This window comes from Pseudomonas sp. NPDC099000 (assembly GCF_044759925.1).
In the GTDB taxonomy this organism is placed as follows: domain Bacteria; phylum Pseudomonadota; class Gammaproteobacteria; order Pseudomonadales; family Pseudomonadaceae; genus Aquipseudomonas.
This window is the reverse complement of the sequence record NZ_JBIWAF010000002.1, coordinates 57,672-115,342: the sequence shown is the minus strand read 5'-3', so window position 1 is coordinate 115,342 and position 57,671 is coordinate 57,672. Positions and strand designations below refer to the sequence as shown.

General features: G+C 56.9%; 52 protein-coding genes (2 of these 52 cut by a window edge). 16 read left to right on the top strand and 36 right to left on the bottom strand.

Annotated features, from left to right (window positions below; all coding sequences use genetic code 11):
• The 9 genes from ACIQV9_RS02755 to ACIQV9_RS02715 all read right to left on the bottom strand — a co-directional run.
• Positions 1-1,107, bottom strand: the 5' portion of a protein-coding gene (locus tag ACIQV9_RS02755) for a hypothetical protein (protein ID WP_403097903.1). 174 nt of this gene lie to the left of the window's left edge; only the first 1,107 of its 1,281 coding nucleotides appear in the window; its start codon is at positions 1,105-1,107; its stop codon lies off the left edge, out of view.
• Between the two features lie 46 nt (positions 1,108-1,153).
• The gene (locus tag ACIQV9_RS02750) at positions 1,154-1,894 is read right to left on the bottom strand and encodes a hypothetical protein (protein ID WP_403097901.1); all 741 of its coding nucleotides are present in this window, start codon (positions 1,892-1,894) and stop codon (positions 1,154-1,156) included.
• A 32-nt stretch (positions 1,895-1,926) separates the two neighbouring features.
• Positions 1,927-2,607, bottom strand: a complete 681-nt coding sequence (locus ACIQV9_RS02745; RefSeq protein ID WP_403097899.1) for a C39 family peptidase — start codon at positions 2,605-2,607, stop codon at positions 1,927-1,929.
• Positions 2,608-2,669: 62 nt separating this feature from the next.
• Positions 2,670-4,097, bottom strand: coding sequence for a heme utilization protein (locus ACIQV9_RS02740; RefSeq protein WP_403097897.1), 1,428 nt, complete (start codon positions 4,095-4,097; stop codon positions 2,670-2,672).
• A gap of 52 nt (positions 4,098-4,149) precedes the next feature.
• Positions 4,150-4,722 carry an adhesin gene (locus tag ACIQV9_RS02735; protein ID WP_403097894.1) on the bottom strand — a complete coding sequence of 191 codons (573 nt, stop codon included), beginning with the start codon at positions 4,720-4,722 and terminating at the stop codon, positions 4,150-4,152.
• A 1-nt stretch (position 4,723) separates the two neighbouring features.
• Positions 4,724-5,161, bottom strand: coding sequence for a hypothetical protein (locus tag ACIQV9_RS02730; RefSeq protein WP_403097891.1), 438 nt, complete (start codon positions 5,159-5,161; stop codon positions 4,724-4,726).
• Between the two features lie 331 nt (positions 5,162-5,492).
• Positions 5,493-6,017 (bottom strand): AAA family ATPase, encoded by a 525-nt coding sequence (locus ACIQV9_RS02725; protein WP_403098583.1) that lies wholly within the window; start codon positions 6,015-6,017, stop codon positions 5,493-5,495.
• The gene (gene pnuC, locus ACIQV9_RS02720) at positions 6,014-6,577 is read right to left on the bottom strand and encodes a nicotinamide riboside transporter PnuC (protein ID WP_403097888.1); all 564 of its coding nucleotides are present in this window, start codon (positions 6,575-6,577) and stop codon (positions 6,014-6,016) included. Before pnuC ends, ACIQV9_RS02725 begins: the two co-directional genes overlap by 4 nt.
• A 249-nt stretch (positions 6,578-6,826) precedes the next feature.
• Positions 6,827-8,461 carry a methyl-accepting chemotaxis protein gene (locus ACIQV9_RS02715; protein WP_403097885.1) on the bottom strand — a complete coding sequence of 545 codons (1,635 nt, stop codon included), beginning with the start codon at positions 8,459-8,461 and terminating at the stop codon, positions 6,827-6,829.
• Between the two features lie 289 nt (positions 8,462-8,750).
• Here ACIQV9_RS02715 and ACIQV9_RS02710 point away from each other — a divergent pair, with 289 nt between their 5' ends.
• Positions 8,751-9,581 (top strand): undecaprenyl-diphosphate phosphatase, encoded by an 831-nt coding sequence (locus ACIQV9_RS02710; protein WP_403097882.1) that lies wholly within the window; start codon positions 8,751-8,753, stop codon positions 9,579-9,581.
• Positions 9,578-10,009: a DUF1294 domain-containing protein gene (locus tag ACIQV9_RS02705; RefSeq protein WP_403097879.1), complete on the top strand. Its 432-nt coding sequence runs from the start codon at positions 9,578-9,580 to the stop codon at positions 10,007-10,009. Before ACIQV9_RS02710 ends, ACIQV9_RS02705 begins: the two co-directional genes overlap by 4 nt.
• An 11-nt stretch (positions 10,010-10,020) precedes the next feature.
• On the opposite strand, the gene ACIQV9_RS02700 is transcribed toward ACIQV9_RS02705, so the two are convergent.
• Both ACIQV9_RS02700 and ACIQV9_RS02695 read right to left on the bottom strand, forming a co-directional pair.
• Entirely contained in the window at positions 10,021-10,380 is a 360-nt protein-coding gene (locus ACIQV9_RS02700; protein WP_403097876.1) for an MmcQ/YjbR family DNA-binding protein, read from the bottom strand.
• Positions 10,377-11,285 carry a LysR substrate-binding domain-containing protein gene (locus ACIQV9_RS02695; protein ID WP_403097873.1) on the bottom strand — a complete coding sequence of 303 codons (909 nt, stop codon included), beginning with the start codon at positions 11,283-11,285 and terminating at the stop codon, positions 10,377-10,379. The genes ACIQV9_RS02700 and ACIQV9_RS02695 overlap by 4 nt, the downstream gene beginning before the upstream one ends.
• A gap of 129 nt (positions 11,286-11,414) precedes the next feature.
• Here ACIQV9_RS02695 and ACIQV9_RS02690 point away from each other — a divergent pair, with 129 nt between their 5' ends.
• A complete protein-coding gene (locus tag ACIQV9_RS02690) occupies positions 11,415-12,026 on the top strand; it encodes an FMN-dependent NADH-azoreductase (RefSeq protein WP_403097870.1) in 612 nt (203 codons plus the stop codon).
• 168 nt (positions 12,027-12,194) lie between these two features.
• On the top strand, positions 12,195-13,232 hold the full coding sequence (locus ACIQV9_RS02685) for an alpha/beta hydrolase family protein (protein WP_403097867.1): 1,038 nt from the start codon (positions 12,195-12,197) through the stop codon (positions 13,230-13,232).
• 31 nt (positions 13,233-13,263) lie between these two features.
• Here the strand turns inward: ACIQV9_RS02685 and ACIQV9_RS02680 are convergent, their stop codons facing one another.
• Positions 13,264-14,451, bottom strand: coding sequence for an MFS transporter (locus ACIQV9_RS02680; protein WP_403097864.1), 1,188 nt, complete (start codon positions 14,449-14,451; stop codon positions 13,264-13,266).
• 293 nt (positions 14,452-14,744) lie between these two features.
• Positions 14,745-16,334: an ABC-F family ATPase gene (locus ACIQV9_RS02675; protein ID WP_403097861.1), complete on the bottom strand. Its 1,590-nt coding sequence runs from the start codon at positions 16,332-16,334 to the stop codon at positions 14,745-14,747.
• Between the two features lie 494 nt (positions 16,335-16,828).
• Here ACIQV9_RS02675 and lpxO point away from each other — a divergent pair, with 494 nt between their 5' ends.
• Positions 16,829-17,728: a lipid A hydroxylase LpxO gene (lpxO, locus tag ACIQV9_RS02670; protein ID WP_403097859.1), complete on the top strand. Its 900-nt coding sequence runs from the start codon at positions 16,829-16,831 to the stop codon at positions 17,726-17,728.
• 134 nt (positions 17,729-17,862) lie between these two features.
• Here lpxO and ACIQV9_RS02665 read toward each other — a convergent pair whose 3' ends face one another.
• On the bottom strand, positions 17,863-18,735 hold the full coding sequence (locus tag ACIQV9_RS02665) for a Ku protein (protein ID WP_403097856.1): 873 nt from the start codon (positions 18,733-18,735) through the stop codon (positions 17,863-17,865).
• A 193-nt stretch (positions 18,736-18,928) separates the two neighbouring features.
• Between ACIQV9_RS02665 and ACIQV9_RS02660 the strand changes: the two genes are divergently transcribed.
• Complete coding sequence (locus ACIQV9_RS02660; protein WP_403097854.1) at positions 18,929-19,276, top strand: hypothetical protein; 348 nt, start codon at positions 18,929-18,931, stop codon at positions 19,274-19,276.
• Positions 19,277-19,326: 50 nt separating this feature from the next.
• Positions 19,327-20,478 carry a PQQ-dependent sugar dehydrogenase gene (locus ACIQV9_RS02655; protein WP_403097851.1) on the top strand — a complete coding sequence of 384 codons (1,152 nt, stop codon included), beginning with the start codon at positions 19,327-19,329 and terminating at the stop codon, positions 20,476-20,478.
• 67 nt (positions 20,479-20,545) lie between these two features.
• Here the strand turns inward: ACIQV9_RS02655 and rimI are convergent, their stop codons facing one another.
• Positions 20,546-21,643 carry a ribosomal protein S18-alanine N-acetyltransferase gene (rimI, locus tag ACIQV9_RS02650; RefSeq protein ID WP_403097848.1) on the bottom strand — a complete coding sequence of 366 codons (1,098 nt, stop codon included), beginning with the start codon at positions 21,641-21,643 and terminating at the stop codon, positions 20,546-20,548.
• A gap of 92 nt (positions 21,644-21,735) precedes the next feature.
• On the opposite strand from rimI, the gene ACIQV9_RS02645 reads away from it, so the two are divergent.
• Positions 21,736-23,310 carry a RimK family protein gene (locus tag ACIQV9_RS02645; protein WP_403097845.1) on the top strand — a complete coding sequence of 525 codons (1,575 nt, stop codon included), beginning with the start codon at positions 21,736-21,738 and terminating at the stop codon, positions 23,308-23,310.
• 7 nt (positions 23,311-23,317) lie between these two features.
• Positions 23,318-24,241 carry a magnesium transporter CorA family protein gene (locus tag ACIQV9_RS02640; protein WP_403097843.1) on the top strand — a complete coding sequence of 308 codons (924 nt, stop codon included), beginning with the start codon at positions 23,318-23,320 and terminating at the stop codon, positions 24,239-24,241.
• Between the two features lie 118 nt (positions 24,242-24,359).
• Here ACIQV9_RS02640 and ACIQV9_RS02635 read toward each other — a convergent pair whose 3' ends face one another.
• Both ACIQV9_RS02635 and eco read right to left on the bottom strand, forming a co-directional pair.
• Complete coding sequence (locus ACIQV9_RS02635; protein ID WP_403097841.1) at positions 24,360-24,695, bottom strand: DUF2834 domain-containing protein; 336 nt, start codon at positions 24,693-24,695, stop codon at positions 24,360-24,362.
• A gap of 48 nt (positions 24,696-24,743) precedes the next feature.
• Positions 24,744-25,226 (bottom strand): serine protease inhibitor ecotin, encoded by a 483-nt coding sequence (gene eco / locus ACIQV9_RS02630; protein ID WP_403097838.1) that lies wholly within the window; start codon positions 25,224-25,226, stop codon positions 24,744-24,746.
• Positions 25,227-25,611: 385 nt separating this feature from the next.
• Here eco and ACIQV9_RS02625 point away from each other — a divergent pair, with 385 nt between their 5' ends.
• Positions 25,612-25,881, top strand: a complete 270-nt coding sequence (locus tag ACIQV9_RS02625; RefSeq protein WP_403097835.1) for a DUF1652 domain-containing protein — start codon at positions 25,612-25,614, stop codon at positions 25,879-25,881.
• On the opposite strand, the gene ACIQV9_RS02620 is transcribed toward ACIQV9_RS02625, so the two are convergent.
• Complete coding sequence (locus ACIQV9_RS02620; RefSeq protein ID WP_403097833.1) at positions 25,878-26,273, bottom strand: hypothetical protein; 396 nt, start codon at positions 26,271-26,273, stop codon at positions 25,878-25,880. The two genes, ACIQV9_RS02625 and ACIQV9_RS02620, sit on opposite strands and share 4 nt — an antisense overlap.
• 90 nt (positions 26,274-26,363) lie before the next feature.
• Positions 26,364-26,630, bottom strand: coding sequence for a DUF2790 domain-containing protein (locus tag ACIQV9_RS02615; protein ID WP_403097830.1), 267 nt, complete (start codon positions 26,628-26,630; stop codon positions 26,364-26,366).
• A gap of 511 nt (positions 26,631-27,141) precedes the next feature.
• Between ACIQV9_RS02615 and ACIQV9_RS02610 the strand changes: the two genes are divergently transcribed.
• Positions 27,142-27,438 (top strand): hypothetical protein, encoded by a 297-nt coding sequence (locus ACIQV9_RS02610; RefSeq protein ID WP_403097828.1) that lies wholly within the window; start codon positions 27,142-27,144, stop codon positions 27,436-27,438.
• 75 nt (positions 27,439-27,513) lie between these two features.
• Here ACIQV9_RS02610 and ACIQV9_RS02605 read toward each other — a convergent pair whose 3' ends face one another.
• From ACIQV9_RS02605 to ACIQV9_RS02525, 17 genes are all read right to left on the bottom strand, one after another.
• Positions 27,514-28,044 (bottom strand): hypothetical protein, encoded by a 531-nt coding sequence (locus ACIQV9_RS02605; protein WP_403097825.1) that lies wholly within the window; start codon positions 28,042-28,044, stop codon positions 27,514-27,516.
• A gap of 71 nt (positions 28,045-28,115) precedes the next feature.
• Positions 28,116-28,769, bottom strand: a complete 654-nt coding sequence (locus ACIQV9_RS02600) for a DUF2931 family protein (RefSeq protein WP_403097822.1) — start codon at positions 28,767-28,769, stop codon at positions 28,116-28,118.
• Between the two features lie 21 nt (positions 28,770-28,790).
• Positions 28,791-29,441, bottom strand: a complete 651-nt coding sequence (locus tag ACIQV9_RS02595; RefSeq protein WP_403097820.1) for a DUF2931 family protein — start codon at positions 29,439-29,441, stop codon at positions 28,791-28,793.
• Positions 29,434-32,928, bottom strand: a complete 3,495-nt coding sequence (gene tssI / locus ACIQV9_RS02590; protein WP_403097817.1) for a type VI secretion system tip protein TssI/VgrG — start codon at positions 32,926-32,928, stop codon at positions 29,434-29,436. The genes ACIQV9_RS02595 and tssI overlap by 8 nt, the downstream gene beginning before the upstream one ends.
• Positions 32,929-33,300: 372 nt before the next feature.
• Complete coding sequence (locus ACIQV9_RS02585) at positions 33,301-34,245, bottom strand: carbohydrate kinase (protein ID WP_403097815.1); 945 nt, start codon at positions 34,243-34,245, stop codon at positions 33,301-33,303.
• Between the two features lie 13 nt (positions 34,246-34,258).
• Positions 34,259-35,755 (bottom strand): xylulokinase, encoded by a 1,497-nt coding sequence (gene xylB, locus ACIQV9_RS02580; protein ID WP_403097812.1) that lies wholly within the window; start codon positions 35,753-35,755, stop codon positions 34,259-34,261.
• 126 nt (positions 35,756-35,881) lie between these two features.
• Positions 35,882-37,354 (bottom strand): mannitol dehydrogenase family protein, encoded by a 1,473-nt coding sequence (locus ACIQV9_RS02575; RefSeq protein WP_403097810.1) that lies wholly within the window; start codon positions 37,352-37,354, stop codon positions 35,882-35,884.
• A gap of 15 nt (positions 37,355-37,369) precedes the next feature.
• Positions 37,370-38,473: an ABC transporter ATP-binding protein gene (locus tag ACIQV9_RS02570; protein WP_403097807.1), complete on the bottom strand. Its 1,104-nt coding sequence runs from the start codon at positions 38,471-38,473 to the stop codon at positions 37,370-37,372.
• Between the two features lie 145 nt (positions 38,474-38,618).
• Positions 38,619-39,449 (bottom strand): carbohydrate ABC transporter permease, encoded by an 831-nt coding sequence (locus ACIQV9_RS02565; protein WP_403097805.1) that lies wholly within the window; start codon positions 39,447-39,449, stop codon positions 38,619-38,621.
• Positions 39,450-39,459: 10 nt separating this feature from the next.
• The gene (locus tag ACIQV9_RS02560; protein ID WP_077747832.1) at positions 39,460-40,386 is read right to left on the bottom strand and encodes a carbohydrate ABC transporter permease; all 927 of its coding nucleotides are present in this window, start codon (positions 40,384-40,386) and stop codon (positions 39,460-39,462) included.
• 228 nt (positions 40,387-40,614) lie between these two features.
• Positions 40,615-41,925 carry an ABC transporter substrate-binding protein gene (locus ACIQV9_RS02555; protein WP_403097802.1) on the bottom strand — a complete coding sequence of 437 codons (1,311 nt, stop codon included), beginning with the start codon at positions 41,923-41,925 and terminating at the stop codon, positions 40,615-40,617.
• Positions 41,926-42,253: 328 nt separating this feature from the next.
• The gene (locus tag ACIQV9_RS02550) at positions 42,254-43,159 is read right to left on the bottom strand and encodes an AraC family transcriptional regulator (RefSeq protein WP_403097800.1); all 906 of its coding nucleotides are present in this window, start codon (positions 43,157-43,159) and stop codon (positions 42,254-42,256) included.
• An 81-nt stretch (positions 43,160-43,240) separates the two neighbouring features.
• A complete protein-coding gene (locus ACIQV9_RS02545) occupies positions 43,241-44,128 on the bottom strand; it encodes a phospholipase (protein WP_403097798.1) in 888 nt (295 codons plus the stop codon).
• A 189-nt stretch (positions 44,129-44,317) separates the two neighbouring features.
• Entirely contained in the window at positions 44,318-45,184 is an 867-nt protein-coding gene (locus tag ACIQV9_RS02540) for a phospholipase (protein WP_403097795.1), read from the bottom strand.
• 150 nt (positions 45,185-45,334) lie between these two features.
• Entirely contained in the window at positions 45,335-46,627 is a 1,293-nt protein-coding gene (locus tag ACIQV9_RS02535; RefSeq protein WP_403097791.1) for a glycosyltransferase, read from the bottom strand.
• A gap of 124 nt (positions 46,628-46,751) precedes the next feature.
• The gene (locus ACIQV9_RS02530; protein WP_403097786.1) at positions 46,752-50,501 is read right to left on the bottom strand and encodes a hypothetical protein; all 3,750 of its coding nucleotides are present in this window, start codon (positions 50,499-50,501) and stop codon (positions 46,752-46,754) included.
• A 192-nt stretch (positions 50,502-50,693) separates the two neighbouring features.
• Positions 50,694-51,053 (bottom strand): response regulator, encoded by a 360-nt coding sequence (locus ACIQV9_RS02525; RefSeq protein ID WP_149660337.1) that lies wholly within the window; start codon positions 51,051-51,053, stop codon positions 50,694-50,696.
• A 258-nt stretch (positions 51,054-51,311) separates the two neighbouring features.
• Between ACIQV9_RS02525 and ACIQV9_RS02520 the strand changes: the two genes are divergently transcribed.
• From ACIQV9_RS02520 to ACIQV9_RS02500, 5 genes are all read left to right on the top strand, one after another.
• Positions 51,312-54,803: a response regulator gene (locus ACIQV9_RS02520; protein WP_403097782.1), complete on the top strand. Its 3,492-nt coding sequence runs from the start codon at positions 51,312-51,314 to the stop codon at positions 54,801-54,803.
• Positions 54,803-55,636 carry a CheR family methyltransferase gene (locus tag ACIQV9_RS02515; protein WP_403097779.1) on the top strand — a complete coding sequence of 278 codons (834 nt, stop codon included), beginning with the start codon at positions 54,803-54,805 and terminating at the stop codon, positions 55,634-55,636. The genes ACIQV9_RS02520 and ACIQV9_RS02515 overlap by 1 nt, the downstream gene beginning before the upstream one ends.
• On the top strand, positions 55,633-56,226 hold the full coding sequence (locus ACIQV9_RS02510) for a chemotaxis protein CheB (RefSeq protein WP_403097776.1): 594 nt from the start codon (positions 55,633-55,635) through the stop codon (positions 56,224-56,226). The genes ACIQV9_RS02515 and ACIQV9_RS02510 overlap by 4 nt, the downstream gene beginning before the upstream one ends.
• On the top strand, positions 56,220-57,401 hold the full coding sequence (locus tag ACIQV9_RS02505; protein ID WP_403097773.1) for an ATP-binding protein: 1,182 nt from the start codon (positions 56,220-56,222) through the stop codon (positions 57,399-57,401). Before ACIQV9_RS02510 ends, ACIQV9_RS02505 begins: the two co-directional genes overlap by 7 nt.
• A gap of 77 nt (positions 57,402-57,478) precedes the next feature.
• A protein-coding gene (locus ACIQV9_RS02500) for a response regulator (protein ID WP_010460444.1) crosses the window boundary here: on the top strand, positions 57,479-57,671 show its 5' portion. It continues 185 nt past the right edge of the window; 193 of the gene's 378 nt are visible here — the first part of the coding sequence; its start codon is at positions 57,479-57,481; the stop codon falls past the right edge of the window.

The window sequence follows — 57,671 nt, the reverse complement described above, 5'->3', positions numbered from 1 at the left end:
CGGCCTGATCTTGCTCTTGCGGGCGAACTGATCGGTGAACGAGAACGACATACTCATCTTCTCGTTCAGCGCGAAGGCAATGCCGGCGCCGATCTGCCAGGAATCGCCCAGTTTCACGTCCCCTTTCACTTTGGAGCCGACCTGAGGGCTGATGTCGCTGAAAGAGTCCTGCACGTTGTAGGTGTAGGACAGGCTGCCGAAGAGCACGGCAGGGTCGAAGGTCTTGACCAGCGAGATGCCCGGGGTGATCGACCAGACACCATTACCGGTCGGCAAGTCCTCGGGTACCGCGAGGTTGTCGTTGTTCGGATCTTCGACCAGTTTGATGCCGTAAGGGTCATCCCCGGTCGGTGCCTTGACGCGCAGAGTTGCGACCGCGTCGGGCAGGTTGGCCGACTCGTCCAGAAACTTGTAGGCAATGCCAACGTTCACATCGCCGATGGTCGGGTCGCGCGTAACGGTTGCGTCAGACGTCACCGGGCCTGCGCCACCAGCGCCACCGGAGGAATACGTCGATTCGCGATAGACCACGGGGACGTTAATGTCGAACTGCCAGCGCTGTGCCACGTTGTAGCGGGCGGTCAGGTCCAGGGTCCAGTTGTCGGCCTTTATGCGGTCGAGGTTGATGTTGCCGAGAAAAATCGAGTCCAGTGCCAGGAAGCCGTTGAGCGTCAAGGCGCGAGTATCGTAGTGCGTGTAGGTCAGGCCGGTTTCGACGCTGAACTTGCCGCCACCGAAGAAGCCGCTGGCTTCGTCATACAGGTTGGAAACGCTTTGCGCAGGCTCCGAATCATCCTTGAGCGATTGGCCGTACGAACTACCAGTGGTTCCCGGCGCACCGGCAGCCAGCGCCGGGCCACCCCTGGTGGTTTCGGCGGGGGATTTGGTCAGGCGTTTGGGAGCTGGTGTCTGCGGTGCTTCTTCGACTTGGCGAACGCGCTGCTCAAGTACCATCAGCGCGTTCTGTTGTGCTTCGTAACGCTGTTTCAACTCCATGAGTTCTTGTTTTAGGATTTCGACCTGGGGATCCGGTGCTGCGTATAGCAATGTGGCCGGGGCCAGGCTACTCAAACAAACGAACGCTCTGAACGTTAAAGATCGGTGCATGGATTAGCCGTCCCTTCTGACTACATCTGATGAGACTGAGCGTAGATCAGAATCCGAGAGTGCGAAGACCTTTGAGCTGGTCCAGGTTGCCGCTCACCGATCCGGCTGTCGGCACGTTGTCACGCAGCACCACATTGAAGGACGTGAAGTTGCGGACCTGGTTGCTACTGCCGAGCAACGTCGTGTTCTGCATCAGTCCACCCTGGGCCAGGCGTTGTACGGTACTGCCCTGGTTGTTGTTGGCCACGATGTTGAATTGCACACCGGTACCGCTCGAGGAAACGCTGAGCGAGCCCGCGCCATTGGCGCCGACCAACGTGGTGCCTGCGGCGAGTGCCTGGCCCTGCTGTTGCGTTACTGGCGCCTGGTTAGCCTTTGTGACGTTGATATCAACGTTGTTGTAGGCCGTATTATTGTCGCCGGCAGCCCGCACGACTTGAGTGACACCTTCGGTGGTGTTGAGGCCGCCACCGCCAGCGACGATACCGGTGCCTTGCGAACCCGCTGAGCCATTACCTTTTTCGTCGATCATCGACACATAGAACTGTGGCTTGATGGTCGATTGTTGAATTTGCATCGTGGACGTTGCCCCGATCACCTCACCATTGGCATTTTGCCAAGTGCTGGTCATGGCGATACCGAAACTGATAATCCGTCCCGGCATGACATAGCGGCCGCGCAGGATCGACAATTCCTGATCATTCAGTTCAATGGGCTTTAACGTCTGAGCCTGGGTCGGCAGGCTGGCAGCCAGACAAACCAGCGTCAGCCAGATTGGAGTCTTCATTGAATGCTCCCGGAGCGTCGTGCTCCTTGTTATTAGAAGAAGTCGCTTTGGATGAATCCAAAATCCATTAACTCTGCGTCCTGCACCTGGCTGAAGGCGTTGACGCGGTTCTTGGCGGTCAGCGGCATGGGTGGGTCGAGCAACGCATTGGTTTTGTCGTAGCCCTGGCCGATGACGGCAAAGATGATGCCGTTCCAGCCTTTGATAAAGTCGTCGACTTTGTAGCGTTTATGACCGAGTACCGGATCTCCGATATAGACCCAGTCGTTATGAACTCTTTGCATGACCACAAAATGTTTGTAGCCACGGATATCCATGAGGACCACCACCGGAATCCTGATCTCGCTCAACGTTTCCGGCGCAACCCGATAGCCACGGGCCCGCATGCCGAGACTTTCCACGTAACGCTTCATGTCGAGCATGGAGAAGCCCTGGACGCGGACAAGGTCTTGATCCGAGTGGGCCAGCATGCCCTCGATGATCTGTTCTTCATCCACGTCAAGCCAATAGGCCTGGCGCAAGATGGTTGCCAGCGCTGCTGCGCCGCAACTGAAGTCGGTTTTCTGTTGCACCAGGTCGGCAAATTTCCGCTCGCGTACGCTTTGGATCGGCTTATACACAAGAGCGCCGCCCGGCAGGACGGCAAGCGGTATTTGTGCAGCCTCGATCACGCTGGCCACGCAAAGCAAAAATGCCAAGGCAATAATGCGCATGGTGGGACGCCCCCTGATGGTGTTGAAAAAGGCCCCCGTAAGGGGGCCTCCAGAGACAACATTTAGAACGATTGGTTAGAGATGGCCAGCGAGTTGCTTTGTTGGTTGCCCACACCAGCAGCTACGTTGACGCCCAGGTTGCCACTGCCGCCATTCACCGAACCGCTCAGGGTTGCAGTGTTGGTCACAGGGTTGGCCCAGCCAGTTGGAGTCAGCACTTGATAAGAGTAGGTGTTACTCAAATCATAAGAGCTGCTTTCACTGTAGCTTTTCGCTTTCGCGTACTCAGACTCGGACGATTTACTGCCCGATTTTTCGTATGAGGAGTCAGACGACTTCGTGTACGACTTGTCGTACGATTTTTCGAATGACGAATCGCGAGATCTGTCGTACGAGGAATCGCGCGATTTGTCGTACGAGGATTCGTGCGATCTGTCGTACGATTTGTCTATCGATGCATCAAGCGTTGCGTCCAGCGATGCGTTAAGCGATGCGTCGGAAGACCTGCTACGGGTGCGATCGCCCCAGCCATTATTGTAGGTAGTGGAGCTGGAAGCCGCCGTAGCAGCGTCCAACGTAGCGCTCAAGGAAGCACTCAAAGAAGCGCTCGAAGAACCGCTTGCACTACTGCTGTTAGAACCGCTCGCATTGCTGCTGTTCGAGCCGCTCGCGTTACTGCTGTGAGAACCGCTTATATCAACGCTTTTTGAACCACTGGCGTCATAGCTTTTGGAACCGGCCTTGTTCCAGCTGGAAGAAGCGCTTTGACTGCCGCTTGCCTCGAAGGACTTATCTTTAGAGAAACTGCCGCTCGCCGTATTGGTAACGGTGATCGTATCCACACGATAAGTCCGATCGGCGTTGTTATTCACAACCAGGCCAGGACCGTTTTGATTGGCGGAGGCGGTGGCGGTTGCGTTGCCGAGTGGGGCATTGGTGTTGGCAATTGCCATGGTGTTTTTCTGCTGGTTCAGATCGCCGCCAGCAATGTTGACACCCATATTGCCGCTGCTGCCGCCGCCGGATCCGCTCATAACGGCAGAGTTGGTAGCGCCAAAGTTGTCGACACGGTTATTTCTGCTGACTTGCCTGACGTCTGCGGTGGCAGTGGAAGTGCCGAACACAAAGCTGTTATCGATCGCGGCGTTGTCGGAGGCAGCGTTTGCGATGGCGGCGGCGTTGTCTTGCTGGTTGCCGGCACCGGCCGCCACGTTGACACCGACGTTACCGCTCGAGCCTGAGGCCGAACTGCTCATCTCGGCTGAGTTTTGTGTCCCTTCATTCCAGATGCTGTTGTCGGCACTGGTCTGCCTGTCCGTCGCTTCGGCAGTCGCGTTGATAGGGACCATTCTTGCAGGAGGGGTTTGTTGGCCGCCGTTGTGATGGCCATGGTGGTTGCCACGCCGATCGTTTTGCCCAGCTTGTACAGCTACAGCCATGACCGCAGCAATTGCGAAAACCAGAGGCTTTAGTGCCATCGAAGGTTTCATGGTGATTCTCCGTACTTATTTTAGGTTAAGTGTTGTTTCCTACCTTTTTGGGTCAATTCGCGACCCGTACGCTCAGGGTGTTGGCCGTTCGGTTTCCCACCCCGGCGCTCTGATTCAACTGGATCACCCCACGGCTACCGGTGAAAGCCTGGTCACTGGTAGTGACCTGGCGAAAGCCTAGTGCAGAGTCAGTCGGATCGGAGTTGTTGAGCAGCGCCACGTTCTGTTGCATGAGGACGCTGTCGTCGATACTTTGCGGCTGCGTACTGATGCTGATACGCAGTGCATTGGCTTGCTGGTTGCTCGCGCCCGTGCTCTGGTTGACACCCAGTACGCCGTTGCCGTGGCTGAAGGAGTCGCCCTGTATGTTGGACTGGGCATCAATTCTGGGGTCGACTTGTGTGCGCAAACGCTGGCGAATCTGAGTGGTCGCACTGGCGTTGGTACCAATGGCGATGGCCCGGGCGTTGGCCTGTTGCTGAAAATCGCCCGCCGCCTGGTTGACCGTGAGGTTGCCCTGGTACTGCATGCCCGAACCGTCGATGTCGGCGTTATTGATGACGGGAGGTTGGGCAAAGGTCGATGCACTGCAAAACATGGCGATCATTAGCAGCGAACGATTCATCTTAACGGTCTCCCGTCATGATTTTCAGAGCACCCAGGCCTTGCTGGATGTTTGAATTGACCATGTTGGCAATACCGTTGCCCGAATTTCCCGAACGGCCGGCGGGGAGGTTGGAAAGTTGGGTCTGGTTGCTGATATTCCCGCCCAGGTTGTTGGTGTTCTGAGTGACCAGGCGGTTGATGCCTGCACCACTGGCAACGTTCGCAAAGTCGCCGTCGCTCAACTCGTTTGTTTGCTGGAGGATTTGTCTGGACGGGTTGGCGTTGACGGTCGTGGGGTTAGGGTCGGGAATCAACGGTGGAATCGTTGCGTTGCGCGGTTGGACATCACGTTTGATAAGAATGATGCCGTTGTCAGCCTGTACGGGCAGGCAGATTGTTGAGCTCAGTGCGCATCCGATCAACAGGAGGCTATAGATGCTTCTATCAAATTTCCCCACGGCGGCAATTCCTTCTGTGAATGGAACGCTGGCCCTTATCAGCGTTGCGAGGTAGAGAGCAGAAGGTGTGCCGCTTTCTGGTTTTCTTTTATAAACAGTGGGTTGGATTTAATTGTCGAGGTAGTCAAAAAAATTTTGTAACGCCACTGAGACAGAGCCACGCCAAAGCGCGGCCGATGCGGGCGGCATTGCTCGTCAGGGGCGTTGAAGGCTGGTTGTATCAGTGGCTTAACACTTTCTGGCTGGAACGCTCTGGGTGCTTTAGCACGCGGGTTTGCGCAGGAATGGGTGTTTCAGGAGTGGACAGTTGCGGCAGGGCGGGGTACCCCGATCAGGCCTTGAGCAAGCGCGTCACCGCTTCAAATGCCGCGTCCTTGCGCTGTTTCCAATCACCTGGCAGTACCTGGCAAGGCTGGCGGTGCAGGTCAAGCCATTCGCGGCTGGCCTGGAAAAACGCCTGGCGCTCTGCCAGTTGCGGTTGGCAACGCTGCCCGTCGTCATGCCAAGGCACGGTTTCAGGGCTCAGCAGCAAATGCAGGTCGTAGTGCCGTGCCAGCAATGCTTGCTCTATCCATGTCGGGCAAGCGCCAAACAAGGTGCGACTCCAAAGGATATTACTCAAGAGGTGCGTATCGAGAATCAGCAGTGACGGTTGCCTGGCACGTGCTTCGTCTTCCCAGGTCAGCTGGCCATGCGCAATCGATGAAATGTCATCGTAGCGGGTTTCGCGGGCTTCGCTTTCGATAAAGTGCCGAACGTACTCACCGACCAATATGCCGCCAAAATTGGCGTGAATCTCGCCCGAAAGCCAGCTCTTGCCGCTCGATTCCGGCCCAGTGAGCACCAACACTTTCATGTGCGCAACGCCGGGTCGGCGCGCCATTCACGCCAACCTTGAACGGCCAGCAGCAGAAACAGTGCATAGAGAACGGCGGTCAAGTACATGTCTTTATATATGAACAGCCCGACGAAAATCACATCGACGGCGATCCACAACAGCCAGCACTGCACGCGTTTTTGCGCCATCCATAACTGCGCCACCAGGCTGAACCCGGTCAACGCAGCGTCGAGCCATGGCTGCGCGGCATCAGTCCAGTGCGCCATGGCGGCGCCCAGCAGCAGACTGCCGATGGCGCCGGCCGCAAGGCCCACGGCGATCGATTTTCCATCAAGCCGGCTGACCTGCCGACCGGTATTCGACTCCCCCGCGTGTGTCCATTGCCACCAGCCGTAAAGCTGCAGCGCGGCGTAGATCACTTGCAGGAGCATGTCCGAATACAACTTCACTTCAAAAAAGATCCAGCTATAAAGCAGCACCATGACCAGGCCGATCGGCCAGCACCAAGGGTTCTGTTTGACCGTCAACCAGACGGCAATCACGCCGAGGGTAGCGGCAAACAGCTCAAGCCCGGACATGGGGATTCCTTGGGGAAAACGAAATAGGGGGGCGGATTGTACCGGCAGGCGTCGCCAAGTAGAACCGGCTCTCGCGGTCTGTAGCAGCTGCCCTGTGGCGAGGGGGCTTGCCCCCGTTCGGCTGCGAAGCAGTCGTAAAACCTGAACGCACGGACTATCTGATGCACCGCGATGTCTGAATTCACGACTGCTCCTCAGCCGAACGGGGGCAAGCCCCCTCGCCACAGGGCAGCTGCTACAAGGGCGTTGTTACACCCGGAACTGTTTGAGCAGGCCGTTCAACTGCTCACTCAAGTCCTTTAGCCGCACACTAGCCACACTCGACTGCTCCGCCGCCAGCGCGGTGCTGTGGGACAACCCCGCGGCCTGGGTGACGTTCTGATTGATGTCTTCCACCACATGGGCTTGCTGCAGGGTCGCACTGGCGATTGATGCGTTCAGCCCGTTGAGGTTGCGCAACGCCTGGCCGATTGCATTCAGGCTGGCGCCCGCCAGGCCGGCCTGTTCGATGGTCAGTTGCGAGGCTCGGCTGCTGTCGCCGATCACTTTGACTGCCGCTTCGGAGTGAGTTTGCAGGCGTTCGATCATCGACTGGATTTCCGCCGTGGACTTCTGGGTACGCTGGGCCAACAGGCGCACTTCATCGGCCACCACCGCAAACCCTCGACCTTGCTCACCCGCACGGGCGGCCTCGATGGCGGCGTTGAGGGCCAGCAGGTTGGTTTGCTCGGCGATGGAGCGGATCACCTCCAGGACACTGCCAATCTGGGTGCTTTCAGCTGCCAGGGTGCGAATCACTTCCACGGCTTGATCGATGGTGCCGGACAGTTTGTCGATCTGCTGCAAGCTGCCATCAATGTTGACCTGCCCCTGCTGTGCCTGGGATTCGGCATCGCGCATTTCGCTGGCCGCATGCTCGGCATTCTTGGCCACGTCCTGCACGCCGTAAGTCACTTCGTTGATCGCGGTCGCCACCAGCTCCATTTGCTGGGACTGTTGCTGACTGCGTTGCTGGGCCTGGGCGGCGTCGTTGCCCAGATCGCTGGACGACTGGCCCAAGGCACTGGCGGACACTTGCAGCTCGCTGATCACCCCTCGCAGTTTGGCGGTGAAGGCATTGAAGTGTCGGGCCAGCTGAGTGACTTCATCCTGGCCGTGGGTGTCGAGGCTGCGGGTCAGGTCGCTTTCGCCGCTGGCGATGTTGGCCATGGCGTTCACCGTGGCCTGGAGCGGACGCACGATGCTGCGAGCAATCATGATCACCAGCAACGCCATGATCAGCGCAATCACCAGGCCGACAAAAGAAGCTTTCCAAACCTGACCGTAGAACTCGGCCTGCATGTCATCGATGTATACGCCTGAGCCAATCACCCAGCCCCAAGGCTCGAACAATTTGACGTAGGAGGTTTTTTCCACCGGGGCGCTGGCACCCGGTTTAGGCCAGCGGTAGTTGACCGTACCGGCGCCTTTGGCCTTGGCGACGGCCACCATTTCGTTGAACAGCGCAAAGCCGTCCGGGTCGCGGATCGCCGAGAGGTTCTGCCCATCGAGTTTTGGGTTGGCCGGGTGCATGACCATCACCGGCGTCAGATCGTTGATCCAGAAATAGTCGTTCTGGTCATAGCGTAGTCCGCGCACGGCGGTCAGCGCCTGCTTCTGCGCCGCGTCGCGGGTGAGCGTGCCGGCGGTTTCCAGGCCGTGGTAGTAGGTCAGAATGCCACTGGCGGTCTGCACCACGTGCTGGGTTTTCTGGGCCTTTGCCTGGTAAAGATCGTTATGGATCTGCTTGAGCATCAACACGCCCAACGTCAATAACATCACCACCGACACGATCAAGATGAGCCACAAGCGTCGGCTGATCGACACACTGCGCAAGCTGTTCATAACGCTGTCACTCCGATTTCTTTTTCTTGTAATAAACGATTGCCAGCATCCAACCACGCTTTGCCGGTCGGGCATATGCGACCCAAGTCTCATTACGCGGCAGCGTTCTCAGGGCTTGTCTGATAGGATTTCGGCCCCGCGCGGAAAAACCTGAATCCAAGTTGATTTTTCACGGAATGTTTACGGCTCCGTCTGGATCCTTTGCGCGCGGGACTTCAGCTACGCTTGGCGCGATGAACGCTTAAAAAACTAATGGGGCATGCCTTGGCGCATCGCCTTTGGGGGATTGATGGAACTTTGGACTGCCTTTCAGGCATTGATTCTGGGCGTTGTAGAAGGGCTGACGGAGTTTTTGCCCATTTCCAGTACCGGTCACCAGATCATTGTGGCGGACTTGCTCAACTTCGGTGGCGAACGGGCCATCGCTTTCAACATCATTATCCAGTTGGGGGCGATCCTGGCAGTGGTGTGGGAGTTTCGCCGCAAGATCTTCGATGTGGTCACCGGCTTGCGGACTCAGCCAAGCGCTCGACGCTTTACCGCGAACCTGCTGATCGCCTTCATGCCGGCCGTGGTGCTGGGGGTGATTTTTTCCGATTTGATTCACCACTACCTGTTCAACCCGATCACCGTGGCCACGGCATTGGTCGTGGGCGGTATCGTCATGCTCTGGGCTGAACGGCGCCAGCACGAAGTGCACGCCCACACCGTCGACGAAATAACCTGGAAAGACGCCCTGAAAGTCGGCTTTGCCCAATGCCTTGCCATGATTCCCGGGACCTCGCGTTCCGGCTCGACCATCATTGGCGGCTTGCTGTTCGGGTTGTCGCGCAAGACTGCCACGGAGTTCTCGTTTTTCCTGGCGATGCCGACCATGGTCGCGGCAGCGGTGTACTCAGGCTACAAGTACCGCGACCTGTTCGTGCCGTCTGACTTTCCGGTGTTCGCGATCGGTTTTGTCACGGCATTCATCTTCGCGATGATTGCCGTCAGGGCCTTGCTGGTGTTCATCGGCAGTCACAGTTACGCGGCATTCGCCTGGTATCGCATCGCGTTCGGCCTGGTGATCCTGGCCACCTGGCAGTTTGGCTGGGTCGACTGGACCGCGGTCACGCCATGAGTGACTCCAGCACGCGCGACAACCCCGGACGCAGGTCCGGGGGCGAACGGGTCCAGCATCCTCGGCTGAAACTGCTGGTGCTGGCGATCCTGTGCGCGTTGCCGCTGACGGGATCGGTGTCGCTTTGGCTGCGCGGGGTGTCGCTGATTCCGCTGGCGGCCTACGGCATCGTCAGCGTGCTGGCGTTCTTTCTGTACTGGAGCGACAAGCGCAAGGCTCGCGCCGACAGCTGGCGGACCCCGGAGAACGTGTTGCACGCGGTGGAGCTGGCGGGCGGTTGGCCGGGTGCCTTGTTGGCGCAGCAAGTGTTTCGGCACAAGACCCGCAAGGTCTCGTTTCAGCTGGTGTTCTGGCTCATTGTGCTGATGCACCAGGTGTTCTGGATCGACCAGTTGTTCCTCGGCGCCCATTTGTTTGCATTGTTCTAAAAGAAAGGATTTTAAAGCAGCAAGCTGACCTGGGTGCGCTTGGGCAGTTTGCTCACCACCAGTTGATGGGAGCGTTTCAACAACGCCTGCAGCTCCTCGGATGCCAGCGGGTAGGGCAATTGCATGATGATCCACTGGGCCCGCGCCAGGTACGGCGCCGGGTGAATGCCCGGGCGATCGCAATGCCCGAGGAACAGGTCCTTGTCGACCTTGAACGCCAGGGAGTCGCCGCGCAGGTTCTGCAAGGCGAACATCTTGTTCCCGGCAATCGAAAACACCCGAACGCCTCCCCATTTATAGTCTTCTCGAGCACCGGGCAGCGCGAGACAGAATTGCGCGACGTCCTCTTCGCTCATGCGTCCAGCCTTCATATCAATCGGTCCCCACAGGCATTGAATGATTCGATCAAATGGTCGATCCAGGCCCGCACGGCCGGCATCACTCCGCGTCGATGAGGGTAGACCGCTTGCAGCCAGCCGCCAGGCAAAGACCAGTCGGGCAGCAACTGCACCAGCGAACCATTTTCCAGTTCCTGCTCGCAATACATCATCGGCAGCATGGTGAAACCCTGGCTGGCGAGCGTGCAGGCCTTGCGCACGATGAAATCGTCGATGCCCAATCGCGCTTCCAGGCTCAAGTCATAGCTTTTGCCCTGCTGATCGAGCATGCGAATGTGCACCATGCGGTCAGCTTCCAGCGCGCCGAGCACCGGTAAGGTTTTCAGGTCTTCGGGGTGGTTGATCTCACGTCCGTGCAGGAAGGCCGGGCTGGCGACCATCGCCATCTGGGCCTGGCGCAAGCGACGAGTAACCAGCAGCGGATCTTCATCGCCCAACTCACGGACCCGCAGCGCGACATCGACACCTTCAGTTACCAGATCGACCCGGCGATTGAGCAGCATGACTTCCAGTTGCACCTGGGGGTGTTTTTCGAGGAATCGGCTGATCACCGTCGGCAGCATTTCGTGGGCCAGCCCGACGGGGCAGGACACCCGCAAGCGTCCGCGAGGTTCGCTGGACATACTGGCCACGGCTTCATCGGCCATCTCGGCTTCCAGCAGCATCGCCTGACAGTGCCGCAGGTAACGTTCGCCCACCGCCGTCAACTTGAGCTGCCGGGTGGTGCGTTGCAGCAGGCGCGCGCCGAGGCGTTCTTCCAGCTCGGCGATACGTCGCGACAACCGGGACTTGGGAATCCCCAGCAAACGCCCGGCCGCTGCGAAGCCGCCGGCTTCGACCACCTTGGCGAAATAGTAGAGGTCGTTGAGGTCTTGCATGGTTGAAATCCGATTGTTCTATCAGTGGGACGAACTATCGCATTGTTGCGGGCTAATCAGCTATTGGTTTCATCTGTAGGATTCTCCCCATCAGATCGCCCGGTGGCGATCCTCACCTGGAGATCCCTTATGAAACTGTTGCATATCGATTCGAGCATTCTTGGTGACAACTCGGCTTCCCGTCTGCTGAGCAGCGAAGTCGTCAACGCCTGGCAAGCCGCCGAGCCAACCGCCGTAGTGACCTACCGCGACCTGGCCGCGGATGCCATCAGTCATTTCTCCGCCACCACTCTGGTTGCCGCCGGCACCACCGCTGAACTGCGCAACGCCGCGCAACAGCACGAAGCCGAGTTGAGCGCCACCACCCTGGCCGAATTCCTCGCGGCTGATGCTGTTGTGATCGCAGCGCCGATGTACAACTTCACCATCCCGACCCAACTCAAGGCCTGGATCGATCGCATTGCCGTTGCCGGTCAGACCTTCCGCTATACCGAAGCCGGCCCTGAAGGCCTGTGCGGTGGCAAGAAAGTCGTGATCGTCTCGACTTCCGGCGGTCTGCATGCCGGTCAGGCGACTGGCGTTGCCCACGAAGAGTACTTGAAGGTGCTGTTTGGCTTCATCGGTATCACCGATATTGAGTTTGTTCGCGCCCATGGCCTGGCCTACGGTGACGAAGTGCGCACCAAAGCCATGAGCGACGCTCACACGCAAATCAGCGAGCAACTGTTCGCCGCTGCGTAAGACTTGCGTAAAGAGCTCAAACAGCTCAGGCACCACCCAAAAAACTCTGTATTCTGATCACGCAAGTGCCAGATACGGAGTTTTTTGTTTCTGGTCATTACAGATTGTGGCCCGGGTTATGCAGTCGAGGGTTACCGACTCCGGTCCAGTAACAAGGTGGGGCATCCCATGGTGCGTCTTTGTGCAACGTTTCTGATTTGCCTGCTTAGCAGCCTGAATTCAGTGCACGCCGCGCCTGCGCCGCATCCTCACTGGAGCGTCGGCTTCCATGAGATGAGTTTTCTCGACCCGCTGGATCTGCAGCCGATGCGCGCCATCGCGTTCTATCCCTCCAGCGACCGGGAACACACCAGCAAAATCGAGGGTTACACCGTCGAAGCGGGCGAGGACACCCGAGTCGCCATGGGCCGTTTCCCGATGCTGATGCTGTCTCACGGCAATACCGGAACCCCGCTGGCATTGCACGACCTCGCCACCTCGCTGGCGCGCAAAGGGTTTGTGGTGGTGGCGGTGATCCATCCCGGTGACAACTCCAAAGATCACAGCCGCCTCGGTACGTTGAGTAACCTTTACGGCCGACCCATCCAGATTTCCGAAGCCATTACCGCGACCCTGGGCGACCGCATGCTCGCGCCTTTCGTCAATGCCGATCAGGTCGGCGTGATCGGTTATTCGGCGGGAGGAGAGACCGCGTTGATTTTGTCCGGCGCAACGCCTGACCTGGATCGTCTGCGCCGCTACTGCCAGGAACGCCCGGACGACCGCGATGCCTGCAACACCCATGGCGAGCTGATTGTCGACCGAGATGACTTGCATCCCGTGGCGGATCCACGGGTGCATGCGTTGCTGCTGATGGCGCCGCTGAGCCTGAAGTTCGGCCGTCACACCTTGGCCGATGTGCATGTGCCGGTGCTGCTCTACAGTGGCGATGGCGACAAACTGGTGGCATTCGACAAAAACGCCGCAGCCTTGGCGCGCAAACTGCCGATCGCCCCGGACTTCAAACTGCTGGCCGGGGCAGGGCACTTCGTGTTCATGGCGCCTTGCAATGAAGAGCAGATCGCCGCCATGCCGGCGCTGTGCACCGATGCCGACGGCGTCGACCGCGAAGACATCCATCGCAACATGGTGTCCGAAGCCGGGCGGTTTTTCTCCCATGCGCTGGGCAAACCTACCCGGGCCGGGATGCAGACCGCCGATCAGTGATTTTCCCCGAACTCCTGTGGGAGCACAGGTGTCAGGCCATTGCGCGGCGTTTGAGTAGCAAGGTCAAACCGAGTCCGGTCACCGACAACATCGCCGCACTAAAGAAAATCCACGAGTACCCCAGGTTCAACGCCACCGCACCCATCAACGGCCCGGCAATCGCCAGTGCCAGATCGAAAAACACCGCATAAGCACTCAAACCCGCGCCACGACTGGAATTGGGCACTTGCTTGATCGCTTCAACCCCCAGCGCTGGATACACCAGCGACAGGCCGAAACCCGCCAGGCCCGCGCCGATCAGCGCATAACCGGTCGAGGGCGCGAGCCACAGCAGCACCAGGCCCACGGTTTCAATGCTCATGCAGGCAATCGCCGAAGTGAAACCGCCGAAGCGGCTGATCGCCGAGATAAACAGCAATCGCGACAAAATAAAGCAGATTCCGAAGACGGTCAGGCAATAGGCCGCTCCGCTCCAGCCACGGCTGACGTAATACAAGGTGATAAAAGTCGTCAGGGTGCCGTAACCGATGGAGGCCAGGCTCAGGCTCGCACCAAATGGCGCAATGCGCCCGAACACCGCCCAGAAGGGCAGGCGTTCGCCACGAATCACCGGCACCGAGGGTTTATTGCGGATCAGCAACAAGGCGGCCAGGGCCAGCAGTGACAGCGCGATCCCCAGGCTGGCAAAGCCGTACTCCGCGACCATTACCACGCCCAGCGGCGCACCGATCGCAATCGCGCCGTAAGACGCAATGCCGTTCCACGAAATCGAGCGCGCGGTGTGCTCCGCACCGACCTGGCCCATGCACCAGCTGATCGTGCCCACGCCAATCAAGCCCTGGGCGATGCCGAGCAACAGGCGACCGGCGATCAGGATCAACAGGCTCAGCAATGGAAAGCTTTGCAGCAGCGTCGAAATCAACGTCAGCACGCCACTCAGCACAATCCCCGACAAGCCATAAACAATCGCCCGTTTCGTGCCAATGGTGTCTGACATACGCCCGGCCATTGGGCGACTGAGCAGGGTGGCCAGGTATTGAGAGCCAATGGTCAGTCCCGCGACGATGGCGCTGAAACCCAGTTGCTCATGGACGTAACCCGGCAGTACCGCAATCGGAAGGCCGATGCAGAGGAAGGCAATAAAGGTGTAGAAAACGATGGAGACGATCTGCAGGGTGATCGCCATGGAGCTTTGCGGTGGCAGTTGCTGCACAGACATGACGGCTCGTTCGCGGGCAACGGTGGGAGAGTTGCATCATGGCTTGGGCGGGGAATAAAAGGAAGCAGGCTAACTATATTCGTTGAGTTCGAGGGCCTCTTCGCGGGCAAGCCTCGCTCCTACAGGATTTGCGTCGTGCGCAATTGTTGTAGACGACATCAATCCCGTAGGAGCGAGGCTTGCCCGCGAAGGGGCCATCGGCACCCAAATCCATTCGGCCTCGAATGCAAAAAGCCCCGTCACCAGGACAGGGCTTTTACTTGCCGCTTGCAGCTTGAAACTAATAGCTGCTCTTAAAACACAACGCCCTGGCTGCGCAGGTAGTCATCATAAGTACCGCTAAAGTCGATCACGCCGCTAGGGCTGAGTTCGATAATGCGGGTGGCCAGGGACGATACGAACTCACGGTCGTGGCTGACGAAGATCAGCGTGCCCGGGTAGTTCTCCAGCGCCAGGTTCAGCGCTTCGATGGATTCCATGTCCAAGTGGTTGGTCGGTTCGTCCATGATCAGCACGTTCGGCTTTTGCAGGATCAGCTTGCCGAACAGCATGCGACCTTGCTCACCACCGGAGATGACCTTGACCGACTTGAGGATCTCGTCGTTGGAGAACAGCATGCGACCGAGGGTGCCGCGAACGATCTGCTCGCCGCCCTGGGTCCATTGGCCCATCCAGTCGAACAGGTTGCAGTCGTCTTCGAAGTCGTGTGCATGGTCCTGGGCGTAGTAGCCCAGTTCCGCGGCGTCGGTCCATTTCACGGTACCGGCATCCGGGGTCAGTTCGTTGACCAGGGTGCGCAGGAGGGTGGTTTTGCCGATGCCGTTCGGGCCGATGATCGCCACGCGCTCGCCCGCTTCAACAACGAAGCTGAAGTCCTTGAACAGCGGCTTGCCGTCGAAGCCTTTGGCCATACGCTCGACGATGACCGCCTGACGGTGCAGCTTCTTGGTTTGTTCGAAACGGATGAACGGGCTCACACGGCTCGAAGGCTTGACCTCGGCCAGCTGGATCTTGTCGATCGCCTTGGCGCGGGAAGTGGCCTGCTTGGCTTTCGAGGCGTTGGCCGAGAAGCGGCTGACGAACGATTGCAGCTCGGAAATCTGCGCTTTCTTCTTGGCGTTGTCCGACAGCAGTTGCTCGCGGGACTGGGTCGCCACGGTCATGTACTCGTCGTAGTTGCCCGGGAACAGACGCAGCTCGCCGTAGTCCAGGTCAGCCATGTGGGTGCACACGCTGTTCAGGAAGTGACGGTCGTGAGAGATGATGATCATCAGGCTGGAGCGCTGGGTCAGAATGTTTTCCAGCCAGCGGATGGTGTTGATGTCCAGGTGGTTGGTCGGTTCGTCGAGCAACAGCACTTCAGGATCGGAGAACAGCGCTTGAGCCAGCAATACGCGCAGTTTCCAGCCTGGGGAAACCTCGCTCATCGGGCCGAAGTGCTGCTCGATGCCGATACCCAGGCCCAGCAGCAATTCACCGGCACGGGATTCGGCGGTGTAGCCGTCCATTTCGGCGAATTCGGTTTCCAGCTCGGCCACAGCCATGCCGTCTTCTTCGGTCATTTCCGGCAGCGAGTAAATGCGATCGCGCTCGGCTTTAACCTTCCACAGCTCTTCGTGACCCATGATCACGGTGTCGATGACGGTGAATTCTTCGTAGGCGAACTGGTCCTGGCGCAATTTACCCAGGCGCACGTTCGGCTCGAGCATGACCTGGCCGCCGGACGGCTCGAGGTCGCCGCCGAGGATTTTCATGAAGGTCGACTTGCCGCAACCGTTGGCGCCGATCAGGCCGTAGCGGTTGCCCGCGGCGAATTTGACCGAAACGTTTTCGAATAGCGGCTTGGCGCCGAACTGCATCGTGATGTTAGCTGTAGAGATCAAAGGTTTTTCCTGCGAAGCATTCAGAGTAGCTAGGGTTGCGGCAGTACCGATTCAGTACCCGTTTCCGGTATTCGAACCATAGGAAATGCATCCCGGTCAGAAGCGGAAGGTCCATCTGGCAATAAGTGGACAGCAGCATATGGAGCGCTTGGCCCGAGTCGAAGTGCGCTGAGACGGGGTTCATTCCCGTCATCAACCAAGGGGGGCGCGTAATGTTTGGCGGCGATTGTACTGGTCTGGCTCTTTAAACGATAGGGCGTTGAGGCCGCACGGGCGCTTTGACGGCACCAACGGACAGATTTTCACATTTGAAGGTTAACTATTGGTTACAAAATGAGCCTAAAATGCCACTTTTCACCTCCCGCATACCCTCGGCACAGGCTCAAGGACGCGCTACCGGGACCGCTGTTTCGTTTTCAGACGCTGCACAAGCCCTAAGGTCGATTGGTCGGCAGGGGACGCAGTTTGTTCACTTCTGACGTGTGACGATTTCTGTGAAACTGATCATTGCCACTATTTATGTTGTATCCATTGCCTACGTGCACCTGCGCGGTCGGGTGCGTCACAAGCTTGGCCGCCAACTGAGCGATCACTCGTCGTTTCTCGCGCCGATCAATTGCTTCCTTTACCTGTTTTCGAAAATCCCCAACAAGCCTTACCTCAATCCCGCCGACTTCCCGGACCTGAGTCCGTTGCAGGAACATTGGGAAGAAATTCGCGCGGAAGGCCAGAACCTGCTCAACGCCGGGGAGATCAAGCGCTCGAACCAATACGACGACGTCGGTTTCAACTCGTTCTTCAAGACCGGCTGGAAGCGTTTCTATTTGAAGTGGTACGGCGACAGTCATCCTTCGGCGACGAAACTCTGCCCACGCACCACTGAGTTGGTGCAAAGCATCGGGTCGATCAAAGCCGCGATGTTCGCCGAGTTGCCACCGGGTTCCAAACTGGTCCGCCACCGCGATCCCTACGCCGGCTCGTACCGCTATCACCTGGGCCTGGAAACGCCGAACGATGCCGGTTGCTACATCAACGTCGATGGTGAGAACTACCACTGGCGCGACGGTGAAGCGGTAATGTTCGACGAGACCTTCATTCACTACGCCGAAAACACCACCGAGCAAAACCGTATCATTCTGTTCTGCGACGTCGAGCGGCCGATGAAGTATCGCTGGGCGGCGGCGTTCAATGGCTGGTTCAGCCGTAACGTGATGTCGGCGGCGGGCGCGCCGAATGATGCGGGGGACAAGACCGGTGGCATCAACCGTCTGTTCGCCAAGATTTACAAGATTCGCCTGCGGGGCAAGGCGCTGAAGAAGAGTAATCGCAAACTTTACTACCTTGAGAAGTGGGCGATTTTTGGTGGGTTGCTGGCCGTTTTTGTGCTGATCTGAATTCTGCGTCGCCGCTTATTACGCCATCGCCAGCAGGCTGGCTCCCACAATGAAATGCATTCCAACTGTGGGAGCTAGCCTGCTGGCGATGGGGCCGGTAGATTCTCCGAAAAACGCTCAGACACTCCGTACGATCAACCACTCGACCGCTTCGTGGTTTTTTTCGCTGCTGCCGGTTTCTCCGCAGCCTTCGGTTTCGCAGCCGTCTTCCCGCCAGCCTTGCCCCCCAAACTGCGTTTAAGCAACTCAGTCAAATCAATCACATCAGCCGACTTACGTTCCTCTTCACCCGTCGCTGTTTCCACATCCTCGATCTTGCCTTCATTCGCCTTCTTCTCGACCAGCGCCATGATCTTGTCTTCAAAAGTGTCGCGGTAATCCTCAGGTTTCCAGTCCGCGCTCATGTCTTGCACCAGACGCTTGGCCATATCAAGTTCGCCCTTGACCAGTTCGGGTTTGGTCACTTCAGTACCCAACTCCAGGGTATTCAGACTGCGCACTTCGGCGGGCCAACGCAGCATCACCAGCACCATGGCCGATTCCAGCGGCATCAGCGCCGCCAGGTGCTGGCGGGTATGCAGGACAACATGGGCGAGCGCCACTTTATTGGTTTTGCTGAGGGTTTCGCGCAACAGCGCATAGACCTTGCCGCCGCGTTTATCCGGCGCCAGGTAGTAGGGCGTGTCGATGTTTTGCAGGGGGATCTGTTCGGCGTCGACAAAGGAAAAGATGTCAATGGTCTGCGTGGACAACGGGTGCGCCGACTTGATTTCCTCTTCGCTGAGCACCACGTAACGGCCTTTTTCGTACTGCACACCTTTGACGATGTGCTCCTTGGTGACTTCCTTGCCGGTGACCTTGTTGACGCGCTTGTAACCCACCGGGTCCATGCTGCGACTGTCGAGCCAGTCGAAATCCACCCCTTGAGAAGACGTCGCCGAAACCAACGCCACAGGGATATGCACCAGCCCGAAACTGATTGCGCCTTTCCAGATTGCCCGTGCCATGGTCGTCTACTCGCGAGTGATGTGATCAGGTGACCCGCGGCGCGGCGCAAAAGTTTCAGCGGGCTGCGGCCCGGTCCTGCTGGGTCGTTAACTGGTGTTACATCTTATGAAAGAGGTTTTAGTTAACAAATCCGAACCCCGGGCGTAGCGTGCTATCGAAGATCCTATCCACGCTGACGCCCAGAGGCTTCCCATGAACAGATTCGTGCTCGCCTGCACCGTACTGGCATTCAGTGGCCTGTTGAGTCAGCTGGCCCAGGCATCGCCACCTTCGTTAATGCTGCTGGCCCAGAGCCCAACGGGCAATTCCAGTAATCCTTACAACAGCCCGATCCGCCGGGCCAATCCCAATAGCATGCAAGGCACACAACCTGCAGCCCCGGTCATTCGCGGGCCAACTACCGTTCCGGTGCCGCGTCCACCGACCCTGGATAACGGCGGCATCGGCAATCGCTATCCCCAGGACCGAACGGCGCCCGCTAGCCCTCCCAAATTCATTCCCAATCCGCCTCATCGAGATTCAGACACCAGCAACCGTTGAACGGCAGGACAGTGTCTTGCCAGCCATTCGAACGACAAAAGGAATCGTGCATGTTGCGTAAAACCCTCTTGGCCACTTTCTGCGCCGGCGTCCTGATCACCGCCACGGCACCTGTTCTTGCGGCGCCACCCCAGGATATGAAAAGCGAGCAGGGCACCCTAGAGGTCTGGCAAGTTGCCAAGGGCCTGGAACATCCGTGGGCCTTGGCGTTTCTGCCCGATCGCAAGGGCATGCTGGTCACCGAACGGCCCGGCAACCTTCGGGTGGTGGATTACGACGGCAAGCTGTCGGCGCCGATCAATGGAGTGCCCAAGGTCTGGGCCAAGGGGCAGGGTGGTTTGCTGGACGTGGTGCTGTCGCCCGACTTCAAGCAGGACCGCACGGTTTATCTGTCTTACGCCGAGGGCGGTGGTGCGGGCGACAAGGCCGGCACGGCGGTCGGGCGAGGGCAATTGTCCGAGGACCTGAAAACCCTCAAGGACTTCAAAGTGATTTTCCGCCAGGAGCCCAAGCTCTCGGTCGGCAACCACTTCGGCTCACGATTGGTGTTTGATCGCGACGGCTACCTGTTTATCACCCTGGGCGAAAACAACGATCGGCCGACCGCGCAGGACCTCGACAAGTTGCAAGGCAAGGTCGTGCGGATCTACCCGGACGGCAAAGTCCCGGACGACAACCCCTTTGTCGGTCAGGCTGGCGTGCGCCCGGAAATCTGGTCCTATGGCCAGCGCAATCCGCAAGGCGCGGTGCTCAATCCATGGACCGGCGTGCTCTGGGAGAATGAGCACGGCCCGCAGGGCGGTGATGAGATCAACATCATCGAACGCGGCAAGAATTACGGCTGGCCGCTGGCGACCCACGGCATCAACTACTCCGGCCAACCGATCCCGGAAGCCAAGGGCAAGATCGCTGACGGCGCCGTGGCGCCGCACCATGTCTGGGAGAAATCCCCCGGCCTCAGCGGCATGGCGTTCTACGACGCTGATCGCTTCAAGGTCTGGCAGCACAACGTGTTCATCGGTGCGCTGGTGACCCAGGAGTTGATCCGCTTGCAGTTTGATGGCGACAAAGTGGTTCACGAAGAGCGCTTGCTTGGGGAGCTCAACAAACGCATTCGCGATGTGCGACAGGGGCCGGATGGTTACTTGTATGTGCTGACCGACGAAGATGACGGCGGGTTGTACAAAGTTGGCCTGAAGTAACCACCTCCTGAAACCACCAATCCCACAGTGGATTGGTGTATTCGCCAGTGCCAGAGAGCTTCTGAACTCATGAGCGCGCATACAGAATGACCGCCGCCCGAAGCTTGCCCCGGCCGAAGCTGCACATCTTCTCGAACTCCCCATGGGTGACCGGCAAATGCTGGCAATCCATCGGTTGCCGATGCTGGCTGTGATCAACATCCGGGTCGTGCAGGTAAACGAATTCGTCATCGCAATCGGTGACGATCACCCAATGGGGCGCCTTGGAGCGGGTCAGCCGATAGCTGCTGATCAGCACCAGCGGTTGTCCGCCATCGTCCAGTAGCCGAGGAAGGTTCAGCGGGCCACCGATCACTCGCTCCACATCCGTCTCTTCTATCTGCGCGGTAAACTCTTCGTGCACCAAACGCATTACGTCTTTTTTATGCTCATCGCGCACGCCATCGAGAAACAGCGGCCCCTCCATGCTCAGTTGCAGACGCACCCGAAAACCCCGGCGCCACGCCGCCAGCGCCAGCCCTTGAGGGCTGCAGCCGCCATGGCCTGCGGTCATGAACACCGTCGTCGCCTCACGCCAGATTTGCAGTTCTTCGCGACGCTCCAGGCATCGATCACCTTGCAGCGCGCCCATGGCCATCAACAGGCAGGCCGGGCCGCAGGTGAAATCGGTGGTCTGCCGGTACCACGGGACTTTGATGTTGCGCGAATCACGGTGCTCAAGGATGCGTTTTTCCAGGCGCAGCGCATCGGCGTGGTCCTGGTAATAATCATGGATCAGCGCGAAACGCCGGTAACCGTTGCGCTCATACAAGGCAATCGCCGCCGGGTTGTCGACACGCACTTCAAGCCGCAAGTAGGCGCAATCATGTTCAAGGGCGCAGGACTCGATGCGTTCGAGCAACTGCTTGCCCAGTCCGCTGCCGCGCGCCTCGGTCGCGATCGCAATCGAATAAAGCCGCGCCAGCGAAGTGCCCCGGTGAAACAGCACCACCGCATAGCCGACCAACTGCTCACCACGCTGGGCCACCAACAGCTGCCCGTGCGCCCGAGTGATCATCCACAGAAAGCTGCGACTGTTGAGCCGGTCTGTGGTGAAACATTGCTGTTCGAGTTCCAGCAGCGCCGGTAAGTCTTCAACTACCGCCAAGCGAAAGACAGTGTTCATATGACCGCCGTAAAAGTTGCGTAACGAAACGGGACTTTCGAAAAAGTTCGTGCTTAATAGGAAAGGTCTTGTTCTCCAACGGATCAATCACTATGTCAGCGGTACAAGGTCATTGGCGCGAAGTATCCGAGCAAACTTTGCCGGCAGCAACTTATTTAAATGACGCAGGCAGAACTTCAAGTCAGTTGATTATCATCGTCGAACGCAAGGAAGACTGGGCCTCGTATTTCCCCAGCGAGGACATCGTCACCGCCCAGGAATACCTCGAGCAAACGCGGGACAACGAGCAGGGCAAGCGGGTCCAGGTGATCAACCTGTGCCGCAGCTACAAGTACCTGGGGCACGGCTATTACTGCTCGTTACTGGCCGAAGCGCGGGGACACAAGGTCATTCCGTCGGTGCGGACCATCAGTGAGCTGACCAAAAAATCCCTGTATGGCCTGGCCCTTGACGACCTCGATAAACCCCTGGAAAAAGCCCTCAGCAATCATCTGTACAGCGACACCGAAGGCTTTACTCTGACGTTGTACTTCGGCAAGACCAATATAGAGCCGTTGCAGGATCTGGCGCGCCAGTTATTCGAAGTGTTCCCGTGCCCAATATTACTAGTTGAGTTCCGCCGAACCAATGGTTGGCACATTGAAGGCATAAAGTCCGGCGCCTTGCATAAGTTGCGCGAAGATCAGGAAGATCAATTCGCCAACTCCCTGGACAGTTTCAGTCGCAAGATCTGGCGTGTGCCGCGCTCCCGGCGGTTGGCCCGTTATGACCTGGCCATCCTGCATGACCCGCAAGAAGCGTTGCCGCCCTCCAACGCGAAGGCACTGGATAATTTCGTGCGCGTTGGCAAGACTTTGGGCATTGATGTCGAGCTGATCGAGCGCAAGGACTACGCGCGCATTGCCGAATACGACGGCCTGCTGATCCGCGAGACCACAAGCGTCGACAACCACACCTATCGATTTGCCAAAAAAGCCGAGAGCGAAGGGTTGGTGGTAATGGACGACCCGGCGTCGATCCTGCGCTGTACCAACAAGGTCTACCTGACTGACCTGCTCAAGAGCCATCAACTCGGCATGCCCGCCACTGAAATCCTCTACAAGGACCGACCGGAAGATTTCGAACGGGTTGGCGAACGCCTGGGCTTCCCCTTGGTGCTGAAGATTCCCGACGGCTGTTTCTCTCGGGGCGTGATCAAGGTCGAAAGTCAGCAGGCTCTGCTTGAAGCAACGGCCGAACTGTTTGAACATTCAGTGCTGTTGCTGGCTCAGGAATTCTTCTACACCGAATACGACTGGCGCATCGGCGTGCTCAACCGCAAACCGATCTTCGCCTGCCAATACTTCATGTCCAAGGGCCATTGGCAAATCTACAACCACAAGGCCAAGGGCCAGGACATCAACGGCGAATGCCGCACCCTGGCGGTTCACGAAGCTCCGCGAGCGGTGGTGGACCTGGCGGTGAAAACCGCCAACCTGATCGGCGACGGCCTCTACGGTGTGGACCTCAAGCAGTCCGGCGACAAGGTGGTGGTGATCGAAGTCAACGACAACCCGAACATGGACGCCGGCATCGAAGATGCGTACTTGCAGGACGATTTGTATTCGCTGGTACTGGAAGAGTTCGTCCGTCGCCTGGAACTGAAACGTCGCGGCCAGGCTTGGTGAACGGCCGATGATCAAAAGCTTTCAACTGGCCGGTGGCGCGCTGCAATCGGTAGAGCGTCTGGATGCCGAGGTGATGCTGTTCAGCAATCCCGATGCCGCCGAGCGAGATCTGTTGCACAGCCACTTCAAGCTCGATGAGCACGCCCTGGCCTCGGCCCTGGACCCTGACGAGGTGTCGCGCATCGAGTTTCACCCCGACAACCTGTTCCTGATCTGGAAGCGCCCGGAAAACTATTCCGGCGCCGGCAGTCTGGCCTTTGAAGTGTCGTCCTGTGGCCTGTTGTTTTCTGCGCAGCGATTGCTGGTGATCGCCACCGACGATGCGCCGCTGCACGGGCTCGGCACCCGGCAGCGGTTGAACACGCCGCTGGATGTGCTGCTCGATCTGCTGTTCAACAATATCCATCACTATTTGGGCCACCTGAAGGTGATCAAACTGGTTGCCCGGGAGTTGCAGCAGAAATTCAACGCCTCGATGCAGAACCAGCACCTGATCCAGATGTTCAACCTCAGCGAAAGCCTGATCTATTACATCAACGCGATTCACAGCAACGGCGCGGTGCTGACGCGACTGCGCAATCACGCGGCCAAGGAACACTTCAGCGCCGAAGCCATCGGCCTGATCGACGACCTGATCATCGAAAACAACCAGTGCTACAAACAGGCGGAAATCTACTCCACGGTGTTCTCCGGGCTGATCGACGCCCGGGGCAACCTGATGAACAACAGCATGAACAACCTGCTGCGCAAACTGACGTTAATTAACGTGGTGTTTCTGCCGTTGAACCTGATTGCGAGTATTGGCGGCATGTCCGAGTTCAGCATGATGACGGCGGGCACACCGTGGTGGGTTTCGTATCCGTTGTTTCTGACGGCGATGATGATTGGGGCGGGAGCGATGGTGCTTGGGCTCAGGCGGCTGGCGAAATAACGATGTCGACTGTCAGGCCGCTTTCGCGGGCAAGCCTCGCTCCTACAGGGGAATGCATTCCAGTGTAGGAGCGAGGCTTGCCCGCGAAGCTCTATCAGCATCACAACACTACTTTGGATCAAACTTGCTGGCGTGCATCACCGCAATTCCTACGATTTTTGAGCCCCCGGACCACGAGGTACAACAACGGCCCCACAGACACAAAAACCGCCGTGATCAACAGATACGGAATCACCGACAACCCCGACTGCCCACGCTTTCGCGCATCCTGGTACATCCAGACGCCCGCAAGTGTCGCGAGCAGATAAAGATCAATCACCACCTGCGCAGTATCCGGGCGGGACATCAAACTGATGCCGAAGTCGATCAGCGACTGCTCCGTCTGAAGCATCACGGAAACGGTGTAGCCGGCAAAGGCGATCAGGGCAATGAGGGGCAGGGCGACAGACTTCATGGTTTCCTTCCTTGGGATGATCAGCAGAGGGGGCCGCGGGCGTCTTGGTTACTCCTGAACAGCTTTCTCAACCTTGCTCGACGCCGACCAGATCCGATAGCGGACTTCGACGTCCTTGGGCACATAGAGCACGATCGGAAGCTTGCTGTTGTATCGAAGCATGAAGCCGTCACCGACCACCGGCACGAACTCCTTTTTACTCTTGCCGTCAGGGCAGGCCATCATCGTGCTCATCGGGCCGATGACTTTTTCCAGTCGGTAAAAAGGGTAGCCCCAGCCTTCAAGGTTTTTTTCCTCAAGGATACCGCCCAGGCGTTGGCGATTGCAGTCCACGGTCATGGTCTTGCCGGCCAGCACCTCGACCTGGAAGTTTTCTTCCTGCGGTTGCGGCGCTACATGAATGACCTGGCGGGTAAAACCGTTCTCCGGTTTGGGAAACGGCGCGACGGTTTCAAGCTTGGCAGCATGAGCCACGCCGGACAATCCGGCCACAATCAGCCCGATGGTAGTGATACAGGTCAAAGAACCCATGAAGCCTCCTTGCGTGTGAGTAGGGTCAGCGGATACTGGATTGACAGGCGCATTCTTACTGCCGACCGCCACCAATGCAAACCTGCTCGGTGATGTATGCAAATTGCAGGGCTGAAGCCGCCCTTTCTTGCAGATTGCATGAAGCCATTTATAGGCAAATCCACTAAATCATTGATTTGCCGATGAGCTGCACGGCGAAATTTGCGGCATGTTTTATGCTCAAGCAGTTCCTCAGTTGACCGGGACATTATTGAGTCAGCTTTGGAACGAGAAAACGGTCCGTTGTTGAGACGTAGAAGCCCCGCAAAGGAAGTAAAGCGGGAGATCTCGACACCCACCGACGTTGAAATTTGATTGGCAGTCTCACAATCAGGAGAGGGTCGCCATGTTTCTTTCTGCCTTGGAACTTCGCAACATTATTGAAAGCAGTTTTCTGCCGAAACGTTGTCAATGCACGCTGTCGCCGGACCTGTCGATGACCGTAAAGGTGTATTCGGACCGTGAAACCGATCACCTCGATTTGATAAAGACCGGGATAAATGCCAAACGCCTGAATGGTTGCCGGGAAATCAACGACCTGATTGCAGGTCTACGCTCTGAGATGCAGCATCGGGACGCGAGTCAGACACTGCATCCCGACAGGAAAGCGCTTTAACCTGCAGTTTCGAGTTCTGCTGACACGCGCCGGGTCTGGACAAACCCCAGTCCCAGCGCCGACTCGACCACCACGGCCAGCAATATGCCCGGCCCGGCATGGCCATTGAGCCATTCGCCGAAACCCAGCACTGCCAGACCAAAACAGCCGACGGTAAATCCGGTGCTCAGCGCATTGCGGGTGACGGACGGCGCCTCGTTGCGAACCAGATAAAACATCACGCCCAACGCCGCGAACAGCACTGCACTGCGTCGCGCGACAAACCCTGCCGCAGACGAATATTCAATACTCCAGATCGCCAGCAAACCATCAGGCATCAAACCCCAGACCAGGGCCAGCAATAAACACAAAAGGGAAGTGAAGGTCGACACGGTGCGAAACGATAACTGCATGGCGAATCCTTGCGGCAGTGAGGGAAGCGCTGAGCATAGCGCCAGAACCCCTCACAGGAATACCGCAAAGTATTAAATCAGACCTTTCAGTCAGTTCTGATAACTGCACGCGTCAGAAAGCTTCCGGTAGCTGATTTCTTCAGGCTTGCCTGACGTATCGATGTACTTCATGTCGGCCGTGATCACTTTGCAATCCAGCGTTTTCGGCTCGGTCAGGGCAATCACCTTGCCGATGTTCAGCGGCATGCCGTAGTGATAGGGCACGGCTTGCGAGGTGGACGTGTCGTTGGCCTGCGCAAGACCGGTAAACGCGGTGCAGGCGAGGGCGGAAGTCATCAGCAGCGTGCGGACGTTCATGTGGCGATCTCCAGTGCAGACGTTGAGTCAGCTCGACGGATTGAACATCGAACCTGCCGCACTGGGCGTCAGAGGAACCTGAGGGCGTGCGGTCCAGTAAAGTCTTGGACCGCGGGGTTAACGGATGGTTAACCCGGCTGAACGCCACCTGTCGCGAGGTTTTTTCTGTCGGATGATTCGTTAGGAAAGCGTCTACGAAGTCTTCGGCTTGGTCCTACAAGGCCAGACGCCTTGTCGACTTTCGCCGGATGGGTTGAAGCGATTACTGTTTGGGCTCGCTGCAAAATCAGCGGACAGGTTTGGTCACCTGTGAGAACAGTGCACATATGTGTGCCATGATTCGCTTCACGGACATCTACGTCCTTATGGCGCATCGTTGTGGCGGCTGTGTGCAGGACGCCTTCGGGCGAGCTGAGTTACTGTTCTCGGTTGACCAAGCCTGTATACAGCCCGCCTCCCATCGTTTGGTCACGGTGGGGGCGGTTACTTCAAAACAGATGAGTAACTTACTATGCCTACGCTAAACCCGTTTCCCGATCGCTACCGTTCAATCAACAGCAGCGTTACCGAATCAAGTCCTTTAGTGATCGACACTGAAGCCAATCCCCAAGACATCCTAGAAGCCGCCTTACAGCGGGTCAGGGCCGCCAGCCAGTTACTTGAAACACTCCACTGCCAATGCTTCAAGCACGGCGATGTTCAGGATATTCCGCACATCACTCATGCGCTTTATCTGCTGACTCAGGATGGTTTTGATCTGTTGCAGGTGGCTCAGCAGCGGATGATGGGGTGGAAGGCGCCTGCCTGACCTTTGAAACATACAAACAATCCAGCGCCCGGCAGCGCTGGATTTTCATGGCTGGGTGTTTTATCAATTTGATGCCTACTTGAGGCGTACGACCTTGAATCCACGGCCATTAGGTACGACGTCACTGCCGGCAGCCTCGTCCGGCTGACCTTTGCCCGAGACATAGTCATAAACCAAAAACTTCGTGGAGACTTCATTCCCGATATTTGGAATGACCAGCCTCATCTGCTGTTGCCCCAAATAAAGATAACGGGGCAGGGCTTTCTCGGCAAAATCGATTCGCTCGATTGAATGACTGACCGGATTTTTGCGTAAAACGACGCCCTTCAAATAGGGGGAACCGTAGTCCATGACAAATATCAGACTAGAGGACGCGCACTTGGCCATGACGACTTCCCCGACAAAGTCGGAGTCAGGCATGTCGGTGAAAGCATTCGACGTTTTTTGATCGAGATTTACGAGTAGACGCTCGCCATCAGCGTTTACCTCTGCCAGCAAGGAGATACCTGTGCCATCGGACAACGGACAGTTGAGAATTGACCGCTGTGCCTCAGCAAATGCGGGAGGGAGCAGCACCGCGATTAAACAACACCATGCTTTTTTCACTTAATGTAACTCTCAGCATTTGCATTGGAGCAATGCTCAAAGGAAACGGATTTGGTTGCCAGACGGTGCCGTTACTCCCAAGAGCCATACGGCACATCAAATTTTTCGACATAGGCTTTGGAAACGGCAGAAAGTGGTCGATGTTTACCTCCAGACTTTCCTTCATAGGGGCCGCGCGGGTCGATCACAGCTTGTACCCGAGTTACTTCTATTGCTGGCAGGCACGACCCCATCACCCATATTTTGGCTATACCACCGGGCGCCAAATTGATAACTAGTGCGTTGCGGTAATCTGTTATCCACTTGCCATCAAATGCGCAAAAAACTTTTTCCTCCTTGCGCATGATCTCCCTGGTCGACTCAGGTACGTTGATCACCATCTGGTAAGTTTGCGGTTCGACTAGCGACTGCCAGCGGACATAGATCTTTTGGGGCAAGTCCGCCCCAGTTACATTCTTACCTTTGCCAATTCCTGGTCTTTCGGGCCACCCTCTAGGGTCGCCTGTATTATTGGGAGGTGTCTGTATGGCAGCATTTCCGCTCATCGCACGTGGATACACTTGTTCTTCGATATCGACCACATCAGCCGACTCGATCCATACTTCCATGTAATTAGGCGCTGAAAAGCCTAGATACCAAGATTTGTATGGCATTGACTGGCTGTTGGCGAACGAGCAGCCACTGAGCAATAACACACAGATGGCAATTTGTAAGAAACTATTCATTAGATTGTGATGGCTTTCTTGCTACCAGGAACCATACGGCACTCCAAATCTCTCAACATAGGCTTTGGATTCATCGGAGAGAGAGTCGTAATCACCGCTAGACTTACCTTCATACGGACCGCGCGGATCAATGACAGCTTTTACCCTAGTTACCTCTATCGGTGGCAGGCAGGAACCGCCCACCCAGACTTTAGCAATGCCTCCTGGAGCTAACCCTATATCGATCGAATCGCGATAGTCTGTGATCCATTTACCATCAAATTTGCAGAAAACCTTTTCCCCTTTGCGCATGATTTCCCGAGTTTCCTCAGGGATTTTAATTACCATCAGGTAGGTTTGCGGCTCGACCAGTGATTGCCAACGAACATAGATCTGTTTGGGCAAGTCAGCCCCTGTCACACGCTTGCCGCCGCCGATGGCAGCTCTTTTCGGCCAGCCTCGTGGATCGCCGGAATTGTTCGAAGGCTTTAACATGGAGGCAACGCCACTCATCGCACGTGGATACACATGGTCCTGAATATCGACGACATCGGCTGTTTCGATCCAAACTTCCATGTAGTCAGGGGCAGAGAACCCGAGGTGCCAGGCTTTGTAGGGCATTGACTGACTATTCGCAAATGTGCAACCACTGAGTAAAAAGGCGACAAAAGCGACACGTATAAAGTTACTCATTTGGATGCACCGTGCGCACAGAGTTTTCGTCTGGTCGATTAATGAAAACAATATTCAGGTCGCTATTGTTTCGATTTTTAGCAGCGTTCCAGTTATCGGAGATATGAACATAGCGCTGGAACAGCAACTCTTCCTCCTGCGAGGTTAGCCCGGTTGTTTTACTTTTCCCTTGAGCGTAGGCCATTAATTTTTCGGAGATGGGGACGAGCTCCGCGGGCAACGACAGTCTTGGATCCCTTTCGGGGATCTTTCGAAAAGGCACCCCGTTTTCCACGGCCAATTCGCGCATGATCCGAAAGTAGATCAGGGACAAATCACTGCGGACTTCGCGCTGGCTGCTGACTGCGGCATAAACGTGTTTCATGTTTTTTTGATTGCCTTTTTCCGTAATCCGAAACGGAACCTCCCAAGTTCGAACCTCCAGCGAAAGATGGTATTGGGATAATTGATCTTGCAGCCGCCTCAAGTCCTGCTGGGCAACTTTGTAACTATTGGCTTCAGTAAAAGATGTCCTTTCATCAACCGGGCTTTTACGTGGTTTGCTAAGCAGGATGCGTTCCATAGCCTTAGGTAAATAGCCACCACCCAAATCAGAGTGCACGCCAGGCAAGACAATGTCGGCCGCACCAACACTGTTCAGGGCAAAATTATAACGTCGCTCATTTCGAGCGACTAATTGGACGACTTTCTTAGCCGCGTCTGGTGCGAGTTTGATATTGATCCCTGGATTGTAAGCATTATTACCATTCATGTCCCCTACCAGCGGATTAGCAATGGCTGCGACTGTGTCGTAAACACCAATGAAGTTGATGGAAACTTCTGTATGCGGCTTCCAAGAAAAGCTATCTACTAATCCAGGAGTATCAACGGGAATTGCTTGGGCCAGGATACTTTTTTCACCCTTTAGCACTTCATTGGCAAAGTCCCGTGCTGCTGCGGACCCACGGCTAAATCCGAAAATATCGAATTCAATCCGCTCGATACGCTTGTCTGGATTGCTTGCTCCAAAGGCACGAAGAACTTCAACAAGTAACGCAGGAGTTTCTTCAACTCGCGCCCTGACTCCCTGCGCTCCTAGCCCTGTACCTTGCGAAAAGGTGGAGTCTTCTGCGGTACTGCTGGTACCGATGCCATCCACATAAACACGCAAGCTTGCCGTCTTGGCATCGATGGGCAGAGTTCTCTCCGCTTGGTTTTCGTAAAGGTCAAACAGCCTGGCCACGTTGCTGACGTCATTCCCGTAACTGTTATCCGGGCTACTTCCCTTACCGTCGTAGCCGTGCGAGGCGCAGAACTGACGGATATCCTCTGCCATTTCCTCCAGGTTTACATCCGGCGCAAAGCAGCCAAAAACGCGCTCACTGTTGTTTCGATTGTTCCCCGTACCATCAAAGAACACCCCAATCCGCAAAGTAATATCTTCCTGCTCGACCTCTTCCTCCTCTTCCTCAAGCTCTTCTTCCACCGCCTGTGGCGCGGCTTTAGGCGTTTCATCAGCCACCGCATTGAACTTGCCAACCGGCGGAGCACTCAGCAACTTCCCTGCAAGGGCGGCAGCAGCTGCGCCCGGAATAATAGGCGGCAAAATCTGAATCCCGGTCCCCACCCCAGGCGATCCCCCGGTATTCACCTTCACCTCAGCCCCACTAATCGTCACACCCCCCGCATCAACCTTGACGAAACTCCCGCCAGCCTTGGCCGTCAGTTCCATCCCGCCTTCAACCACGACCTTCTCGCCAGCGTGGTAATGAATCTCCTGACCCGCCTCGACAAACTGCGCTGTCCCCACCTTCACATGCTGGGTCACCGCCACGGTCAGGTGATCATCCGCCCGCGCTTCGGTCTTGCGGTCGAGATGGGTAATGCGGTGTTCTTCAACCTTGAACTCGCTGAAAACATTGGCCTCGACCGTGTCATGGCGTTCATTGCCAATGCGGATCTTCTGGTCGTGCTCGATGTTTTCATCCCAGTCGCGCTGGGCATGCAGGTAGATCTGTTCCGCGCCTTTCTTGTCTTCGATACGAAATTCGTTGTAACCCTTGCCGCCCGGTGAGCTCAGGGTTTTGAAGGTGCTGCGGGTCTTGTTCGCCGGCAGGTCGTAGGGGACGACGTTTTCCTTGTGGAACAGGCAGCCGGTGATCAGCGGTTGGTCGGGGTCGCCTTCGAGGAAGGTGACGAGGACTTCCATGCCGACCCGCGGGATGGCGATGCCGCCGTAGGCACTGCCGGCCCAGCCGGTGGCGACGCGTAGCCAGCAACTGGTGTTGTCGTTGGCCTGGCCGTCGCGGTCCCAGTGGAATTGCACTTTGACGCGGCCGTATTCATCACAGTGAATTTCTTCGCCGGGCGGGCCGGTGACGATGGCAGTCTGGCTGCCCAGGACTTTCGGTTTCGGGTGTTCGAGGGCAGGGCGGAAGTGCGCGTCCCACGGCGTGGCGAGGAAGGTGTTGCGGTAGCCCTGATGGAAATCGTCTTTGTTGTGGGTGACGTCGCTGGTGACGTTTTTGCCGAGCACCTGCGGCTGCTTGCCTTCGTGCACGACTTCGAGCAAAAGCCAGAGGTCGTTCCATTCGGCGCGCGGGTGTTCGCTCAGGGCCATGAAGTGGCCGCTGACCAGGGTGGGCTCGTCGCCTTTGCCTTCGGCCAGTTGGTAATCGCTGCGATGGCGTTCCAGCGCGCGGGTCGCCAGTTGTTTGCCGCGCTCACGGGTCAGGAAGCGGCCGGGGTAGTCGTAGTCTTCCAGGTCCGGCGCGAAGGTGCTCTTGGCGGCGCCTTCGGGCAGGATGCTTGGTTTTTCGAAGTCGTAATCGCGGCGGCTGACGCGGGAGGTGCGGGTTTCCAGGCGCAGGTTAAAGCGCTTGATCACCGGTTTCGTGGCGGCCATGCCGGAGTCTTGCTGGTAGGCCACAGGCGAGAGCTTGCGGAACACTGTCTGGTCATCGCCGAAGACGAGTTTGTGGCCGCTGGCGCTGTGCTGGAAGTGGAAGTGAATGCCTTCCTCTTCACACAGGCGCTGGATGAAGTGCAGGTCGGACTCGTCGTACTGCACGCAGTAATCGCGCTCGGGGTAGATCGCGCCGAGCTGAAAACTGTAGGCATCGGCCAGGATGCCGCGCGCCTCAAGTATCTGGGCGATGATTTTCGGCACACTTAGATGCTGGAAAATCTGCTGGTCATGGTTGTAACGCAGGTAAGCGAGTTGCGGGACCAGGCTGATGCTGTAACGCGTCAGGCTTTTGCCGGAGTCGCCTTGCTCGATGCGATAGACCAGGCCGTGGATGATGCCCTTGCCGGTGGCGCCGAAGGTCAGGCAGCCAGGCTTGTGCAGCAACTCTTCGAGTTTAAGGTCGGGGCGGGCACTGACCAGTTCGATGTCGAAACAGAACGGCTGATTGAGGGTTTCGCGACCGACGAAGCTGAGCACTTGCAGGTCAACGGAAACGCCTTCCAGCGTCAGGGAAATATGGGTTGCGTTCGCGTCCAGCATGCCTTTAATTCCGTCCTTTGAATAAGCTGGTGCGGATGGTGCAGCATTAAACCGCCTCGTTCAAGGCGCAAATGGCGTAGGTGTGGATGCGTTGGGCTATCGGGAAAACCCCTAGATACACGGTTTCGGCCAATGAATGCGGGGGATGTTTCGTTAACCGTTCCTGGACAGGACAGCGTCATACCCTTGCGGCGAAGGTGAATTGACAGTCATTTTCAGACTTTTGGAGTGGTGACCCTGAGATGGGCGGTGTGTGTTGCACCGCCATCGCGAGCAGGCTCGCTCCTACAGTGGATCGTTGCCGAGCACAAAATCTGTGTTCACTGACGATCCACTGTAGGAGCGAGCCTGCTCGCGATGAGGGCTTCACATTCAGCGCATTTCCAACTGCTGCCGATACGGCAAATCCGGCCCGGTCTTGCTGCACGTCAGCGCCGCTGCCTGCACCGCAAATTTCAACATCCCGTCGATCTGCCCGCGCTCAAGCGATTGCACACCTTCAACCGAATCCAGCTGCTGCTCGGTCAGCCAGGTAATCAAAGCTGCCTGGAACGTATCACCCGCGCCCACGGTATCGGCGATTTTCACTGCGCTCGCCGGCACCGACCATGAGCCATGCTGGCGACTAAACACCGTCGCACCTTCGCCACCACGGGTCAGGAACACCAACTGACAGCGATGCTGCAGCCAGCCTTCAATCACCCGCTGCGGGTCCTGCTCGGGATACAACAGGCTCAAATCCTCATCGCTGACTTTGATCAAGTCGGCCAACTCAACCAGCGTCGCAATCCGCGAACGCCACAGGTCGATATTCGGCTCAGGATTGAGTCGCACATTCGGATCAAGGCTGATCAGGCGTTTACCGCTTTCGCGCTGCACCAACGCCAGCAGCGTGTCGGCAATCGGCTGCACCACCAGGGAAAACGAGCCGATGTGCAAACCGCGCACTTCAGGCCCCAGCTCAGGCAAGTGCTCAGGTTTGAGCTGACGATCCGCACAACCTTCACCGCGAAAGCTGTAGTGGGGCGAGCCATTGGCACCGACCGCGACCATGGCCAGCGTGGTCGGTGCGGCGAAGTCCACCAGGTAGTCGGGACGCACGCCTTCCTCTATTAGGACTTGCTGCAAGCGTCGACCGAGGTAGTCGGTGGAGAGTCCGGCAAACAGCGCCGCGTCCACGCCCAGCCGCCGCAAGCCGACCGCTACGTTGAACGGCGAACCGCCGGCAATCGCCTTGAAATTCACTTTTGAAGCCAGGCCGCTGGCGTCGTCTTCACTGAAGAAATCGAACAGCGCTTCGCCACACACCAGATACATAGTTGTTCGCTCTTTAAAGGGTTGCGACATGTTGTTGATAGCGTTCATAGGCCTGCTGACAGGCCGCCACATTTTGCGCAATCGGCAAGGTTTCACTGGCCGGATCGAGCTTTACGCAGCGCTCGCAAAGGTCCGCCAGACCGTCTTCGTGGCCGTTTGCCCAGGATTTGCACCACGCTGCCTGAATCGCTGCGCCCAAGGCTGCCGCTTCGCTCTGCTCGGTACAGATCACCGGCGTGTTCATGATGTCGGCGACGATCTGCCGCCACACCGGGCTTTTCGAGCCGCCGCCGATCAGGCAAATGCTGCGGCTTTGTAAGCCATTCTGGCGCAGCAGGTCCAGTCCATAACGCAAACCGAAGGTGGTGCCTTCGACGACAGCGCGGCACAGGTTGGTCTGGGTCAGGTTGGTCATGGTCAGGCCGAGCAGGCTGCCGGTGGCATGGGGCAGGGCGGGGACGCGTTCGCCGTTGAGGAACGGCAGCATGCACACGCCTTCGGCACCGATGGGCGCTTGTGCCACGAGTTCATTGAACTGCTCGATATCAAGGTCGAACAGCTCGCGAATGACCCCCGTGGCGTTGGTCAGGTTCATGGTGCAGATCAGCGGTAGCCAGCCGCCGCTGGAAGAACAGAACGTCGCGACCGACGCATCCGGGCTGACTTTCGGCTGGTCAGCATAGGCGTACACCGTCCCCGAAGAGCCGAGGCTCATGGTGATGGCGCCGGGCTTGATGTTGCCGGTGCCGATCGCGCCCATCATGTTGTCGCCGCCACCGCTGGACACCAGCGCCTGCGGGTTGATGCCCAGGTGTTCGGCAATGCTCGGCAGGATCGAGCCGACCGCTTGATGCGCGTCGATCAACTCCGGCAACGCGGCTTGCAGGCGTCCGGTCGGGTCGATGTCGCGTAGCAACTGCAAATCCCACTGACGGGTCCGCACGTTGAAATACCCGGTGCCTGACGCGTCGCCGTACTCGCTGCAACTGCGGCCGGTGAGCCAGTGGTTCAGGTAGTCGTGGGGCAGGAGGATGCGGGCGATCCGAGCGAAAATGTCCGGGTGCTGTTCTTTGGTCCACAGCAGTTTGGAAACGGTATAGCCCGGCGCGATGACCACGCCGAGGCGCTCCAGTGAGCCCTTTTCGCCGCCGAGGTGGGCTAGCAGGCGATCGTTCTCCGGGGTAGATTCGGTGTCGCACCAGAGCTTCGCCGGACGCAGCACCTGGCCCTGGTCATCGAGCAGCACCAGGCCGTGTTGCTGGCCGGAAACGCCGATGCCGAGGATGTCCTGACCCTCGACGTTTGCCGCGAGCAATGCGCGGCGGGTGGCAAGAGCGAAGGCTTCCAGCCATTGAGAGGTGTCTTGTTCGCGACGACCGTTGGCGCCGCTGATCAAGCTGTGCACGGCGGCGCCCTGGCCCAGGACCTGACCGCTACGAGCGTCGAGGATCACGGCTTTGGTGCCTTGGGTGCCGCAGTCGATGCCGAGGAATAGTTGTTGGTTCTTCATGTGTGCCCCGCACCGATCATTCCCACGCTCAGCGTGGGAATGCCGCAATGGACGCTCTGCGTCCGCTTCTGAATGGGACGCGGAGCGTCCCGGGCTACATTCCCACGCAGAGCGTGGGAACGATCATCAAGCGAGGACTTTTTCCAAAGTCCGCGTGACTCCCTCATCCCGCAAGCTGTTACAGCACCATTCAAACGCCGCCACAAACTCCGGCGAATGCGCAATCGCCGTACCAAAGATCTCCTCAACCTCCAGCAACCGCTGCGTGATCAATGCATCATCCGCCACCAAGGCCTGGCAGAACGTCGCCCGCGGATCGGGAATCGAGTAGGTATCCCCATTCTCATCCACGCCCTTCAAATACAGCGCCCAGGCCGCCACCACTAACGCTGCGCGCCTGGTCTCCTGGCCATCGGCAATCAAACGGTTAATGGTAGGCACCGTGAACTTGGGAAACTTCGACGAACCGTCCGAACACACCCGCTCCAGCTGATCGGCAATCGCCTGATTGGAGAAACGCGCCACCAGTGTGTTCTTGTAATCCGTCAGATCAATCCCCGGCACGGGCGACAGTTGCGGGGTGACGTCCAGGTCCATGTAGGCACGCATGTAGCGCACAAACAGCGGATCATTCATGGTCTCGTGAACGAAGCGATAACCCTTCAAAAACCCCAGATACGTCAGGGCCAGATGACTGCCGTTGAGCAGTTTGATCTTCATCTCTTCATACGGCGTGACGTCGTCGGTGAACTGCACGCCGACCTTTTCCCAGGCCGGCCGCCCGTTGACGAATTTGTCTTCCAGCACCCACTGCACAAACGGTTCGCAGACCACCGGCCAGGCATCGTCCAGCGCGTGTTTGTCGGCCAGTTGCAGCCGATGTTCGGTGCTGGTCATCGGTGTGATGCGGTCGACCATCGCGTTCGGAAAACTGACATTGCTGGCGATCCAGTCGCGCAAATCGGCGTCGCGCAATGCAGCGAAGGCCAGCAAGGCTTTGCGAGTGACCGCGCCGTTGTGCGGCAGGTTATCGCAAGACATCAAGGTGAAGGCCGGCGTGCCGGCGGCGCGGCGTTTGGCCAGTGCGGCGCAGAGAAAGCCGAACACGGTTTTCGGTGCGTTCGGGTTGGCCAGGTCGTGCTGGATTTGCGGCAGGTGCGCCATGAACTCGCCGTTGCTGTCGTCGATGCAGTAACCGCCTTCGGTGATGGTCAGCGAGACAATGCGGATCTCCGGGCTGGCGAGTTTGTCGATCAACACCTGCGCGCCTTCTTCGGCCAGCAGCATGTCGCGAATCGCGCCGATCACCCGAACCTCGGTGTCATCGGTGTCGCCCAGTTCGAACAGGGTGAACAGGTAATCCTGTTCCTTCAGATCGTCCCGGGCGCGGCGGTCTTCGGCGCGCAGGCCGACCCCGCAAATTGCCCAGTCCAGGCCAATGCCTGAATTCATCAGCGCGTCGGTGTAATACGCCTGATGGGCACGGTGAAAACCACCGACGCCGATGTGGGCGATGCCTTGGCGCGTATCGCTCAGGGCGTAGGCGGGCAGGACCACCTCGGGGGCGAGGCGGTGGAGGTTGTGTTTATTGAGTTTCATCACAGGCTCTCTAAATCAGGCCGCTGCGCGCAACGGGCGGGTCAGCGCCACGCCGTCGGCATCGAATAAATGGCAGTGTTCGGCGTCCAGGTGCAGGCTCAAGGCTTCGCCATAACGGCTGGCCAGGTCGCCACGAACGCGCATGGTCAGCGCTTCGCCGGAAGCGGTCACCACGTGGCAGAAGGTGTCGCTGCCCAGGCGTTCGCTGACGTCGGCGGTGACCTGCAAGGTGCAGTCGCCGGTTTGCGCGAGGTTGAGGTGCTCCGGACGAATGCCGAGGGTCACGGCACCGCCGAGGCTCAGATTGGCGCCGGTCAGCGGCAGCGTGATCCGGGTGCCGGCGTCCAGCAGGACTTCACAGCTTTGGCTCTCGACGCGGGTGACTTTACCCTTGAGGAAGCCCATTTTCGGCGTGCCGAGGAACCCGGCGACAAACAGGTTGGCGGGCTGGTGATACAAGTCCAGCGGCGAACCGACTTGCTCGATTTTGCCGCCGTTGAGGACCACCACTTTATCGGCCATGGTCATCGCTTCGACCTGGTCATGGGTCACGTAAATCATCGTCGCTTGCAGGTCTTTGTGCAGGCGCAACAGTTCCAGGCGCATCTGCACCCGCAGCGCGGCGTCGAGGTTGGACAGCGGTTCGTCGAACAGGAAGATTTTCGGGTTGCGCACAATGGCGCGGCCGATGGCCACCCGTTGACGCTGGCCGCCAGACAGCTGCTTGGGCTTGCGCTCCAGCATCGGCCCCAGCTCAAGGATGCGCGCCGCTTCGCCGACTTTCTTTTCCACTTCGGCTTTGGGCACACCGGCCAGGTCGAGGGCAAACGACATGTTTTTACGCACGCTCATGTGCGGGTACAGGGCGTAGGTCTGGAACACCATCGCCAGGTCACGCTTGGCCGGGCTGACTTCGGTGATGTCGCGGCCATCGAGTTCGATGGTACCGCCGCTGACTTCTTCCAGCCCGGCGATCAGGCGCAGCAGGGTGGATTTGCCGCAGCCCGACGGGCCGACGAAGACCACGAATTCCTTGTCGTTCACTTCCAGGTCGATGCCTTTGATGATGGAAAAGCCTTCGAAGCCTTTTTGCAGATTCTTGATTTTCAGGTTGGCCATGGTGATGGGCCTCCGCTTGTTGTTATTCAGTTGGGCCGGGCGGGCTTTTCTGTAGGAGCCAGGCTTGCCGGCGAAGGCGTCCGGGAGATCGCCTTCGCCGGCAAGCCTGGCTCCTACAGGGGGGATTGCATTAGGGCGGCGATCTTCATTTCACGGCGCCAAACGACAGGCCGCGGACCAGTTGTTTCTGGCTGAACCAGCCAAAGATCAGGATCGGCGCACAGGCCAGGGTCGACACCGCGGACAACTTGGCCCAGAACAACCCTTCGGGGCTGGAGTACGAAGCGATCAACGCGGTCAGTGGCGCGGCTTTCGACGAGGTCAGGTTCAGCGACCAGAACGCCTCGTTCCAGCACAGGATCAGCGACAGCAGCACCGTGGAAGCCAGGCCGCCCTTGGCGATTGGCAGCAGCACCCGGATCATTTCCTGCCACAGCGTGGCGCCGTCGAGGCGCGCGGCTTCGAGGATGTCCTTGGGGATGTCCTTGAAGTAGGTGTAAATCATCCAGACCACGATCGGCAGATTGATCAGCGTGTAGATCACGATCAGCGCAATGCGCGTATCGAGCAGGCCGAAACTCTTGGCCAGCAGGTAGATCGGCATCAGCACGCCCACCGGCGGCAGCATCTTGGTGGAGAGCATCCACAGCAGCGTGCCTTTGGTGCGCTGGGTTTCGTAGAACGCCATGGAGTAGGCTGCCGGCACCGCGATCAGCAGGCACAGAGCCGTAGCGCTGAAGGAAATCACCACCGAGTTCCAGGCGAAGCTGAAGTAGTCGCTGCGCTCGTTGATGTGCAGGTAGTTCTCCAGCGTCGGCGTGAAGATGAACTGCGGCGGCGTGGCGAACGCATCGATTTCGGTTTTGAAACTGGTCATCACCATCCAGAAAATCGGGAAGAAGATCAGGATCGCGATGGCCCAGGCCAGAGTGCCGAGCAGCAGGCTTTGCAGACGGCGGGATTGTTGAAGGGTCATGGCGCAGGCCTCAGGCTTTGTCTGTCAGGTTTTTGCCGATCATCCGCACCAGCACGATGGCCGCGATGTTGGCGATCACCACCGCGATCAAGCCGCCGGCCGACGCCATGCCGACGTCGAACTGCACCAGCGCCTGGTTGTAGATCAGGTAGGCGAGGTTGGTCGAGGCGTAGCCGGGACCGCCGTTGGTGGTGGTGAAGATTTCGGCGAACACCGAGAGCAGGAAGATGGTTTCGATCATCACCACCACCGCAATCGGCCGCGCCAGGTGCGGCAGGGTCAAGTGCCAGAAAATCGCGATCGGCCCCGCACCATCCAGGCGCGCGGCTTCCTTCTGTTCCTGGTCGAGGGACTGCATGGCGGTCATCAGGATCAGGATCGCGAACGGCAGCCATTGCCAGGACACAATGATGATGATCGACAGCAGCGGGTAGTGCGCCAGCCAGTCCACCGGCTGCGCGCCGAACAGTTTCCAGACGTAGGCGAGAATCCCCGACACCGGGTGGAAAATCAGGTTCTTCCAGATCAGCGCACCGACGGTGGGCATGATGAAAAACGGCGAGATCAGCATCACCCGCACGATGCCTCGACCGAGGAATTCACTGGCCTCCAGCAGCGCACTAATCAATACACCCAGCACCACGCTGATCAGCAACACGCTGCCCACCAGCAACAGGGTGTTGGTGGCGCCGGGCATGAACCCGGAGTCAGTCAGGAAGTACGTGAAGTTCTCCAGCCCGACAAACTCGTTTTCGCCGGGATAGAGCAGGTTGTAGCGGATCATCGAAAAGTAAACGGTCATGCCCAGCGGTACGATCATCCACAGCAGCAACAACGCCACCGAGGGACTGACCAGAAACCAGCCGGGATTGGCCAAACGGCTTTTACGCACCGGTTGGGGGATGTCCATGTGAGCTTTGGCAGTTGAAATATTCATGGCATTTAACCGATTAGGACAGACAAGTGAAGATCACCGGTAGGAGCGAGGCTTGCCCGCGAAGAGGCCGGTACATCCGATGCATTTTCAGCGGCTAGAACACCGCCTTCGCGGGCAAGCCTCGCTCCTACATAGAGTGCGTCAAACCTGTGGGAGCGTGGCTTGCCCGCGATGGAGGCAACTCGGTATCCAGACAAACCAGGACCGTTGCCCCCACCGCACCGTTAGCTACTTGGGATAACCGGCGCGCTTCATCTCGCGTTCTGTGGTTTGCTGAGCGGCCGTCAGTGCCTGGTCGACCGTTGTCTGGCCAATCAACGCCGCCGAGAACAACTTGCCGACCTGGGTGCCCACCGCCTGGAATTCAGGAATGGTCACCAATTGGATGCCGATGTAAGGCACCGGTTTGAGGGTCGGCTTGCTCGGGTCCGCCGCTTTAAGCGATTCCAGCGTAACCTTGGCAAACGGCGCTGCACTCATGTAAGCCTCGCTGTAGGTCGAGGCCCGAGTGCCGGGCGGCACGTTGGCAATGCCATCTTTTTCGGCAACCAGTGCGCCGTATTCCTTGGAAGTGGCCCAGGCACTGAAGGTCTTAGCCGCGTCCTTGGCCTTGGAACTGGTCGGGATCGCCAGTGCCCAGGAATAGAGCCAGGCCGAACCTTTGTCTGTGGTCTCATGCGGCGCATAAGTGAAGCCAACGTGCTCGCTGACCTTGCTTTGGGTCTTGTCGGTGACGAAGGAACCGGCAACGCTGGCATCCACCCAGATCGCGCACTTGCCGCTGTTGAACAGCGCCAGGTTTTCGTTGAAGCCGTTGCTGGAGGCACCCGGTGGGCCGGATTTCTTCATCGTCTCGACGTAGAAGTTCAGGGCGTTTTTCCACTCAGGGCCGGTGAATTCCGGCTTCCACTGCTCATCAAACCAGCGCGCCCCATAGGCGTTGGCGACGGTGGTGATCAGCGCCATGTTCTCGCCCCAGCCGGCCTTGCCACGCAGGCAGATGCCGTATAGCTCTTTGTCTTTATTAGTCAGTTTGCTGGCGAATTCGCCGATCTGGGTCCAGGTCGGATGCTCGGGCATGGTCAACCCGGCGTCCTTGAACAGGTCGGTGCGGTAATAGGTGATGGAGCTTTCCGCGTAAAACGGCAGGGCGTAGAGCGAGCCCTTGACCGAAAGGCCTTCACGCACTGAAGGGAATACATCGTCGAGGGCGTAAGTGGCCGGCAAATCCTTCATCGGCTCCAGCCAGCCCTTGGCACCCCAGAGTGCGGCTTCGTACATGCCAATGGTCAGCACGTCGAACTGCCCGCCCTGAGTGGCGATGTCGGTGGTCAGACGTTGGCGCAGGACGTTTTCTTCCAGCACCACCCAATTGAGTTTGATGTCCGGATGCTCGGCCTCGAAGGTTTTCGAGAGCTTTTGCATGCGGATCATGTCGCTGTTGTTGACGGTGGCGATGGTCAGGGTCTGAGCGCCGAGGCTGACGCTGCTGAGGGTCACGCAAGTGAGGGCAAGCAGAGCTTTTACAGAAGGTTGCATCGTGCACTCCTTTTCTGCACCCGGTGGGGACAGAAGGACAGTTATTGTTTTTGTGTCTTCCGAGAGCAGGAAGAATGTGCGCTGATTACAGCCTTCAATTGAGGATGTGACAAATCATCCATCGCACTTGAATTGATACTTTTTTGCACTGAATTCTGAAAGGCAAGAATTAACACCGGACATCCTGTAGCAGCTGCCGAAGGCTGCGTTCGACTGCGCAGCACTCGCTGGAGCAGAGCGTGCGGTGATCCTGGGGAGGCAAAGTGGCAGGTTTTGCGACTGCTGCGCAGTCGAACGCAGCCTTCGGCAGCTGCTACACGGATAGGTGTCAGTGCTGATTCTGCTCAGTCAACCGCTGCACCGCCAGCCGCCGGTAATGCGAAGGCGTCATGCCCTTGAGCTGCTGGAAACGTCGATTGAAGTTGGAAATATTGTTGAAACCCGATTCGAAACACACATCGGTCACCGGTTTGTCGCCATCGGCCAGCAACTCGCAGGATTTGCTGATGCGCAGGCGATTGACGAACTCGATGAAGCAGCGCCCGGTAGCTTGCTTGAACACCCGGCTGAAGTAAGTCGGCTTCATGCCCAAATGCTCGGCGACTTCCTCTAGCGGCAGGTCTCGAGCGTAATGCGCAAAGATGTAGTCCACCGCCCGGTTGGTGCGATCGATGTTGTGTTCGTCCGCCAGTTGCGGCGTGGTGGCACCCGACAGCAATTGATAATCATCAGAAGCCGCGAGCAGCTCAAGAAGAATAAAAAAGTGCCCAAGCCGGGTTGCACCTTTAGTGTCAGCGATGCGTTGCATCAACGTCGTGGCCTGGCGGATGGTGCGCTTGCAACGAAATTCGATGCCGTACTGCGCGCGCTCCAGCAGTGGCGCCAGGGTCTTGAGTTCCGCGAATACCTGATGACCGCTCTCGAACAACTCATCCGTGAAGTTGACCAGCATGTCGCGCTTGGGCACCACCTCGTCTTCGGCCACCTGGCTGATCCAGTTGTGAGGCAGATTCGGGCCGGTCAGGAACAGGGTTTCCGGATAGAAGTTGCCAATGTAATCGCCGATGAACACCTTGCCGGAACTGGCGACGATCAGGTGCAGCTCGTATTCCTTGTGGAAATGCCAGCGAACCAGAGGGCAGGGGAATCCATGCTGGCGATAGATGATCGACAACCCGTTGTGGTCGTCCATCAGTTCGTAGGAAGGATCGGTGACTCTGGCGGTTCGGGTCATGTCAGGGCGCTTTTTATTGTCATTGCACCCTGATCATGCCTCTTTCCAGGCCTGTAATGCCAGCGTGCAATGCTCCGGGCGTCAGGCCGGTGCCTGATCATGCAAGGCGTCGCCGTACACCGCTTTCATGCTGGTGGCCGTCCAGCAATAACGAACGATCTCTGACTCGTCGAAAAAGTCGGTATTGATGATGCTGCAACGCGTCACCCAATCCCCGGTGGGATTGAACCAGTCATTGATCTGGTTTTTGATGTATTGAGGTCCCCCCAGAAACGCATAGCTGGTGGCCGATAAGGACCATAGGAACGTTTCGTAAGGCGCGTCTTCGAGCGTGCTGGAAATATGGGTTTTCAGATCCTCGGCGTCGATGAACCTTTTGTCGATCCACTTGTGCGGGATGCGCGGCCAGAAGTAATCCTCATCCAGTTCCCGCCGCCCAGGCGCCGCCAACACAACCCGGCGGCGAGTACTGATCCGCTTGAGCTCGCCGATCGTTTTTCTGGCGTCGTCGGGGGGTATCACTCGCTGTCCGAGTCGATTCACCAGAAGATCATTGAGTTTCTGGTAGTCAAAGGATTTGGACCCGTCTGCGAGCTGATGGAAGTCCAGCACAATGAACTCATCCGGATTGCGATCAAGGAACGCCAATACGTCTGTAATCAGTTCATCAAGGACTCGATGGGACTGGTATCCGTTGTGATGAAAATAGAAAATCGACTGGTCAGCCCCCTCGGTGTAGCCCAGGCGGATGTCAAAGGCCCGTGCGCCGTTGGAGAGTTGCCAGGCAAACGAGCCGTTTTGACAGGTCGTCCAGTTGCCGATAACCACTTCATAATTAGGCGCTTGTTTATCCATGCCGGCGTTATGGGCGCCGGGCCAGACGACATCGGTCAGTTTTATAAGATCGATGTCCAGGACGTTACTCATCCACTTCTGTTTGTCTAACGTGCCTGCTGTGTTATGGGTCATGACAGTTCCTTGTCGTTGACGCGCCCCCTCCGTGGGGCGACGAAGTTCATGTGTCAGATTTGGCTGTACGCCACACCTGTGTTGATCGCCCTGCGTAGAAAGGCTTTCATGACCCAGCATAGAAGTACTCAACCGTATTGCCAGTCTCGGAAATACTTGCACAAAAATAGCCATTTAATGGCACGGCGACTAATAGGCTCGATTGGCGGCTTTATGCAAGTTTGCGGTTCGGCAATATGAAACAATTTGCGATTCTTCAATGAAGTCAACGTTGATGATGTTGCACTTTGCCGCCCAACCGCTGTTTTCCGGATCGAACCAGGCATCAAGCTCATCATGAATATCCACGGGGCCGCCCAGGGCGCTGTAACTGGTCGCGGACAGCGACCACGGTGCCCACGTGCCTGGCGGGTATGTCAGTACACTCGTAATGTGCTTCTTCAAGTCGGCGGCACTCGTGATACCGCTGCCAGACCATTTGTGTTCAATTTGCCCAAGGAACACGTTTCGATCAAGCTCCCAGTGCCCTGTCGCCGCGACCAGAATCCTTTGTTCAGAACTGATTTGCTTGAGTTGGCGCAGACTCAGAGAGCGGTTTTGAGGGGGGATTATCTGATGACCCATTAGATGAATCATCATGTTGTTGAAAAAAGTGAAATCAAACGCATCCCCTTGCAGTTCGTGGAAGTCCAGAACAATAAATTCATCGGGGTTCTCCTCAAGAAATTGCCTCACCTCGGTTAACAAGTTTCCCAAGGTGCGATTATTACCGTAGCCGTTGTGATGCATTCGGAATTTTCCGAGGCCTGGTGCCTTGGCGTCGAACATGAGTCGGATATCCAACGCGCGGGAGCCATGGCACAGCTGGGAATAAAACGATCGGTGCTGACAAGCCAGCCAATGAGCGCCTGGAATCAGTGGCCAGGACGCTTGCCAGTCGCTGCCTGCGTTATGGGTGCCCGGCAGGGTCAATTCACAGAGCGACAACGTGTCAATGGCCGGAGTGCCGGACATCCAGTTATTAGGTGTCAGGTTATTTTGAACAATGTTATTCATTTAATGCGTCCTTGCATTGATTTATAAGTTTAATAGGTTGTGCCGGATATGTGAATTAAACGTTAATCCGGCGCGTTGTTTATAAGGGTGGGTTATGGGGGTGGTCAATAATCGTGGCAATGCAAAGTGTGTATAAGCAGTTCGTGATATCTAAATGGTTCGGTTCTTTGCTTCAATCCACTGCGCCATGTATTGCGTACTTTTGTGGTGGTGATGGCGCAACATGCTGCCGGTAAAGTTATCGCTTCTAAGTTGTATGAGATGTTGTTGGCAGTACAATAACTTTTCGATCAGTGCCGGGCCATGCTCCGACTGCCGATAACGATCAGTCAGCAACCTCTGCCCCTTGGATTGGGCGTCGGCCCAGAGCGCGTCATCCTTGTAAAGCCGCACTGCGTCATCGGCGAACTCCCGTGCCGTCCGGGTCACGGCGCCAGGCCAGGGATGTTCGCCATGCATCGCTTCGGCACCGATAGGTGTTGTGACGGTGGGCGTGCCACACACCATGGCGTCGACGATCTTGCCTTTGATGCCGGCGCCGAATCTTAGCGGAGCCAGACACACACGCGCCGCCGACATCACTTGCAAGGCATCTTCCGCCCAGTTCATCACATGGAAACCCTGGGCCGGGTTATGCAGCGCAGTGGCCTTGGGCGGCGTGTAAGCGCCATAGATGTGCAATTGAGCGCCGGGTAGCTGTTCGCGGATCAACGGCCAGATGACTGTTTTCATCCACAGCACCGCATCCCAGTTCGGCGCATGTCGAAAGTTACCGATGCTGAGAAAGTGCGACCGATCTTCAAACACGGCCGGCGGCAAGCTCGGCGGTTCGACCATCAACGGGCACCAGTGCAGCAAGTTGCGCGGCATCTTGAACTGCTCGACCAGCAACTCGATTTCAACTTCAGAGATCATCAGGTTCAAATCGCAACGATACAGCGCGGCAATTTCCCGTTTGGCCAGATCGGTATTGGCCATCAATTCGAACTCTTCGCGCAATGCCGGCGCGAACAGGTCGCTGAAATCATTGTTGTCGTCACTGGCCCTCAAGCGATCTTTGAGACGCTGATGCCTGGCGTGCCGCAGGCTTTGCAAATCCGAAGTTTCAAGCACTCGCAACGCGTCAGGGCAGTGCTTCTCGACCCGCCAGCCAAACTGTTCCTCCATCATGAACTGATCGAACAGCACAATATCCGGAGCGAGCTCGCTGACGAATTCGTCGAAACTGCTGTTGTTCAACTCAATCGGCACTTCGCGAATGCCCAGTGCCGTCAGGTCAGCCCGATGTTCACCGGTGCCGGCCGGACTGCTGAATGTAATGTCCCAGCCTTGCTTCAAGAACGTATCCAGGATCTGCATCACATGCCCACTGGCGGCCGATGACCGGGGCTCGGGCCAGACGTAACCAATGACGAGGACTTTGGTTGCGCGGGGCTGATTCATGAACGGTATTTCCTTGACTCGGGCTGTGGGCAGGGTGATGCGAGAGGCGCGCAATTAAACCACAACAAGGTCGATTTTGGACTGAAACACCGCCGCCGCAGAGCAGACGGCGGCGGTCCTGTTGTTACACCGTATTGAGTTTCACCAATACATCCGCACCGATGTAGCTGTTGCGGCTTCGATCAAGCGCCGATTGCATGGTTTTTATATTTTCCAGGTAGACCGGTCGGTTGGTTGCCAACTGGCTCAACAATGACGTCGTAATGGCGAACGAGTCAGCATTTTTCAGTGCTGTGGTGCTTTTCAGGTAGACAGGCGGATATTTCCCAGGAATTGCAGGTGCATGACCGGAGGCGAGGTTCAGCAAAGGACCAACGTCAAGTTGTTGGTAACCTTTTTGAAACATGTCCGGGTCCAATGCGTAGTTGAAGTCTTTTGTATCAGGCGCGCCGTGAAACATCTCGTGAACTAAAGCGTCAGCCGTGGTGCCCGGATTAAAAAATTCCTTGCGGTAATTATCATTGAAATTGTGAGTGTTGATGATGATGAATTTCTTGTGCGTTCCCTCAGTAGTATTTGCAACTTTCCATTCGTTGTACAAGGTAGGGTTTAACGCTGCGAGCGCGTCGGCATTTTTTGAACCGTCAAAAATGACGTTACGGGGACTGATCTTCGTAAAATCTGCTTTGACCTCATTCAAGTAGCTGAGGTACTGATTCCGTGTTTGCGGCGAGGCGTCCCCTAAAAGCAGCTTGAGCACCAGGTTTGCTTCATCTTCTGAACGGGTGTCAGACAAAACACTGATCGCAGTGTCAACTTTTTTACGCGCCAGCGGCAGACCTTCCTTGATGATGCTTTTAGCGTAGCTTTCGGGCATTAATTTATGAAGCCCTGGAAGGTGGAAGTTTACCGTTGGCTTGAAGTTGCTCAGCTTTCTTCCCCAAGGCTCGCCAAGCCGGTTGAGCGCATACCAATCGTCATTCCTGCGCACCGCTGAAAGTAAGAAGGCGTCCGCAACAACATCAGTCTGGCGCCAGAAACCTTGCCCGAAATCCGTTCGTTGCGCAGCCTTTACAAGGTCGTAGGATTGAGCACTACCGGTCAGTATTCGTAGTTGATGGGCAGCATTTTCCAAAGAGTGAAGTCCGACCCTGCCAATACTCAATACACCTTTCTTCAGATATTTTCCGGTACCCACAAGCAATTCAGGTGTTCCATCCAGTGGGTTGAACGCCGAATTGAGAAAACCAAGACCGACCTTGGCCAGCGCTCTCGATTTTGCCGCGGTGGAGACGGCCTTGCCGGCGATGCTAACGGCCTTTGCGACCACACCCACCACCAACAAAACATTAATTGCGAGTTCAATCGTGCAGGACAGCGCGCTGCCTTTATTACGGTCCGGATCATCGGACGTAAAGTCCTCGTAGCAAGCCTTGAACGGCACGATGATGTTGATAAAGGTGTCGAAGTATTCCTCTTCTTTGGCGAGCTTTATTTCCAGTTTTGTTCGGCTCCGCGAGTCTTCCAGTAGCTCTTCGTATGTCCAGACAGGTCGAAGTTTCAAGATGAAGTTCACCAGCGAGTTAAATTGTCCGCTATAAAAACTCTTGTAATGGCCTTGCTGAATGTCGCTCGAGTTTCTTCCGAATACAGGGTATGTGCCCAGTTTATCTATTGCCCCATGACTGGACAGTACAGCGCCGTGAGGAACTCCATGGGTATAGCTTTCAATATCGGTTGGTAAAAAATGTACGTTGGCAGCTTTGCTCAAGCTATTAATATGACCGGTAAAATCGATCCGTGCGGGTTGCTGTAGCAGATTTTCCTTGTGTATAAGCGCTGCGAGTTCAGGATTTTCTCGACATAGGCCCTGTAACGTGAACAACTCATAACAGTACAGTCGGCCTTCATATTTCGCACACATCACTACACCGTAGCGCCCCGTCGCGGCATCCTTGTCTTTCTGTTTTTCCTGAGGAAACACTTCCGGGGGCTGGATGAAGGCAACCGATGGGCGAAGGGTAAAGAGAGTAACCTCACCGCACAGCAGACGCGTGCGGTCAATGGGCGCTAATGCAGACAAAACGAGGTTTAGTGTTGTGGCCATTGCTTGTTCCAATGGCGCATAGGCTTGGTCAAAGCGCTGCTTGAACACCCCCTCCGTAGAAACCAGGCTGGACAAAAGGCGCGGAAAACGCTGATAAATGCTGGTTCCTTTTTTCAAGTCCCAGTCACGTGTCCCAAGATGATTGGACATGTTGAGTTCGACCATAGACATGGCCAATGGCTCGAAATTGTTAAACTCATGGAATCCCCGTTGTTTCTGGTAGAGTATTTTTTCCTCCAGGAAGTCGCAGTCCGGAACTGCATGCTGGAGTATTTCCAACGATATCGCTTTTCGGGTGGGCAGCGGGGTGGTCAAGGATTTTGCGTTCTGCGTGTACAGATCTTCGAACTTTTGATAGGCCGCGATAGCAGAGTCAACGGCGGCCTGATAGTTACTGTTTACACGCTCAAGCGTCACAATATTGTTCAATAAGGCCCAATCAATGATGGGGTCGACCGATAACACGCTATGCAGGATTTCCAGGCTCTTGTTGACCGGCTCTATTTCCTCGAGTTGCATGACCTGCGAATAGGTCATGGAGAGCACAGACCCAATCGCGTTCGCTTCTGCCAAGGCGACTCCCCGGCAGAAGGTAATCCATTCAGGGGTTCCCAGGACTAACGAGTCGGGCACTTCTCTAACCAGGAATTCCGGAGCTTTTCCTGCCAACAGTAAATAAGCCGCTAATGTGGCGAGGTGCGCTGGGACGTGGTGTTTTTCCTCGAGATGCCGCTCAAATTCGAAGATGACGGCGGGTATCGATTTTTCGATGTTTTCGGGAGTGTAAAGGTTGTAACCAGCCAAATGATTGCGAGGTTCGTCTTCTCCCGCTGCGGGATAAAGATCCAGAATGATGGCGGTCATCAGGACCTGTTCCGCGTACAGGTCAGAGATTTCTTCTCCCGAATTGGAACCGTACCAGCCAAGTTCATCGATATAAGCTTTAGACCAGGACTGCAAAGAGGGGGGAGTGCCCAACTCGTGCAAGAGTTCACGGTAGTTCAATAGGGACACATGATTGGCTGTGTGCCAATTGGGCCCCCATACGATCTGCCATAGAACCGTCAGGAGTTTTTGTTTGCGTCCGGTAAATTGCCCGGTTAAAGCGATGATCTTGCTTCGTTCAGCAGGCGATAACACGACGGACTGATCGTCACTGGGTGAAATCATTTCCCAATAGTTACCGAGAGATGGGCTGGGGTTATATTTGAACTCTAGATGTTTGATCAGGTTTTTTATGCCCTTTACATCTTCAGGTAGTTTGTATTCGTGAAATGCCATCCACTGCTTGACACCGACAGAATTGTTCGCTGAAACAACTCCCCCAATCACTGCAGCGATTTCAGTGAGAGTCGCCAAATCATCCTTGAGTTCAGGATCAAGATTTATCGCAGTGATGACGCTGTCTGCCCGATCATGAGGCCATACGAAGATCTGACCTTCAGTGAATACATAGAAGGAGTCTGTTTCAACGCCATGTTCTTTAAGGATAAGTTTAAAGGCTGGCTTGTCCATCATTCGCTGTAACAGGACAGCACCAGGTTTATGCGCCTGCTCGAAAGATGAGTCCTGCTCCGCCGTGATAAATTCACCCTCCCACGATATGAGGTGATCGTCGTTCTGTTCAGCAATGCCGTTTTTAAGAAGCGTTAGAATTTTTTGTCGCTCTACTTTGTCGCTTTTAATGTTTTTGTCAGGGGTGTTGAAGATGCGATACGGTTTAGAGAAGCGCACATCGGAAGGGGTCGAAATGTCAGAGTCTTTCATTAATAAATCCATTTATAAGGCGTTGCTTTTAGGTGTGGCAATCCTCTTGTAGTTAGGGTGATTAAGCAATTTTGCTTGTGTGAGTGCTTGTTTCTTACTTGTAGAACGTTATGAGTTCGCTTGGCGGGTATTAAAACAACAAGCACCGCTCTCTTTAGAGTTCGGTGCCGTTTAAGACGTGTCTTTGTCTATTTATGCAAGCATGCCTTTAACCTTGTCCCGCAACTGATCAATGGAAAACGGCTTGCCAATCACCTGCATGCCTGCCGGCACATCGATGCTCTCGGCATAACCGCTGGCAAACAGGATCGGCAGTTCAGGGCGCAGCATCCGCGCTTGCGTCGCCAGTTCTCGGCCATCCATCACCGGCAAACCCACATCGGTCATCATCAAATCGATGTATTGATCTTCATCGTTGAGAAATTCCAGCGCCTTTTCGCTGCCATCGGCCTCAAGGACCTTGAACTCCAGTTCCTCCAGTACATCGACGATCAGCATGCGCACGATGGCATCGTCTTCTACTACCAGGATGATGGACGGGTCGGAGGACATAAGAGGGCTCTCAAGTTAAATTCAGGGTCACAGGTCGATCGGAATCGCCGGGCTCTAGCATGAGTAAGTGGCAGATCCCGACAAGTTCCCAACGTTGTGCAAAAAAGAATAGCTGTACAAGAGGCGGCAGGATAACCGCTCCTTTGACCAAGAGCAGCTAAATGCGAGGGCTTGCCCGAATACGCGTCAGAAAATTGGATCAATGTGCCCGTTTTGGGGCAAACTCCTTGGTTTTGAACAGTTCGACAAGGCCTTCCCATGACCCCTGCGTCTTCGGTTGATGAGCAACGATTCCGTAAACTCCTGAGCCGCAACATCAGTCTGCCGTTGGGTGTCGGTGTGCTCAGCGCGGTGTTCTTTGTCTCGCTGATCACTTACCTGCTGTCGGTGATCCAGTGGGTCGAACACACCGACCGGGTGATCAATAACGCCAATGAAGCGGTGAAGCTGACCGTTGATCTGGAAACCGGGATGCGCGGGTATCTGCTCAGCGGCGATGAGCATTTCCTCGACCCTTATGAGACGGCCAAGCCGAGAATCGCGGTCGCGCTCAATACCTTGCTCGAACTCACGGCCGACAACCCGGTTCAAACCGACCGCCTGCACCGGCTCCAGGCCTTGCAGGTGGAGTGGGCCAACTACGCGCAATCAATGATCGATCTGCAGCGCGCCAGCGGCGATTATCGCAGTGCCGTCAGGGCCGGGCGCGGCAAGCGGCTGACCGATGAGATCCGCAAGCAATTCGAAGACGTGATCGACATGGAGCAGCAGTTGCGCACCACGCGCAACGAGGACGTGCGCCGCACCACGATCTGGAGCATCACTCTTTACCTGTTGTTCATTCTCGGTATCAGCGGTTTGCTGGCCTACATCGGCCGTCGCGATTTGCTCAACCTGTCCCAAAGTTACAGCGCCAACCTCGCCGCGCAACAGGCCAGCGCCTGGCGCCTGGAACAGCAAGCGTGGCTGCGCAATGGCCAGACCGAACTGGCCGAGCAGGTATTGGGGCAACTGTCCCTCAACCTGTTGGGCCGCAACATTTTGCAGTTCTGCGCGCAATACCTGGGTTCTGCCGTCGCCGCCATTTACGTGCGCGAAGAACATGGCGGCCTGAAGCGAGTGGCGTCTTACGGTTTCTCCCGCGAGCAGGAAGAGCGCGACCAGCAGATTTACAGCGATGAAGGGATTGTCGGCCAAGTGGCGCAGCAGGCTCGCCTGATCCGTCTCGATAACGTGCCAAGCGACTACTTCAAAGTCAGCTCCGGCCTGGGCGAAGGCCTGCCGCATAGCGTGCTCGTGGTGCCTACCAGCGACGACGATCGAGTCAACGGTGTAATCGAACTGGGCTTCCTGCGCCCGTTGGACGACCGCGACGTTGAGTTGCTCGAGCTGATCGCCGGCAACATCGGCACGTCGATCGAGGCCGCTCGTTATCGCCAGCGTTTGCAGGAAGTACTGGCCGAAACCCAGCAGCTCAACGAGGAGCTGCAAGTTCAGCAAGAAGAACTCAAGACCGCCAACGAAGAGCTCGAAGAGCAGTCGCGGATTCTCAAGGAATCCCAGGCGCACCTGGAAACCCAGCAAGTCGAACTGGAGCAGACCAACGAGCAACTCGCCGATCAGGCGCAGATCCTGGCCGACCAGCGCGATGCGATGGACCTGAAGAACACCGAACTCAATCAAGCCCAGGCCCAGCTTGAAGAGCGCGCCGAAGAGTTGCAGCGATCGAGCAAGTACAAGTCCGAATTCCTCGCCAACATGTCCCACGAACTGCGCACGCCGTTGAACAGTTCGCTGATTCTGGCCAAGTTGCTGGCGGAAAACCCTCAGGAAAACCTCAGCGCCGAGCAGGTGAAGTTCGCCGAGTCGATCTATTCCGCCGGCAATGACTTGCTCAATTTGATCAATGACATTCTCGATATTTCCAAGGTCGAGGCCGGCAAGCTGGAAATGCGCCCCGAGAACACCAGCGTTGCGCGTCTGGTGGACGGACTGCGCGGGATGTTCGAGCCGATGGCCGCTGACAAGAAGTTGAAGTTTGAAGTCGACTCGCAGCCCGGCTCGCCGATGATGCTGTTCACCGACCGCCAGCGTCTGGAGCAAGTCATCAAGAATCTGCTGTCGAACGCGGTGAAATTTACTGAGAAAGGCACCGTCAGCCTGACGGTGGCGTCCCAGCCAAACGACGGCATCGCCTTTATTGTCCGCGACTCCGGGATCGGCATCGCCCCCGACCAGCAGGAAAGCATTTTTGAAGCCTTCCGACAGGCCGATGGCACCACCAATCGCCGTTATGGCGGCACGGGCCTGGGCTTGTCGATTTCCCGCGACCTGGCCGCGTTGCTGGGCGGCTCGATCAGCGTCACCAGCGAGCCGGGGCAGGGCAGTGTCTTCACTCTAGTGCTGCCGCAGCAATACGTTGAACCGAACGATGTGCCGGTCGCACCGAGACAGGCCACGCCCGTCGCCATGGCACCGAGAGCGGCAACGCCTGAGCGGGTGCCTTTGATTGCCGAAGTCGATATCCCTCGTTTCGACGATGACCGCACCAAGGCGCCGTTCACCACCCGTTGCATCCTGGTGGTGGAAGATGAGCCGAATTTTGCGCACATCCTCTACGATCTGGCTCACGAACTGGGCTACCAGTGCCTGGTCGCCCACGGCGCCGATGAAGGCTACGACCTGGCCAAAGAGTTCATTCCCGACGCCATTCTGCTGGACATGCGCCTGCCGGATCATTCCGGGCTGACGGTGTTGCAGCGCCTGAAAGAACATGCCGAAACCCGGCATATTCCGGTTCATATAATTTCGGTCGAAGACCGGGTCGAGGCCGCCATGCACATGGGCGCGATCGGTTATGCGGTCAAGCCGACCACTCGCGAAGAACTCAAGGACGTGTTTGCCCGCCTCGAAGCCAAGCTGACCCAGAAGGTCAAACGGGTGCTGTTGGTCGAAGACGATGATTTGCAACGCGACAGCATTGCTCGCCTGATCGGCGACGAAGACATCGAGATCACCGCCGTCGGCTTCGCCCAGGAAGCGCTCGACCTGCTGCGCACGACCATTTTCGATTGCATGATCATCGACCTGAAGCTACCGGACATGCTTGGCAACGACCTGCTCAAGCGGATGTCGACCGAGGATATTTGCTCGTTCCCGCCGGTCATCGTCTATACCGGACGCAACCTGACCCGGGACGAAGAGGCCGAACTGCGCAAGTACTCGCGCTCGATCATCATCAAGGGCGCTCGCTCGCCCGAGCGTTTGCTCGATGAGGTCACACTCTTTCTGCACAAAGTCGAATCCAGGTTGTCCCATGAACGCCAACGGATGCTCAAGACCGCGCGCAGCCGCGACAAGGTCTTCGAGGGCCGCAAAGTGCTGCTGGTGGATGACGATGTACGCAACATCTTTGCCCTGACCAGTGCACTGGAGCAAAAGGGTGCAGTCGTGGTCATTGGCCGGAACGGCCGTGAGGCGATTGAAAAACTGAATGAAGTCGAGGACATCGATCTGGTGTTGATGGACGTGATGATGCCGGAGATGGATGGTTTCGAAGCCACCATCGAGATCCGCAAGGACCCGCGCTGGCGCAAGCTGCCGATCATTGCGGTGACGGCCAAGGCCATGAAGGACGATCAGGAGCGCTGCCTGCAAGCCGGCTCCAACGATTACCTGGCCAAGCCCATCGACCTGGATCGCCTGTTTTCGCTGATTCGCGTGTGGTTACCGAAGATGGAACGCATTTAGTGGAACGCATTAGTTCAGTGGAGCGAAGCAGCGAAATCGAATTGCGGTTGTTGATCGAGGCGATCTATCTCAAGTACAGCTACGACTTTCGCGATTATTCCGGCGCTTCGATCAAGCGACGGGTCAATCATGCGTTGGCGCAATTCGAGTGCAACACCATTTCGGCCCTGCAAGAAAAGGTGCTGCACGATCCGACCGCGTTCATGCAGTTGCTGCAATTGCTGACGATTCCGGTCAGCGAGATGTTTCGCGATCCTTCGCATTTCCTGGCGATTCGCAAGGAAGTGGTGCCACTGCTCAAGACTTATCCGTCGATCAAGATCTGGATCGCCGGTTGCAGCACGGGCGAAGAAGTCTATTCGATGGCGATTCTGCTGCGTGAAGAAGGCTTGCTCGATCGTACGATCATTTACGCCACCGACATCAACCCGCGCTCGCTGGAGAAGGCCAAGCAGGGGATTTTCTCCATGGAGAATGTCCGCGCCTACACTCATAACTACCAGCAGGCAGGTGGCCAGCGTTCGTTCGCCGACTACTACACGGCGGCGTATGGCTACGCGATTTTCGACAAGACCTTGTGTGAGAACGTGACCTTCGCCGATCACAGTCTGGCGACGGATAGCGTCTTTTCAGAAACCCAATTGATTTCGTGTCGTAACGTTTTGATTTATTTCAATAAAAAGCTTCAGGATCGCGCGTTCGGTTTGTTCCATGAGTCTCTTTGCCATCGAGGATTCCTGGTGCTGGGCAGTAAGGAAACCCCGGATTTTTCGGCTTTCGGTAGCCAGTTTGTGCCCTTGGTCAAACAAGAACGGATTTACCGTAAATCATGAACAATGCAGCGGATTTGCCTTCGATAGAAGCTATCGTGATCGGCGCTTCGGCCGGTGGAGTGGAGGCATTGCTCAATATTCTCAGTCCGTTGCGCGAAGGTTTCTTGCTGCCGATCATCGTGGTTCTGCACTTGCCCGACGAGCGTCGCAGCCAACTGGCCGAAGTCTTTGCCCGCCGGGTTTCGATGCCTGTCGAGGAAGCCAGCGACAAAACCCTCGTGGAAGCCGGAACCTTGTATTTCGCCACGCCGGGTTATCACTTGTCGGTGGAACAGGACCGCAGTTTTTCGCTGAGCCTGGAGGATCGCGTGCATTACTCGCGGCCGGCTATCGATTACCTGTTCGAGTCGGCTGCCGATGCCTACGGTTCAAAGCTGGCAGCCGTACTGCTGACCGGTGCGAACCGTGATGGCGCCAGCGGGCTGGCCCAGGTCAAACATCGTGGTGGCCTGACCATCGTGCAGGACCCGGACGAAGCCCAGGTCGCGACCATGCCTCGGGCAGCGCTGGATTTGCATCACCCGGACCACATTCTCCCTATACGCGGCATCGGCCGTCTGCTTGTCGAGCTGGAACGAATAGCATGCTAAGTAACATCCAAGCCAAATTGCTGATTGTCGACGATCTGCCGGAGAACCTGCTGGCGCTCGAGGCACTGATCAAGCGTGAAGACCGCATGGTCTACAAAGCCTTGTCCGCCGACGAAGCCTTGTCGCTGCTGCTGCAACACGAATTCGCCATGGCGATTCTCGACGTGCAGATGCCGGGCATGAACGGCTTTGAACTGGCCGAGTTGATGCGCGGCACGGAAAAAACCAAGAACATCCCGATCGTATTTGTCAGTGCCGCCGGCCGCGAGCTGAACTACGCGTTCAAGGGCTACGAAAGCGGGGCCGTGGACTTCCTGCACAAGCCTCTGGATATTCACGCCGTCAAAAGCAAGGTCAACGTCTTCGTCGACCTGTATCGGCAAAGCAAGGCGATGAAGCAACAGGTCGAAGAACTGGAACAGGCTCGCCGCGAACAGGAAGCGCTGCTCAAGCAATTGCAGACTACCCAGAATGAGCTGGAACAAGCGGTGCGCATGCGTGATGACTTCATGTCCATCGTCGCCCACGAAGTCCGTACGCCGCTCAATGGCCTGATCCTCGAAACCCAGTTGCGCAAGATGCATCTGGCCCGGGACAACGCGTCGGCGTTCACCCTCGACAAGATGCACGCCATGGTCGACCGTGACGAGCGGCAGATCAAAAGCCTGATTCGTCTGATCGAAGACATGCTGGATGTGTCACGCATCCGCACCGGCAAGCTGTCGATCCGCACAACGAAATTTGACCTCGTGCAATTGGTCAGCAATTTGTTGCAAAACTTCGCGCCGCAGGTCGACGCCGCCGAGTGTTCCGTTATGTTTACGGCTGAACAGCCAGTGGTCGGCAACTGGGACGAATTTCGTATCGAGCAAGTGATTTCAAATTTGCTGACCAACGCCTTGCGTTATGGTGGAAAGAGTCGGATCGATGTGAGGGTCTACAGTCACGAGGGTCAGGCACGGGTCGAAGTGCAGGATCGCGGGATCGGTATCAGTGAAGAAAACCAGAAGCGTATTTTTCAACAGTTCGAACGGGTGTCAGCCAAGACCGTGGTCGCGGGGCTGGGACTGGGGCTGTTTATTTCCGAACAGATCGTCGCCGCCCATGGCGGCTCCATCGCCGTCGAGAGCAAGATCAACGAGGGCGCCTTATTTCGCGTTTGTCTGCCGCTGTAGGAAAACAGCCGGATAAACGCAACCTCTGATCGACCCCATGGTCGTATCAGCAGCTATTGACCGAACAAAGGCTTCCCATGAGTGAAGATGCACAAGATGTAGTACTCATTGTCGAGGATGACCCCTCGATTCTGATGGTATTGTCCGCTTACTTGTCGGGTGAGGGTTACCGGGTACTGCAGGCCGAAAACGGCGAGCAGGCCTTCGAAATACTGGCGAGCAAGCCGCACCTGGACATGATGATTACTGACTTTCGCCTGCCTGGCGGGA

Bases quoted from the DNA above. Each gene is read 5' to 3' on its own strand.
- ACIQV9_RS02750 (WP_403097901.1), bottom strand. From the start codon at position 1,894: ATGAAGACTCCAATCTGGCTGACGCTGGTTTGTCTGGCTGCCAGCCTG.
- ACIQV9_RS02745 (WP_403097899.1), bottom strand. From the start codon at position 2,607: ATGCGCATTATTGCCTTGGCATTTTTGCTTTGCGTGGCCAGCGTGATC.
- ACIQV9_RS02740 (WP_403097897.1), bottom strand. From the start codon at position 4,097: ATGAAACCTTCGATGGCACTAAAGCCTCTGGTTTTCGCAATTGCTGCG.
- ACIQV9_RS02735 (WP_403097894.1), bottom strand. From the start codon at position 4,722: ATGAATCGTTCGCTGCTAATGATCGCCATGTTTTGCAGTGCATCGACC.
- ACIQV9_RS02725 (WP_403098583.1), bottom strand. From the start codon at position 6,017: ATGAAAGTGTTGGTGCTCACTGGGCCGGAATCGAGCGGCAAGAGCTGG.
- pnuC (WP_403097888.1), bottom strand. From the start codon at position 6,577: ATGTCCGGGCTTGAGCTGTTTGCCGCTACCCTCGGCGTGATTGCCGTC.
- ACIQV9_RS02715 (WP_403097885.1), bottom strand. From the start codon at position 8,461: ATGAACAGCTTGCGCAGTGTGTCGATCAGCCGACGCTTGTGGCTCATC.
- ACIQV9_RS02710 (WP_403097882.1), top strand. From the start codon at position 8,751: ATGGAACTTTGGACTGCCTTTCAGGCATTGATTCTGGGCGTTGTAGAA.
- ACIQV9_RS02705 (WP_403097879.1), top strand. From the start codon at position 9,578: ATGAGTGACTCCAGCACGCGCGACAACCCCGGACGCAGGTCCGGGGGC.
- ACIQV9_RS02700 (WP_403097876.1), bottom strand. From the start codon at position 10,380: ATGAAGGCTGGACGCATGAGCGAAGAGGACGTCGCGCAATTCTGTCTC.
- ACIQV9_RS02695 (WP_403097873.1), bottom strand. From the start codon at position 11,285: ATGCAAGACCTCAACGACCTCTACTATTTCGCCAAGGTGGTCGAAGCC.
- ACIQV9_RS02690 (WP_403097870.1), top strand. From the start codon at position 11,415: ATGAAACTGTTGCATATCGATTCGAGCATTCTTGGTGACAACTCGGCT.
- ACIQV9_RS02685 (WP_403097867.1), top strand. From the start codon at position 12,195: ATGGTGCGTCTTTGTGCAACGTTTCTGATTTGCCTGCTTAGCAGCCTG.
- ACIQV9_RS02680 (WP_403097864.1), bottom strand. From the start codon at position 14,451: ATGTCTGTGCAGCAACTGCCACCGCAAAGCTCCATGGCGATCACCCTG.
- ACIQV9_RS02665 (WP_403097856.1), bottom strand. From the start codon at position 18,735: ATGGCACGGGCAATCTGGAAAGGCGCAATCAGTTTCGGGCTGGTGCAT.
- ACIQV9_RS02660 (WP_403097854.1), top strand. From the start codon at position 18,929: ATGAACAGATTCGTGCTCGCCTGCACCGTACTGGCATTCAGTGGCCTG.
- ACIQV9_RS02655 (WP_403097851.1), top strand. From the start codon at position 19,327: ATGTTGCGTAAAACCCTCTTGGCCACTTTCTGCGCCGGCGTCCTGATC.
- rimI (WP_403097848.1), bottom strand. From the start codon at position 21,643: ATGAACACTGTCTTTCGCTTGGCGGTAGTTGAAGACTTACCGGCGCTG.
- ACIQV9_RS02645 (WP_403097845.1), top strand. From the start codon at position 21,736: ATGTCAGCGGTACAAGGTCATTGGCGCGAAGTATCCGAGCAAACTTTG.
- ACIQV9_RS02640 (WP_403097843.1), top strand. From the start codon at position 23,318: ATGATCAAAAGCTTTCAACTGGCCGGTGGCGCGCTGCAATCGGTAGAG.
- ACIQV9_RS02635 (WP_403097841.1), bottom strand. From the start codon at position 24,695: ATGAAGTCTGTCGCCCTGCCCCTCATTGCCCTGATCGCCTTTGCCGGC.
- eco (WP_403097838.1), bottom strand. From the start codon at position 25,226: ATGGGTTCTTTGACCTGTATCACTACCATCGGGCTGATTGTGGCCGGA.
- ACIQV9_RS02625 (WP_403097835.1), top strand. From the start codon at position 25,612: ATGTTTCTTTCTGCCTTGGAACTTCGCAACATTATTGAAAGCAGTTTT.
- ACIQV9_RS02620 (WP_403097833.1), bottom strand. From the start codon at position 26,273: ATGCAGTTATCGTTTCGCACCGTGTCGACCTTCACTTCCCTTTTGTGT.
- ACIQV9_RS02615 (WP_403097830.1), bottom strand. From the start codon at position 26,630: ATGAACGTCCGCACGCTGCTGATGACTTCCGCCCTCGCCTGCACCGCG.
- ACIQV9_RS02610 (WP_403097828.1), top strand. From the start codon at position 27,142: ATGCCTACGCTAAACCCGTTTCCCGATCGCTACCGTTCAATCAACAGC.
- ACIQV9_RS02600 (WP_403097822.1), bottom strand. From the start codon at position 28,769: ATGAATAGTTTCTTACAAATTGCCATCTGTGTGTTATTGCTCAGTGGC.
- ACIQV9_RS02595 (WP_403097820.1), bottom strand. From the start codon at position 29,441: ATGAGTAACTTTATACGTGTCGCTTTTGTCGCCTTTTTACTCAGTGGT.
- tssI (WP_403097817.1), bottom strand. From the start codon at position 32,928: ATGCTGGACGCGAACGCAACCCATATTTCCCTGACGCTGGAAGGCGTT.
- ACIQV9_RS02585 (WP_403097815.1), bottom strand. From the start codon at position 34,245: ATGTATCTGGTGTGTGGCGAAGCGCTGTTCGATTTCTTCAGTGAAGAC.
- xylB (WP_403097812.1), bottom strand. From the start codon at position 35,755: ATGAAGAACCAACAACTATTCCTCGGCATCGACTGCGGCACCCAAGGC.
- ACIQV9_RS02575 (WP_403097810.1), bottom strand. From the start codon at position 37,354: ATGAAACTCAATAAACACAACCTCCACCGCCTCGCCCCCGAGGTGGTC.
- ACIQV9_RS02570 (WP_403097807.1), bottom strand. From the start codon at position 38,473: ATGGCCAACCTGAAAATCAAGAATCTGCAAAAAGGCTTCGAAGGCTTT.
- ACIQV9_RS02565 (WP_403097805.1), bottom strand. From the start codon at position 39,449: ATGACCCTTCAACAATCCCGCCGTCTGCAAAGCCTGCTGCTCGGCACT.
- ACIQV9_RS02560 (WP_077747832.1), bottom strand. From the start codon at position 40,386: ATGAATATTTCAACTGCCAAAGCTCACATGGACATCCCCCAACCGGTG.
- ACIQV9_RS02555 (WP_403097802.1), bottom strand. From the start codon at position 41,925: ATGCAACCTTCTGTAAAAGCTCTGCTTGCCCTCACTTGCGTGACCCTC.
- ACIQV9_RS02550 (WP_403097800.1), bottom strand. From the start codon at position 43,159: ATGACCCGAACCGCCAGAGTCACCGATCCTTCCTACGAACTGATGGAC.
- ACIQV9_RS02545 (WP_403097798.1), bottom strand. From the start codon at position 44,128: ATGACCCATAACACAGCAGGCACGTTAGACAAACAGAAGTGGATGAGT.
- ACIQV9_RS02540 (WP_403097795.1), bottom strand. From the start codon at position 45,184: ATGAATAACATTGTTCAAAATAACCTGACACCTAATAACTGGATGTCC.
- ACIQV9_RS02535 (WP_403097791.1), bottom strand. From the start codon at position 46,627: ATGAATCAGCCCCGCGCAACCAAAGTCCTCGTCATTGGTTACGTCTGG.
- ACIQV9_RS02530 (WP_403097786.1), bottom strand. From the start codon at position 50,501: ATGAAAGACTCTGACATTTCGACCCCTTCCGATGTGCGCTTCTCTAAA.
- ACIQV9_RS02525 (WP_149660337.1), bottom strand. From the start codon at position 51,053: ATGTCCTCCGACCCGTCCATCATCCTGGTAGTAGAAGACGATGCCATC.
- ACIQV9_RS02520 (WP_403097782.1), top strand. From the start codon at position 51,312: ATGACCCCTGCGTCTTCGGTTGATGAGCAACGATTCCGTAAACTCCTG.
- ACIQV9_RS02510 (WP_403097776.1), top strand. From the start codon at position 55,633: ATGAACAATGCAGCGGATTTGCCTTCGATAGAAGCTATCGTGATCGGC.
- ACIQV9_RS02505 (WP_403097773.1), top strand. From the start codon at position 56,220: ATGCTAAGTAACATCCAAGCCAAATTGCTGATTGTCGACGATCTGCCG.